The 47,079-nt window shown below is 41.9% G+C and carries 36 protein-coding genes and 2 pseudogenes; 18 read left to right on the forward strand and 20 right to left on the reverse strand.

Annotation, left to right across the window (positions count from 1 at the left end; translation table 11 throughout):
• The 4 genes and pseudogenes from ACM5QX_RS24835 to ACM5QX_RS24850 all read right to left on the reverse strand — a co-directional run.
• Positions 1 to 441, reverse strand: a pseudogene (locus tag ACM5QX_RS24835) (hypothetical protein); the annotation flags it as partial.
• Positions 442 to 1,415: 974 nt separating this feature from the next.
• Entirely contained in the window at positions 1,416 to 1,685 is a 270-nt protein-coding gene (locus ACM5QX_RS24840) for a YciI family protein (protein WP_011319005.1), read from the reverse strand.
• 71 nt (positions 1,686 to 1,756) lie between these two features.
• Complete coding sequence (pheT, locus tag ACM5QX_RS24845; RefSeq protein WP_414755966.1) at positions 1,757 to 4,189, reverse strand: phenylalanine--tRNA ligase subunit beta; 2,433 nt, start codon at positions 4,187 to 4,189, stop codon at positions 1,757 to 1,759.
• 410 nt (positions 4,190 to 4,599) lie between these two features.
• The gene (locus tag ACM5QX_RS24850; protein WP_011319007.1) at positions 4,600 to 5,676 is read right to left on the reverse strand and encodes a PIN/TRAM domain-containing protein; all 1,077 of its coding nucleotides are present in this window, start codon (positions 5,674 to 5,676) and stop codon (positions 4,600 to 4,602) included.
• Between the two features lie 252 nt (positions 5,677 to 5,928).
• Between ACM5QX_RS24850 and hemW the strand changes: the two genes are divergently transcribed.
• From hemW to ACM5QX_RS24875, 5 genes are all read left to right on the forward strand, one after another.
• Positions 5,929 to 7,119 (forward strand): radical SAM family heme chaperone HemW, encoded by a 1,191-nt coding sequence (gene hemW / locus ACM5QX_RS24855; protein WP_414755967.1) that lies wholly within the window; start codon positions 5,929 to 5,931, stop codon positions 7,117 to 7,119.
• Positions 7,120 to 7,233: 114 nt separating this feature from the next.
• Positions 7,234 to 9,048 (forward strand): ABC transporter ATP-binding protein, encoded by a 1,815-nt coding sequence (locus tag ACM5QX_RS24860; protein WP_414755968.1) that lies wholly within the window; start codon positions 7,234 to 7,236, stop codon positions 9,046 to 9,048.
• A 151-nt stretch (positions 9,049 to 9,199) separates the two neighbouring features.
• Complete coding sequence (locus tag ACM5QX_RS24865) at positions 9,200 to 10,768, forward strand: metallophosphoesterase family protein (protein WP_414755969.1); 1,569 nt, start codon at positions 9,200 to 9,202, stop codon at positions 10,766 to 10,768.
• Between the two features lie 8 nt (positions 10,769 to 10,776).
• Positions 10,777 to 11,532: a class I SAM-dependent methyltransferase gene (locus ACM5QX_RS24870; protein WP_414755970.1), complete on the forward strand. Its 756-nt coding sequence runs from the start codon at positions 10,777 to 10,779 to the stop codon at positions 11,530 to 11,532.
• 143 nt (positions 11,533 to 11,675) lie between these two features.
• A complete protein-coding gene (locus ACM5QX_RS24875) occupies positions 11,676 to 12,368 on the forward strand; it encodes a hypothetical protein (protein ID WP_414755971.1) in 693 nt (230 codons plus the stop codon).
• A gap of 434 nt (positions 12,369 to 12,802) precedes the next feature.
• Here ACM5QX_RS24875 and ACM5QX_RS24880 read toward each other — a convergent pair whose 3' ends face one another.
• Together ACM5QX_RS24880 and queG are read right to left on the reverse strand one after the other, a co-directional pair.
• The gene (locus ACM5QX_RS24880; protein WP_414755972.1) at positions 12,803 to 13,441 is read right to left on the reverse strand and encodes an HAD-IA family hydrolase; all 639 of its coding nucleotides are present in this window, start codon (positions 13,439 to 13,441) and stop codon (positions 12,803 to 12,805) included.
• Positions 13,416 to 14,390, reverse strand: a complete 975-nt coding sequence (gene queG, locus ACM5QX_RS24885; protein ID WP_414755973.1) for a tRNA epoxyqueuosine(34) reductase QueG — start codon at positions 14,388 to 14,390, stop codon at positions 13,416 to 13,418. The genes ACM5QX_RS24880 and queG overlap by 26 nt, the downstream gene beginning before the upstream one ends.
• 216 nt (positions 14,391 to 14,606) lie before the next feature.
• Between queG and ACM5QX_RS24890 the strand changes: the two genes are divergently transcribed.
• Positions 14,607 to 15,122: an orange carotenoid protein N-terminal domain-containing protein gene (locus ACM5QX_RS24890; RefSeq protein ID WP_011319015.1), complete on the forward strand. Its 516-nt coding sequence runs from the start codon at positions 14,607 to 14,609 to the stop codon at positions 15,120 to 15,122.
• 221 nt (positions 15,123 to 15,343) lie between these two features.
• Entirely contained in the window at positions 15,344 to 15,766 is a 423-nt protein-coding gene (locus ACM5QX_RS24895; protein WP_414755996.1) for a nuclear transport factor 2 family protein, read from the forward strand.
• A gap of 15 nt (positions 15,767 to 15,781) precedes the next feature.
• Here ACM5QX_RS24895 and ACM5QX_RS24900 read toward each other — a convergent pair whose 3' ends face one another.
• Complete coding sequence (locus tag ACM5QX_RS24900; RefSeq protein WP_414755974.1) at positions 15,782 to 16,222, reverse strand: hypothetical protein; 441 nt, start codon at positions 16,220 to 16,222, stop codon at positions 15,782 to 15,784.
• 243 nt (positions 16,223 to 16,465) lie between these two features.
• On the opposite strand from ACM5QX_RS24900, the gene ACM5QX_RS24905 reads away from it, so the two are divergent.
• Both ACM5QX_RS24905 and ACM5QX_RS24910 read left to right on the forward strand, forming a co-directional pair.
• Positions 16,466 to 16,717 (forward strand): hypothetical protein, encoded by a 252-nt coding sequence (locus tag ACM5QX_RS24905; protein ID WP_414755975.1) that lies wholly within the window; start codon positions 16,466 to 16,468, stop codon positions 16,715 to 16,717.
• A complete protein-coding gene (locus tag ACM5QX_RS24910) occupies positions 16,714 to 16,974 on the forward strand; it encodes a type II toxin-antitoxin system RelE family toxin (protein ID WP_414755976.1) in 261 nt (86 codons plus the stop codon). Before ACM5QX_RS24905 ends, ACM5QX_RS24910 begins: the two co-directional genes overlap by 4 nt.
• 39 nt (positions 16,975 to 17,013) lie before the next feature.
• Here ACM5QX_RS24910 and ACM5QX_RS24915 read toward each other — a convergent pair whose 3' ends face one another.
• Together ACM5QX_RS24915 and ACM5QX_RS24920 are read right to left on the reverse strand one after the other, a co-directional pair.
• Positions 17,014 to 18,153 (reverse strand): AI-2E family transporter, encoded by a 1,140-nt coding sequence (locus tag ACM5QX_RS24915; protein ID WP_414755977.1) that lies wholly within the window; start codon positions 18,151 to 18,153, stop codon positions 17,014 to 17,016.
• Between the two features lie 81 nt (positions 18,154 to 18,234).
• On the reverse strand, positions 18,235 to 18,426 hold the full coding sequence (locus tag ACM5QX_RS24920; RefSeq protein ID WP_414755978.1) for a hypothetical protein: 192 nt from the start codon (positions 18,424 to 18,426) through the stop codon (positions 18,235 to 18,237).
• A 256-nt stretch (positions 18,427 to 18,682) separates the two neighbouring features.
• Between ACM5QX_RS24920 and ftsH the strand changes: the two genes are divergently transcribed.
• On the forward strand, positions 18,683 to 20,620 hold the full coding sequence (ftsH, locus tag ACM5QX_RS24925; RefSeq protein ID WP_414755979.1) for an ATP-dependent zinc metalloprotease FtsH: 1,938 nt from the start codon (positions 18,683 to 18,685) through the stop codon (positions 20,618 to 20,620).
• 284 nt (positions 20,621 to 20,904) lie between these two features.
• Here the strand turns inward: ftsH and ACM5QX_RS24930 are convergent, their stop codons facing one another.
• Positions 20,905 to 22,905 carry an ABC1 kinase family protein gene (locus tag ACM5QX_RS24930; protein ID WP_414755980.1) on the reverse strand — a complete coding sequence of 667 codons (2,001 nt, stop codon included), beginning with the start codon at positions 22,903 to 22,905 and terminating at the stop codon, positions 20,905 to 20,907.
• 254 nt (positions 22,906 to 23,159) lie between these two features.
• Here ACM5QX_RS24930 and recN point away from each other — a divergent pair, with 254 nt between their 5' ends.
• Complete coding sequence (gene recN, locus ACM5QX_RS24935; protein WP_414755997.1) at positions 23,160 to 24,908, forward strand: DNA repair protein RecN; 1,749 nt, start codon at positions 23,160 to 23,162, stop codon at positions 24,906 to 24,908.
• A 15-nt stretch (positions 24,909 to 24,923) separates the two neighbouring features.
• On the opposite strand, the pseudogene ACM5QX_RS24940 reads toward recN, so the two are convergent.
• The 3 genes and pseudogenes from ACM5QX_RS24940 to ACM5QX_RS24950 form a co-directional block, all read right to left on the reverse strand.
• Positions 24,924 to 25,037, reverse strand: a pseudogene (locus ACM5QX_RS24940) (Uma2 family endonuclease); the annotation flags it as partial.
• 71 nt (positions 25,038 to 25,108) lie between these two features.
• The gene (locus tag ACM5QX_RS24945; protein WP_414755981.1) at positions 25,109 to 26,353 is read right to left on the reverse strand and encodes a hypothetical protein; all 1,245 of its coding nucleotides are present in this window, start codon (positions 26,351 to 26,353) and stop codon (positions 25,109 to 25,111) included.
• Positions 26,354 to 26,406: 53 nt separating this feature from the next.
• Positions 26,407 to 29,877 (reverse strand): response regulator, encoded by a 3,471-nt coding sequence (locus ACM5QX_RS24950; protein ID WP_414755982.1) that lies wholly within the window; start codon positions 29,875 to 29,877, stop codon positions 26,407 to 26,409.
• Between the two features lie 585 nt (positions 29,878 to 30,462).
• Between ACM5QX_RS24950 and ACM5QX_RS24955 the strand changes: the two genes are divergently transcribed.
• A complete protein-coding gene (locus ACM5QX_RS24955) occupies positions 30,463 to 31,107 on the forward strand; it encodes an N-acetyltransferase family protein (protein WP_414755983.1) in 645 nt (214 codons plus the stop codon).
• Positions 31,108 to 31,920: 813 nt separating this feature from the next.
• Positions 31,921 to 32,460 (forward strand): hypothetical protein, encoded by a 540-nt coding sequence (locus ACM5QX_RS24960; RefSeq protein ID WP_414755984.1) that lies wholly within the window; start codon positions 31,921 to 31,923, stop codon positions 32,458 to 32,460.
• A gap of 48 nt (positions 32,461 to 32,508) precedes the next feature.
• Here the strand turns inward: ACM5QX_RS24960 and ACM5QX_RS24965 are convergent, their stop codons facing one another.
• From ACM5QX_RS24965 to ACM5QX_RS24995, 7 genes are all read right to left on the reverse strand, one after another.
• On the reverse strand, positions 32,509 to 33,663 hold the full coding sequence (locus tag ACM5QX_RS24965) for a histidinol-phosphate transaminase (protein WP_414755985.1): 1,155 nt from the start codon (positions 33,661 to 33,663) through the stop codon (positions 32,509 to 32,511).
• Between the two features lie 112 nt (positions 33,664 to 33,775).
• Positions 33,776 to 34,429 (reverse strand): YqiA/YcfP family alpha/beta fold hydrolase, encoded by a 654-nt coding sequence (locus ACM5QX_RS24970; protein WP_414755986.1) that lies wholly within the window; start codon positions 34,427 to 34,429, stop codon positions 33,776 to 33,778.
• Between the two features lie 46 nt (positions 34,430 to 34,475).
• Positions 34,476 to 35,876, reverse strand: a complete 1,401-nt coding sequence (gene gor, locus ACM5QX_RS24975; protein ID WP_414755987.1) for a glutathione-disulfide reductase — start codon at positions 35,874 to 35,876, stop codon at positions 34,476 to 34,478.
• A 117-nt stretch (positions 35,877 to 35,993) separates the two neighbouring features.
• Positions 35,994 to 37,550, reverse strand: a complete 1,557-nt coding sequence (locus ACM5QX_RS24980; RefSeq protein ID WP_414755988.1) for a hydantoinase B/oxoprolinase family protein — start codon at positions 37,548 to 37,550, stop codon at positions 35,994 to 35,996.
• An 84-nt stretch (positions 37,551 to 37,634) separates the two neighbouring features.
• Positions 37,635 to 39,731 (reverse strand): hydantoinase/oxoprolinase family protein, encoded by a 2,097-nt coding sequence (locus ACM5QX_RS24985; protein ID WP_414755989.1) that lies wholly within the window; start codon positions 39,729 to 39,731, stop codon positions 37,635 to 37,637.
• A 96-nt stretch (positions 39,732 to 39,827) separates the two neighbouring features.
• Positions 39,828 to 40,250, reverse strand: coding sequence for a hypothetical protein (locus tag ACM5QX_RS24990; protein WP_414755990.1), 423 nt, complete (start codon positions 40,248 to 40,250; stop codon positions 39,828 to 39,830).
• Positions 40,251 to 40,692: 442 nt separating this feature from the next.
• Positions 40,693 to 41,244 (reverse strand): PadR family transcriptional regulator, encoded by a 552-nt coding sequence (locus tag ACM5QX_RS24995; protein WP_414755991.1) that lies wholly within the window; start codon positions 41,242 to 41,244, stop codon positions 40,693 to 40,695.
• Between the two features lie 124 nt (positions 41,245 to 41,368).
• On the opposite strand from ACM5QX_RS24995, the gene ACM5QX_RS25000 reads away from it, so the two are divergent.
• The 5 genes from ACM5QX_RS25000 to recR all read left to right on the forward strand — a co-directional run bounded on the left by ACM5QX_RS25000 (position 41,369) and on the right by recR (position 47,011).
• Positions 41,369 to 42,568, forward strand: a complete 1,200-nt coding sequence (locus ACM5QX_RS25000; RefSeq protein ID WP_414755992.1) for an ABC exporter membrane fusion protein — start codon at positions 41,369 to 41,371, stop codon at positions 42,566 to 42,568.
• Positions 42,569 to 42,584: 16 nt separating this feature from the next.
• On the forward strand, positions 42,585 to 43,742 hold the full coding sequence (devC, locus tag ACM5QX_RS25005) for an ABC transporter permease DevC (protein WP_414755993.1): 1,158 nt from the start codon (positions 42,585 to 42,587) through the stop codon (positions 43,740 to 43,742).
• Positions 43,743 to 43,770: 28 nt separating this feature from the next.
• Entirely contained in the window at positions 43,771 to 44,448 is a 678-nt protein-coding gene (locus ACM5QX_RS25010) for a DevA family ABC transporter ATP-binding protein (protein ID WP_414755994.1), read from the forward strand.
• A 181-nt stretch (positions 44,449 to 44,629) separates the two neighbouring features.
• Positions 44,630 to 46,198, forward strand: coding sequence for an alkaline phosphatase D family protein (locus ACM5QX_RS25015; protein WP_414755995.1), 1,569 nt, complete (start codon positions 44,630 to 44,632; stop codon positions 46,196 to 46,198).
• A gap of 255 nt (positions 46,199 to 46,453) precedes the next feature.
• A complete protein-coding gene (recR, locus tag ACM5QX_RS25020) occupies positions 46,454 to 47,011 on the forward strand; it encodes a recombination mediator RecR (protein ID WP_011319038.1) in 558 nt (185 codons plus the stop codon).
• Positions 47,012 to 47,079 lie beyond the last annotated feature (68 nt).

Genomic DNA, 47,079 nt, shown 5'->3' on the forward strand with positions numbered 1-47,079 from the left:
ATTATTGCGATTATTGGTTGCAGTATTTAGTGCGTTTTGAGCATTATTGCGATTAGTAGTTGCGGTATCTAGTGCGGTTTGAGCATTATTACGATTAGTAGTTGCAGTATTTAGTGCGGTTTGAGCTGTTTGGAAACTTGCATCCACCTGGGTAAAGTCTTGTTCGGCTCTACTAAGGCGACTATTCGCGTCACTTTTCGCTCTGTTTGTGGATCGTATAATACCACTGAGATCATCTTCTGCTTTTTTGAGTGCATCAGCAGTCTCCTTAGCTTTTTTTATAGCCTCAGGAGCCTGTTTAATAGCTATTTGAATGGGTTTTGCTGCGGCAGAATTTGTGGTTTGTGTGGTGGCAGTTGCTGGTTTTATGGAAGCAAGTGTACCAGTCAACGCAGCAGTGGTAATTAATCCCAGAACAGCCTTTTGAGTTACAAGATTCATGATTTATCAGCCTAAGGTACAGATATTTTTGTTAGGTGAACAAAATAATTAATCTCTGAGGTTAGAAGTATTATTCGGTTCAAAAATGTTTAACTCAATCAATTTGTAACTCAAGCCCTGTCTGGGTAGCTAGGTTTTACAGATATTTTCGTTCACTCTTTAAGAATCTAGTATTTGATTAGCAAAATATCTCTTTTTTAGTAGAGTGTGGTAATTTTTAGACGCAATAAAAACAAGAAATCTAGTAATAACACACAGCATTATGTGAGATTCATGGAACGATTTATATATTGGTAGGTATTTCTAAGAATAAATTAGGCTGGGTAAGAATTAAGCTATTTAATTGCTGGACGTAGTTCTACTATAGGATTCATACTTAATTTCTGAAATATACGTAAGGAAACCACTGTGTTCTTACGCTTTTCACGGCAGTCACGCAAGTGGAACTGGGTATTGCCCGACCCACAGATATTTAGATTTTTTCTGATGGTTAAATCTGATTACTATATCAATCCCTAGAGAAGAATATTTATGAGGGATGAATAAATGATATGTTTACTGACGCAGAGTAAGCTATATCTCAGTTTATTCTTTACTAATTCTTGGTATTTATGCCTTGAATGATGATTTTCTATAAAAATTAATATTCTTGATAAGATTTTATTAAAGAATTTTTGGTGATACCAATTCTCTATGAAGTTGCGCCCAATAAATAATGTAGAGACGTTGCATGCAACGTCTCTACAGTACAGAATAAAGTGCATCTTCATCAATAAACGGTATGAGAAGCTATACTATGCGGGACTATTTATAAAGTAAATCTTATGTAGGGGAGGCAAAAAGCGGTGTAGATGTTCTTCCCGCTTTATCGCCGTTGTGTTACGGCTATGAAGGAATTTAGAACTGAGAGACGAGACAATTTAGCTGTAACGCACCATCCCTGAGGTGGTGCGTTAGGTGCGAGGTACGTTGTGTTAGATAGCCTGAATCCACTCCTTAACAGCATATTCAGTCCAAATATTATGTTGCCAATAGGGGTCATTTTCAATTAGCTGACGTACTGTGGCTTCATCTTCCGCCTCATAAATACCAAAGACTTTTGTCACATCTTTAGTAGGGCCAATAGTAATCAGCACACCAGATTCTTTTTGTTTTGCTAGTCCATCCAAGTGTGCTTGACGGTAAGGCGTGCGTTTTTCGAGAACGTCTTCGCAATATGTTCCCCAAACAATGTATTTAGGCATAGTGATTCAATCCAAAATTCAAAATTAATCATAAGTGATGAGTTGACACATCACTCATCACTTATTTTTAGTTAACTGCGGAGATTAACACCAAATTTTTCTACCAAAGCTTCCCGGACTTTGTTGTGTACTGGTTCGACCTCGGTATCTGTGAGAGTACGATCGCTTGCCCGGTACACTAGTCTAAAAGCTAAACTCCGTTGGCCTTGGGGGACATTCTCACCGCGATATTCATCAAACAGTTCTACCGACTCTAGTAAACCTTTACCAGCCTTGTTAATAGCTTTTTCGATTTCCGAGACGGAGATTTTTACAGGTGCAAAAAAGGCTATATCGCGATCGCTTGCGGGATATGTGGAGTAAGGTTTGAATGTAGGTACAAGAATTTCATCTTTATCTAAGGCATCTAACAACACATCCAAATCCAGTTGGAACACGTAGACTGATTCTGGTAAGTCTTTGTCACGCCGTAGTTGGGGGTGGAGTTGTCCAAAAATACCTAATCTATTACCACCAATCCATAATGAGGCGGTGCGTCCTGGGTGTAAGCGTTCGTCACGACAATCAGGCTGATATTCTACCAAGATGCCGAGTTGCTGAAATACGCTTTCTAGAATGCCCTTGGCTTCAAACCAAGTCAGGGGTTGGTCTTTACTACCTTTTGACCATTTGCCGAGGGTTGTATCTCCTCCTATGATGCCAGCGATCGCATCTTTTTCTTGTAACCCATCTTCTTCTTGCCAGAAAATGCGCCCAATTTCAAAACCATTCAGGGAACCATTCCCTTGTTCTAGGTTGTATTGGAAAGCGTCAATTAAGCCAGCAAGTAAATCAGTCCGCAGAGCTGAATATTCAACAAATAAGGGATTACTCAAGACTATTTGTCTATCTTCCCCTGGTTTTACTAAGGAATAATGGATTAATTCTGTTAAGCCTTCCGCCCGTAGCGCAGCGCGTAACTTGCGTACCAGTTCTTGATCTACAGGTAAATAACCAGTTTCTGCTTTGTCTGGTAAGGTATCACAGAAATTATCATAACCGTAGAGACGGGCAACTTCCTCAATTAAATCAATTTCTCGTTCCAAATCGCGGTAACGATAGGGTGGTACAGAAACATTCCAAGTTCCTTCGCCGGCTGGGGTTAACTGACATCCCAATGCAGTCAAGGTACGTTCTACATCTTTGGCTTCTAGTTCTCCGGTTTCTCCCACGTTGATGGGGCCGAGTACTTCATTCACCCGGTCTAAACGTAGTGCGATCGAACGACTCCAAGTAGTAGGATCGGGACGAGTATCAGAGATTTCCCGATGGACAATTACGCCACCAGCCAATTCACTAATTAAGGATAAGGCGCGATGGTTAGCTGTTTCTAACTCTGCACGGTTGACACCGCGTTCGTATCTCCCAGAGGCTTCACTACGTAAACCCACGCTGCGAGAAGAACGGCGAATGGCTACAGAATCAAATAATGCTGCTTCTAAAACTAGGCTTTGCGTACCCTCGTGGACTTCGGTTTCTTCACCACCCATAACTCCGGCTAAAGCTACGGGTTTATCGTTGGCTGTAATTAATAAGTTTTGCGTTGACAGGTTGCGGGTTTGTCCATCTAGGGTTTTTAATGTTTCCCCTTGGTTGGCAAAACGCACACCGATAGTTAAATTATCGGCATTAGCAACAGACTTTAACCGCTCTTGGTCAAAGGCGTGTAATGGTTGTCCCCATTCCAACAATACATAGTTAGTAATATCAACTACATTACTAATTGGTCTTACCCCAGCCGAACGTAAACGCTGCTGCAACCATTCAGGAGAAGGGGCAATTTTTACCTGTTCAATTACCGTACCAATATAAGCAGGACAGGCTTGAGTATCGGCAATTTTTAAACCTAACTTCCCGGTGGTACTAGATAAAGATACTTCCCCAGGTTCAGGGATACTTAATTTTCCACCTGTTAAAGCTGCCACTTCCCTCGCTATACCTACCATACTTAGGGCATCTGCACGGTTAGCGGTGGCGGTGACATCTAAAATCACATCATCCAAACCCAATAATGGGCGCACGTCGCTACCCAAGGGCAAGTTTTCTTGAGGGAAAATATAAATGCCGTCTACCTCACTGGGTAAACCGAGTTCTTTCAAAGAGCAAATCATCCCTTGGGAAGGAACACCACGCAATTTTGCGGGTTTAATTTTCAAATCGATGTTAGGCAAATAAGCGCCTACAGTTGCCACAGGCACATAAATATCGGCTCGGACATTGGGTGCGCCACAGACAATATTTAAGGTTTCCGTTGCACCGACATCTACTTGGCAAACGCTCAACTTATCAGCGTTGGGGTGGGGTTGACGCTCAAGCACTCTCCCCACAACAACGCCATTTGCCCAAGTGCGGCGGTCTTCAATATCTTCGACTTCAAACCCAGCCATTGTAAGAATATGGGCTAATTCTTCTGGGCTAAGTTTTATCTCTACTAGTTCCCGCAGCCAGTTCAAAGAAATACGCATTGGAGTGTGCTTGTTTGAGGAATCGTCTTTTGCTCTAATTTTAGGTTGCCTAATTGTGAACGAGTCACCTCTCTAGGCATACCTGAACAATCCTACTACGTACGTTAACTTTGGAGAAACAGAGGGGGGTGAGAATAGGCAGACAGGGGAAGAAAGATGGTTATTTTGAGAATTTTTTCTTCTGCCTTTACAGAATACGGTTAGTAGGGTGCGTCAGTGTGATAAAACCTAGCTGTAGCAGGAATTTACTCATACTGACGCACCCTACATCTTAGACATTTTCTTATCTGGAAGTCCCTTACTCAAGAACAGCCTAGCTAATAAAAAATCGGTGTAGGTTGACTGCACCGATAACTGCGCCGACGCTTCGCGTACGCACATCGTAACTTTATTTGCACCAGACATTTACCTCACGCCAATGCTGAAGCTTGGGGTTTAGCAAAAATCATTCTCCCGGCTGAAGTTTGCAATGCACTAGTAACTACTACCCGCAGTTCACCACCTACATAAGCTCTACCTTCTTCTACGACAACCATTGTGCCGTCGTCTAAGTAGCCGATTCCTTGAGTCGGTTCTTTACCTTCCTTGAGAATTTTTAGGTCAAGGTTGTCCCCAGGTAGATAGCTAGGACGGACTGCATTTACTAGGTCGTTCACATTCAGCACGGGTACTTTCTGCACGCTGGCGACTTTAGATAAGTTGTAGTCGTTGGTGAGTAGTGTGCCGTTGATTTCTTGGGCAAACCTAACTAGTTTGGCATCAACTGTCGCAATGTCTTCGTAGTCTGATGGATTAATCAAAATACGGTCTGGATAAGCTTCCTTAATACGATTGAGAATTTCGAGTCCCCGTCTTCCTCTCACCCGCTTTTGGTCTTTGCTGGCATCCGCTACTTGTTGTAGTTCCAGCAAGACAAATTGTGGCACGATAATTTGCCCTTCCAGAAATCCGGTTTCTAGCAGTGCTTCAATCCGACCGTCGATAATACAACTAGTGTCTAAAACTTTAGTATTGGCGGGTTTTAATGTCCCTTCCGCCACCATTGTTTCCACGGTGTTGGGATTAATGAACCTCAATAAGCCCCGTCCGTGAGTATCAGCTAAATTCATCCCCGTGACGGAGAGAATAATACTACCAACCACCGCCACCAGTGGTTTAATAAAACTAAAATCCGTGGGAATAGGTAGCAAAAATAGCGGAGCCAGCATTAAGTTTGCTAGCAATAATCCAATCACTAGGCCAATGGCACGGGTTAAAATTACTTCCAGTGGTAATTCGCGGACTTGGGCTTCTAACCGACGATAGGTCGTTTGGAAACTCAAACCAACAGCGCCACCAATGATGGCAGCAAAGACGGCAACAGTTAAGCGTAAAGCTTCGAGGTTCGTTACCCGATCCAACGTACCATTAGGTAGTAGTTCGGTGCTGTAGAACCCTATTCCTGCTGCTGCCAGGATGAATGAAAAAATAATAATGGCATCAAGCATGATTTTGCTGTTTTCCTGCGACTGTTTTACCCGATAAAGTCAAGTATTTTTAATTTCATCGGTAAGAGAGACTAATTATATTGACTTAGACTAGGGTTTTTATGCAGGCAATATCTGCAAACATTATAACCAAAGTCACTTCGCTTAAGATTTGTCATTGCTACGTCAATAAACTATAGAAACCTGTAAATAAACTATTTATTTTCATTATTTCTAATTTTCCGTTAATTAAGTTTATTCTTGTTCACAAATATGCAAAAAGTTAATGTTCCTAGCCTCGCTAGTTCTGCTTATGTACATATTCCCTTTTGCAGAAGGCGGTGCTTTTATTGTGACTTCCCGATATTTGTTGTCGGCGATCGCCAACGTGGTGAAACATCTGTTACCATCTCCGGGTATGTCGATGTTCTCTGTGAAGAAATTGCCGTTACACCGGCTTTTGGTCAACCCCTCAAGACCGTATTTTTCGGCGGTGGTACGCCTTCGCTGCTATCTACAGCACAATTAGCACAAATACTAGTAACGCTAGATAAGCGGTTTGGGATTGCGCCTGACGCAGAAATCTCGATGGAAATTGATCCAGGCACATTTGATCTAGCACACATCCAAGGCTATCGTAGCGTTGGTGTGAATCGGGTAAGTTTGGGTGTACAAGCGTTTCAAGAAGAATTGTTAAAGGTAGCTGGGCGATCGCACTCGCTTAAAGATATCTTTGCAGCTATAGACTTGATTTACCAAGTCGAGATTCCCGAATTTAGCATAGACTTAATTTCTGGGTTGCCGCATCAGTCTTTGGATCAATGGCAAAATTCCCTAGATACAGCCGTTAACATTGCACCCACCCACATATCTATATACGATTTGACAATTGAGCCAGGAACAGCTTTTGGTCGTTATTACAAACCAGGGGATAATCCTTTACCTACTGATGAAACCACCGTGAAAATGTATCAGATGGGTCAGAGAATTTTGACTGGTGGCAATTATGAACACTACGAAATTTCCAACTACGCCCAGCCAGGACACCAGTGTAGACATAACCGAGTTTATTGGGAAAACCGCCCTTATTATGGCTTTGGTATGGGTGCGGCCAGCTATGTAGAAGGTAAACGCTTCACCCGTCCCCGAAAAACAAAGGAATATTCTCAATGGGTGCAAGAGTTGATTGCTAATCACGGTGTGATTGATTGGGAAATTACGCCAAAAGCAGATGTATTGTTAGAAACGTTAATGTTGGGGTTACGCTTGGCTGATGGTGTGAGTTTAGCAGCACTAACCGAGGAATTTGGCAAGGAGAAAATACAAGAACTGCATCAATGTCTGCAACCTTATTTTACTCAAGGTTGGGTACAAGTTGTGGGTGATAGGTTGCGGTTGACTGATCCCGATGGTTTTTTATTTTCCAATGTGGTGTTAGCCGATTTGTTTAGTCAGTTGGGGTAGTCAAGCGATATGGGTCAAGTTAGGACTGTTTGGACAAGGGTGTAAATTGTTGAGTATGGCTTGGGTAGAAGTAGAAACACTCAAGAGGGGGAAGATCGCGCTATAAAAAGAATAATGAAGAGTAAAAAGCGACGAAACCCCCTGCGCCAATCACTGGCAGTTTTCCGTTATAGTGGCAGGGCAATATATTTGGTGTGGACTACTAGCCACACTATGACTGTAATTCTGGCTACTTTAACTTTAGTAGCTGGTTTGTTACCTGCGGCGATCGCCTATATTGGTAAGTTAATTGTGGATGCGGTGGTTGTGTCATCCCAAGTTAAGTCCAGTCTTTCTCAACCATTATTGTATGTGGGTTTAGAGGCGATCGCTGTAGCTTTACTGGCAGGTAGTCAAAGAGGGCTGACTATTTGTCAATCTTTACTGCGGGTGTTACTTGGTCAGCGAGTTAATGTCCTCATCTTAGAAAAAGCCTTGACCCTTGACCTCACTCATTTTGAAAATTCAGAGTTTTATGACAAAATCACCAACGCCAGACGAGAAGCATCCATTCGCCCCCTTTCTTTAGTTAACCGCACCTTTGGTTTAGTGCAGAATGCCCTTTCTCTAGTTACATATGGCATTTTGCTCGTGAATTTCTCTCTTTGGGCTGTAGTTGCCCTAATTTTGGCAGCAATGCCCGCATTCATAGCCGAAACTAGATTTGCTGGGGAAGCCTTTCGTCTATTTAGTTGGCGCGCGCCAGAAACTCGCCAGCAGCATTATCTGGAAAATTTACTAGCTAGAGAAGACTTTGTCACTGAAGTCAAACTCTACCAGTTAGGCAAGATGTTATTGGGAAGATACCGCAATGTATTCAATCAACTCTATAGCGAAGACCGAGATTTAACAGTACGCCGGGGAGTGTGGGGATATCTCCTGAGTTTGGTGAGTACGGCGGCTTTTTACATCGCCTACGCTTGGATTGTTATAGAAGCGGTTTTAGGTAAGATTTCCTTGGGAGATATGACAATGTATCTCACTGTTTTTCGTCAAGGACAGTCTACTTTTGCCAATGCTCTCACCTCCATTGGTGGAATGTATGAAGATAACTTGTATCTTTCTAACCTTTACGACTTTTTAGAAGAGAAAGTCACCCAACCTGGGGGTAATGTAACTCAAGGCATCAATCCTCAAGATGGGATTCGTTTTCAGAATGTATCTTTTACTTATCCTGGTGGTTCTCAGCCTGCATTAAATAATATTTCTCTGCATTTAAAACCTGGGGAAAAATTAGCTATTGTCGGTGAAAATGGTTCTGGCAAAACGACTTTAATCAAACTACTCACACGACTTTACACACCAGATTCTGGCAGAATTTTATTAGATGGTGTGGACTTACAAACATGGGATATCAATATATTACACCGTCGGATTGGGGTGATTTTCCAGAATTTTGTCCGTTACCAATTTACCGTGGGTGAGAATATTGGTGTGGGGGATGTAGAAAATATTGATGATAACAGGCGTTGGCAAGTAGCTGCTCAAAAAGGTATGGCGCAACAGTTTATCGAAACACTACCCCAAAGTTTTCAGACACAGCTTGGACGCTGGTTCAAGGGAGGACAAGAATTATCTGGCGGGCAATGGCAAAAAATCGCTCTAGCTCGTGCCTTTATGCGGACTCAGGCAGATATTTTAGTTTTAGATGAACCCACATCAGCAATTGATGCACAAGCTGAGTTTGAGATTTTCAATCATTTTCGTACTGTGACTCAAAATCAAATGGTATTCTTGATTTCCCACCGTTTTTCGACTGTGAGAATGGCTGACAAAATTCTGGTGATTGAAAATGGGGCAGTGGTAGAACAGGGAACTCACGAGGAGTTGCTAGCATATGGTGGACATTATGCCAGGCTGTTTCTGTTGCAGGCGGCTGGTTATCAGTAGAGAGAGATAATGCTTTTAAACGCAGAGGTACGCTGAGGGAAGCGCAGAGGAACGCTGAGGGAGATAAACTTTACTCTGCATACCTTTGCGCCTACCTCCGCGCCACTTTGTGTTGAAAAAGTTAATAATTTATGTAAAGTGGTACTGAAGTATGAAACTGATTTCCGAACCGTCGATTCCTGTAAAAATTCAAAAGATGAAGGAGAGGGTGCGATGGAAGCATCCTAGTCTTGTGCAACGGGGAATCGACCAGACGAGTATGGTAATAGACGATGGCCGGAATGATAACCCGGAATTTTCGTTTATGGTGATTGGTGATAGTGGTACAAAGTCTCATTACGGACATCATCCCCAAAGACAAGTGGCGGAACTGATGCTTCCTCACAAGGATGAATGCCGTTTTGTGCTACACACGGGGGATGTAATTTATGTGGTGGGTTCCCATGAGTATTACCCAGCAAATTTTATCGAACCTTATCGGGAGTTTTTAGTAGGTGGTGAGCATCCCCAAAATATTGCTTACGATCGCATGACTTTTAATTTACCGTTTTTACCAGTCTTGGGCAATCATGATTATTATGATGTGCCTTTGATGTATCGCTGGTTGACTGGTAGTACTTTACGGTTGCGGCGGATGCTACGGTATAAGGATTTTGAAATTGGTTGGCATGGTTCTAACCAAGGGGATGCTTACTCACGAGCTTTTATTGATTATCTAGCAGCGATCGCACCAGAAGACTTACATCGTCATTTAGATTTACACTACACCGCGAAAACTGATACTAGTCGCTGTTTGCGTTATGTACCGGGAAATTTCACCCGTGTACCTAACCGCTATTACAGTTTTCGTTATGGTGGGATAGATTTTTTTGCCCTTGATTCTAATACTTGGAATACACCCTCACCTTTACCCACGACCCAAGCTGGGGACATTTACCGCCGGGAATTGCAAAAGCGTCGCCAAGAAATAGACCAAGAAGAACTACAAATTTTAGCAGAGTGCGATCGCCTTAATCCAGATCAACCAGATGATGCGGAACAACTCGACGACCTCAGCGCCAAGCTAGACCAAATCAATGAAATCAAACTCGACATCGAGAAGCAACTAGCATCTCACGACACAGCAAATATCGACTTTGAACAACTTGACTGGTTACGAAGTCGCTTAATCGAATCTTGGAATACCAAGGAAGTCCGGGGAAGAATCTTATTTTTTCACCACCCACCATACGTTACAGAAGCAACCAAGTGGAATCAAGCCCAAACTTTGGCGGTGCGTCATCGTCTGCGCTGGGTATTCGACCAAGTGGCGGAAACTCTGGGTGCTTTGGTGAAAGAACGCCCCATAGTTGATTTAATCTTTAACGGTCACGCCCATTGTTTAGAATATCTCCGCACAACTGATACAGGTTATGCAGACTCAAACCTCAATTGTATTATCTCTGGTGGTAGCGGTCGCCGTCCCCGTCGTCAGCGACCAGAGGGGACAGAGTTAATGGAGATTTTTAGCGATGTTCCTGGTCATTCTCTGCGGAAAGTTGCAGACTCGCTGTTGTATGTGGGACGCAGTGAACAAAACTTTCAAAAGTGTCTTTCCTACTCTGGTGTACGAATTGATGTTCAAGATGGTAATCCACCTAAATTTATTGTCAGACCTTTAGTGGCAGAACGGGTTGATGGACTGTGGAATCAGCGCGAGTTGGAGTCTTTTGTGATTTAACCAGAACTATGATGATTTATAGACTTTTGCATTTAATAGTAATTATTTGGTTGATTGGGGGATGTTGGCTACTGGATGGTACAGGTGTAGCAATAGCGAGTCCCTCAACTTCCAATATTTACGAACAACGGACTATTCACAGCCCAGATGGTATTGGCAAATACTACATGGGGCGAGAAATTGCCAAATTCATGGGACACACAGGCGCAGGTTGGCTGGAAAGACCAAGCCGTGAAGCGGAAGAACAGCCTAGTAAATTAATTAATGCCTTAAATTTAAAACCTGATGATGTCGTTGCAGACATTGGTGCTGGTACAGGTTACATTAGTTTGCAAATTGCCCCTTTACTAACAACTGGTAAGGTTTTCGCGGTGGATATTCAGCCAGAAATGTTGGAAATTCTGGAGTTTTTCAAACAAGAGAAAAATATCACCAATATTGAGCCTATCTTGGCAACTGCCAATAATCCAAATCTTCCACCCGCAAGTGTAGACTTAGCAGTGATGGTGGATGCTTATCATGAGTTTGAATATCCCCAGGAAGTGATGCAAGGAATAGTCCAAGCCCTGAAACCAGGCGGGAAAGTCGTACTGGTTGAGTATCGAGGCGAAAATCCATTTATCATGATTAAGCGTCTGCATAAGATGACGCAAAAGCAAGTCCGTCAAGAAATGGCTGCTGTTGGATTAACGTGGCGAGAAACTCAGAATTTATTACCACAGCAACACTTAATGATATTTGAAAAAGCGGTCAGAAACTCATGATTAGGCTGGGCTGAACGAGCTATAGCTGGGGACTAGGGATTGGGGACTGGGTGAAAAGTCTTTTTGGGTCTGGGTTGTATCATCTATGGATGTCCTAACACTACTGGCGACAGCTATATGAGATTGCAGAAATTCGTAGTTGTATGAACAAGTTATTTGACATCTTTGCTGAAATTAAGCGTCAGGCTAAAAGTGAAAAAAACCGGACTTCCGAATTAGAATTACCGCGCTTATGGATTTTGTCGCCCACAGCCTCTGAATCGATACTAGACGGCTTTAGAACTAGCATAGATGCGGAACAATGGGGCAAGGGTATACATTTTTTAGGTGAATATTTACGAACGGCTATTGTGGCTATTCATCAATTACCTTGTACAGAAGATACATTATGGTTGAGAATTTTAGGAAAAGGAAAAGTGCAAAAACAAGAAATAGAGGAATTGGAAGCACTTCCCTACACAAACCCCATACGTTCCAAAGCGATTGATTTATTATTGAGTTTAAAGACCACCTTAGAAGTAAGTCAAAATCTAGACGAAGAGGATAGAGATTTAATTATGCGCTTATCACCTATTTATGAGCAAAAATTAGCAGAGGCGAAACAACAAGGTCTTCAGGAAGGTCTTCAAGAAGGTCTTCAAGAAGGTCTTCAGGAAGGAATCCAAGCCGAACGTCGTCAAGTTATAGAGAATGTGTTACAAGTTCGATTTGGCTCTTTAGATGCAGAGTTAAGTGCAGTGATTGAACCTCTATTGAAATTAACTCCTGAACAATTCACTCCTATATTACTGCAACTATCGAGAGAAGAATTATTAAACAGGTTACTCCATTCCTAATATTAGGAAACACCAAAAAATAAATTATTCCCGATAGAAGGTCAGTAGGGTACGTCAGTATGAATAATCTTTTGGGACAGCTAGGTTTTCTTACACTGACCAAAGAAAAAAGGATACAAGCCCCCGGATTTATCCGTGGGGTATTTAATTTTGAATTTTGAATTTTGAATTTTGAATTGGAGAGAAGCGACTTGACGCACCCAACCTAATTGGATGCTTTTTTATCGAACAGAATTCAGGAGTCAGGAGCCAGAATTCAGTATGAATTCTGTGCGACTGGTGGATGAATAAATGGGTTTAAGCACGGAGCCAAATTTTCAATTTGGTGGTCTTCAATCAGTGGCGGGTCTGTAGCTTGCTTCCCGTAGGGTATCCCCCACTGATTGTATTCTGACTCCTGAATTCTGACTTCTGAATTCTTCAACTATAAGCCCCTATTGGCTATTTTTAATCACCTCCAATAATTCCCTTGGTTGGTGAATTAAAAAATCGGGATTTTGTTTAGCTAATATTTCGGGAGAATTGAAACCCCAAGTCACGGCAATTACTTTGATATTTGCTTTTTTTGAAGCTTCAATATCTCTAGTTTCATCACCAACGTAAATTACGGCTTGGGGTTTGAATTGTTTTTGTCGGAGAACATTATTAATTATAGTTGTTTTACCAAAAATTGTGACTCCTGAGTAAATAAAATCAAACAAACTATCTAGTTCATTAAGGCTCAAGAAATTTGTCACATTTTCTCTAGAATTGGACGTAATTATTCCTAGTTTATAATCATTTTCTTTCAGTTCTAATAAAGCTTCTTTAATACCAGGAATAGGTTTTAATTCATGAATTTTGTTTTTTAATTCCGACTTAACTTTTTTAACTAAAAACGGTATTTTTATCAGAGAAACTCCTGAATATTTAATAATTTCTCTAGATGAAAAATTCCTGAGGAGCGTCAATTGCTCTGGGGTGATTTGTACATAACCAAACTCTACCGCTAAGCGGTTGGCAATACTTACAAGAGCATCCACGGTATCCGCAATCGTGCCATCAAAATCAAAAATGATTACTTTCTGGGTCATTATTTCGCTTAGATGCGTCTAGATTAGCACGGGCATTCCGTCTTAACATTTCTGGCTTGATTCTCCTTAATGCTGATGCCGGAAATCGTTTATCCCACTCCTCGTCTGAGATTTGCGCTAATTCTATCAGCTTAGGAGCAATATTGTCTGGGTATGGTTGAAAATCTACCACATCTGTTGTTTGTGCAAAACGTTGATTCCAAGGACAAACATCTTGGCAAATATCACAACCAGCTACCCAGCCTTGCATTTGAGATGCGATCGCCTCTGGTAATTCTGCTGCTCGATTCTCGATGGTATGATAAGCAATGCAGCGATTAGCATCCACCACAAACGGCTGAGTAATTGCCCCTGTAGGACAAGCATCTAAACAACGAGTACAACTACCACAGTGTTCTGTATGGGGACTATCCTTTTCTAGTTCTACATTCGTCACCACCTCACCCAAGAATACCCAAGAACCATACTCTCTAGTAATTACATTCCCATTTTTCGCTATCCAGCCAATCCCGGCTCGTTGCGCCCATACTTTATCTTGCACTGGCCCAGTATCTGCATAGTAACGAGCTTGGATACCTGGGTCTAATGATTGTAACCAAGTGGTTAATGCTTTGAGTTTCCTGTGCATCACCTTGTGATAGTCCCTTCCCCAGCCATAGCGAGAGATTTTGGCGTATTCTGCACTATCGGGACGTTGGTGTGGGGTGTAGTAATTAAGAGCGACGCACACAAGCGATCGCCCTTCTGGCATGATCAAGCTTATATCACTACGCTTCGGGTTATTCATCCACTCCATATCAGCGTGATAACCCAGCTTTATCCATGCTTGCAGCCTTTCGGCTTCTGCGTTCGTACTTTCATTGACAGCAGCAATGCCAACCTTGTGGAAGCCTATTTCTCTAGCCTTTGCTTTTACCACACTGCTGCTAACTATGGAACAGTAGTTCATTTGTATAACCAAATTTTGCCAAACTGGCAGCATTCCGATTATACATAACTTAGTCAAGACTTAGGTTCAATATTTCCTACTCAATCTATTTGTAAATTTTATTTGCCGATTATTAAGAAATAATGCAACATAGATGCAAGAGGACAAGCAACCCAGAGTGATGCAACCCTCCCACTGATTCGCAAAGTATATAAACCCATCGACTGTGGTGCAATCATGACATTCACTTCTGATTCCGCTTCAACCCGTTTTTCTCAAGCTTTCGGTATCCAAACTGGTGATGCTGTTGCTTCTACCATTACTGTATTTCAAGGTCTGAGCATAGATGACCAGTTGGCAGTACTGTGGTACGCTTACACCGAAATGGGACGCTCTATTACACCAGCCGCTACAGGCGCTGCTCGTTTACAATTAGCTGAAGGTTTGTTAAATCAAATCAAGCAGATGTCTCATGCAGAACAGTTACAAGTCATGCGTGACTTAGCTGCAAAAAATAATACTCAATTCTCTCGCTCTTACGGTATCCTCAGCAATAATACCAAGTTGGCTTTCTGGTATGAATTATCAGAATTAATGGTCAAGGGTTTCGTTGTCCCTGTACCAACAGACTATAAAATCTCTCGTGATGGCTCTCAAGTATTAGAAGCACTGAAGGGATTAGACTTTGGTCAACAAATCACCGTTCTCCGCAAAGTAGTTGCTGATATGGGTGTTGACCCCTTAGCTGATTAACTATCTATCTATATCTTTCCAACCTCAATGTCATACCAGTTTTAGTTCCTAGATAAAAATCTGGGAACTAAATCTTACTTAAGTAAGAGTGTCTGTTATGGGTAATACATCCCAATAGCAGCTTTTTTTATATTTACTTTTACATTTAAATTCAGGTTTGTAGTCAAGAAATGAATGTCGACGACGACCTTAAACTTTATAGTTTACATACGGGAAATCTTATGAAAGCTGCTGAGTCTCTCCCTAATATCCAGATAAGAAGTATTGTAGGAATCACCGAGCCGACAATCTTACAATATTTTGCTACCCTCAACGCTGGAGAATTTGCAGCAACCGCCGTGTTATTTGCTGTTGATGGCGTAATGTATCCACCCTTTGAATCTGGTATTGTGGGGACAGATGCGATCGCTGCCTACTTACAACAAGAAGCCCAAGGTATCAAAGCTGACCCTCAGCAAGGAATAGCTGAAATCTCAGAAGATGGACAGACTCAAGTGCAAGTTTCTGGTAAAGCACAAACTTCTTGGTGTGGTGTAAATGTCTTATGGCTATTTACTCTTAACCCAGAAAAACAGATTACCCACACCCAAATTAAACTCTTAGCTTCTCCCCAAGAGTTACTGGCTTTGCGTCGTGAACAGTAGTCTTGATTAATGACTTTAACTTTGGGTTACGCTTGCTGCTTGTAGGGAACGTAGCAGCATTCTTCTTCCCAACTCAACATCTGATGGCGCACATTGCCAATCGGGGTGTGCTGTCATTAATAAGCTATCCAGAGTCTCTTGATCAAACAAATGCCAAACAGGAGCGTTGTTGACTGTAGCTTCTATGGCATAGCAGTTAATCCCAATACAGTGAAGGGTGCAAGCACTAGCAATCCTCACCAAAGTCATTGTATCCCCTGGTTGCAAAGCGCGAAACTCCCGGATAGCTTGTCTCAGTTCACTCATCGTAGAAACCATTAACCCAGGCAAAGCTACGGTGAGATTTTTATCTCCATTTACCATCATCCAGTAATGCCGACTGGGGTCTATTCCTTCTAACCAAGGTGATTCATCATCAAGGCGATAGCGTGGTGATAAACAAAAGAAAGCTTCCATTGGTATCGGTAGAGTTACGACTTTGGTTTTACTTAAAAGGATTTTCCACCACTGTGCATAACACTAAAAATGCAACGGTGGCTGTATGCTTTAAATATCTAATAAGTTCTACCTATAAATCAAATAAATTTAGCAAAAGTTATTAACTTACTTAATATCCCGTAATGATCGGAGGGTGAGGAGATAGAACAAAGCGATCGCCTATCATAAAACTAATAAGCGATCGCTTCATATAAAACCCCTATGAGCCAAGAAACAGTAAAACTACAAATTCCTCTAGAATCCTTATTAAAGGCTATTAGCTCACTAGACTTAGAAGAAAAACGAAAACTTTGGCAAGTCTTAGAGGTAGAAATCGCCCAAGCTGAAGAAGATTTATTAGAACAAGATCCTGTTGTCCTGTTAGAGGTGGAAGAGGCTCGAAACGCATATAAGTCAGGAGATTATCTAACTATTGAGCAGTACATAACCAATCGGTCTAGGAATGTTGAATGACTCACACAGTAATCATTCCTAAACCTGTACAGAAACAATTAGACAGCCTGCAAGATGAGATTCGTGATCGTATTCTTGAGAAAATTTTGTTATTGGCGGAAAATCCCCGTCCAGAAGGAGTAGTTAAGTTAAGAGGCTATGACAATGAATATCGCATACGCATCGGGGATTATCGTGTACGCTATGAAATTGACGATTCTGAGTTGATTGTTCTGTTACTTCTCTGCAAGCATCGAAAGGAGATTTATAAAAATTGAATGAGATAAGTTAAGTCAATCCCAAGCAACATAATTTAACTAATCTTCCTGAGATACAGTATCATCAGCAGGTTTATTAGCTTGCTGATCATCTGACCAAGGATCATCTCCTTCAGGATAGTGAGAAACGATGACTAACTCAGAGTCTTGTGAGTGGTCATGTCTCCATTCATCTAAAACATCTTTGATTAATACTTCTTGCACCCAAATTTTGGCGACAACAGTCAGGGGTAAGGCCAAGAATAAGCCTAAAAAGCCGAAGAAGGTGACAAAAAATAGCTGGGAAATTAAGGTCACAGCTGGAAGTAATGAAACTTGTTGCGCCATGACTATCGGCGTGATGAAGTTGCTCTCAGCTTGTTGGATAATAAAATAGAGAATCAAGACAGCAACAACTTTCCACGGACTATCTAAAAGTGCGATCGCCATTGCTGGGACGACACTTAAGGTAGGGCCTAGATTGGGAATCAGATTCAAGAACCCAGCTAAAACGCCTAAAGCTAAGGCTGCTTTGACACCTAAGATTGACAAGCCAACTACACTCATCAGTCCCACTACACCCATTGCGATTACCGCACCTGTAACCCAACCCTCCAAAGAGACTTCGCATTTATCTAAAATTCCATCTACCCGGCGGCGATAAAAGGAAGGGAACAGCCGCACAAATACTTTGCGGTAAGCGATGGGATCAGCTAGCAACATCCCGGTTAAAACTAACACTAGTAAAACTTTGAGAACTACTTCCAGTGAGCCGGAAACAATGGCGAAAGAACTTCCCAAAACCCTATTAATAAAGGGTTGTGCTTGTTGGATCAGACTGTTCAGATCAGGAATGTAGGGAACTAATTGGGCTGGGATGCGTGTTCTCAGTTCGTTAATCCAACCATTAAAGCGCTCAAACCCTTGGGGAACTCGATAGGTAAGTTCATTAAACTGCTCGGCAAAAGGTGGGACAATCAGCCAGAAAAAACCGATGACAATAGCGAAAAAGATAACTACAGCCAGCACCACAGCCAATCCTCGTTTCACCCCAGAACGTTGAAAGCGTTTGGCTAGCCGATTTAAAGTGGTGGCTAAGACGACTGCGGCAAACATGAGCAGAAGTACTTCCTTAATTTGCCACAATATATATAGAGAAAGAACTATAGCGATTAAGCCGATCCATTGACCAAGGTTCACAGGCTGACTCCCAGCTGTTGATGTGATGCAAATTACACAAAATCCCAGGCTGATTTTAGCAATTGAGCCTGGATTCTTTAGTTAATTTTGTTTTTGTGTTTGGAATCGCCAGAAAAGAGCGATCGCCAAAATTATAGTCGGTGATAAAACTAAAATGAGCGCGTTGGTTGCTGTCGCCGGAATCGGCCACATCGGCGCTACATATTTAATTGAAACTGATATCAAGGCAGATATTATAAGCAATTTGAGAACAAAACTTAGCTGATTTTCCATAAAGTACGGCAATACACATTTTCAGGCGGGTATCCACTAATTTAAGTGGCACTATCAAATCTTTACAATAGACCTAAGAGTACACAAAAGTTTACCAATATTCGGGACTGAGAACTGGGAAGACACAGGGGAAGCAGAGGAGCAGGGGAGCGGAGGAAGCAAGGGAAGTAAAAAAGAATAACTATGGACTATGGACTATTGACCAATGACAACCGACAACTGACCAATGACTAATTTAAATTGAGGTTACATCAAAATGCCTGTTGAAACTGATAAAAAAAATTCAATTAAACCACCAAGGTTACGACAATTTGGCGGCAGTTTCCTGATTCTGCTGACTTTGCTGTTATTGCTTAACTTTATTGTTCCCAGTTTTTCTGGCCCTCGCTTGCCACAGGTTCCTTATAGCGACTTTATCGCTCAAGTACAAGCAGGTAAAGTAGATAAGGCAATTGTAGGGGGCGATCGCATTCAATACTCCATCAAAACTCAAACCCCCGATGGTAAAGTCGTAGACCAGGTATTTGCTACCACACCAGTAGCTATTGATTTAGACTTACCCAAAATTCTCCGCGAAAATAATGTTGAGTTTGCCGCACCACCGCCAGACCAAAACGGCTGGATTGGAACTCTACTAAGTTGGGTAGCACCACCATTAATTTTCTTTGGGATTTGGGCATTTTTAATTAATCGTCAAGGTGGTGGCCCAGCTGCATTGACAGTTGGGAAAAGTAAAGCCCGGATTTACTCGGAAGGTAGCACTGGGGTGAAATTTCTCGATGTGGCTGGGGTGGATGAAGCCAAGGCGGAATTAGAAGAAATCGTTGACTTCTTGAAAAATGCGACTAAGTACACAAATTTAGGTGCGAAAATTCCTAAAGGTGTGTTGTTAGTCGGCCCTCCAGGGACTGGTAAAACTTTACTAGCAAAGGCGATCGCTGGTGAAGCGGGTGTACCATTCTTCAGTATCTCTGGTTCAGAATTTATTGAGTTGTTTGTCGGTGTCGGTGCGGCGCGCGTCCGTGACTTATTTGAGCAAGCCAAAAAACAAGCTCCCTGTATCGTCTTCATCGATGAGTTAGACGCATTAGGTAAATCTCGCGGTGGTGCTGGCGGCTTTGTTGGCGGTAATGATGAACGCGAACAAACCCTCAACCAATTACTCACAGAAATGGATGGCTTTGATGCTAATACAGGTGTAATTATCATCGCTGCTACCAACCGTCCCGAAGTTCTAGACCCTGCTTTGCGTCGTCCTGGTCGCTTTGACCGCCAAGTCGTGGTCGATCGCCCTGATAAAATTGGTCGAGAAGCAATTCTCAAAGTCCACGCCAGAAATGTGAAATTAGCTGATGATGTCGATTTAGGTAACATCGCTATCAAAACACCTGGTTTTGCTGGTGCAGATTTAGCTAACCTCGTCAATGAAGCTGCACTATTAGCCGCCAGACAAAATCGCCAAGCTGTCGTGATGGCTGATTTCAACGAAGCTATTGAAAGGTTAGTGGCTGGTTTAGAAAAACGTTCTCGTGTCTTGAACGAAACCGAGAAGAAGACCGTCGCTTATCACGAAGTTGGTCACGCCATTATCGGCGCATTAATGCCGGGCGCTGGTAGAGTTGAGAAAATCTCTGTTGTTCCTCGTGGTGTTGGCGCTTTGGGTTATACAATTCAAATGCCTGAAGAAGACCGCTTCTTGATGATTGAAGATGAAATTCGCGGGCGAATTGCCACTCTTTTGGGTGGACGTTCGGCGGAAGAAACAGTCTTTGGTAAAGTCTCCACCGGTGCAAGTGATGACATTCAAAAAGCCACAGACTTAGCGGAACGCTACGTCACTTTATATGGAATGAGTGACAAATTAGGGCCAGTAGCTTTTGAGAAGATTCAACAACAATTCCTCGAAGGTTACGGTAATCCTCGCCGTTCCATTAGTCCCAAAGTAGCTGAGGAAATCGACCGCGAAGTGAAGCAGATTGTAGATAATGCTCATCACATCGCCTTGAGTATCCTGCAAAATAACCGTGACTTGTTGGAAGAAACTGCACAGGAACTTCTGCAAACAGAAATTCTCGAAGGTGCTGCACTCAGGGAACGCCTCAGCCAAGCTCAAGCACCGGAAGAACTACAAGAATGGTTGCGGACAGGTAAGATATCGGAAGATAAACCCCTAATGCAAACACTTCTGGTCTAAAGATTACACCTTTAGGAACTTCCAGATAAAAAATATCCAAATTGTAGGGTGCGTCAGTGCAAGAAAATCTAGCTGTATCAAGAAATTATTCATACTGACGCACCCTGCTAAATTTTGTCCCCCACTGAATTCGTAGTAACAAATTCAGTGGGGGACATTAAGCTTTTAACTTTTCTGTTGGTGACTGGTAATTGGTAATGGTTAGTAGAAAAACCAATTACCAATTAGCTATTACCTATTACCACCCAGACCAACAATATCATCCGAATTAGCCGAACTAGAAATTACACTCTTGTTGCAGGGTATTCAATTTCACTACTCTTGACCTCTTCTGCTGTCAATAACTCCCGAATTAGACGCACAGTAGCTTTCTGCACTAATTGATTAGCAACTTGCTGTCCCAAACGCTGCACGCCTGGATTGAAAGCCAACTGAGCAACTTGAGGTGCAAACTGGGCTGGGTCAAAGCCACGGGTTTCCCGTAGAATATTTAAGATATTTTTGATATGTTCTAAGGTCTGTTGTTGCTCAACTGTCGCGGCTGGAGTTTCGTTGATGGCTGTAATACCTACTCTTTCTCTGAGGAGGTAGGTAAAGTTATGCAGCACATTTTTACTTAAAGCATTGATTCCGTTGAGAAATTCATCGACCAACTTATCTCGAATAAAAGAGCCACGTTCAGACGAGAGGAAATCTACACCTTGATTCACTACTAAGTTCAAGTCATAGTCTTGGTTTTTCCGCGCATTACGTAATAAGTTTTCTAACCGATTCCAACGGAATCTACCATCTTTAAATAGTAAGTCTCGCAAGGAGATTCTTAATTCTGGTGCTGGGTCGGTTAACAAACGTTTAGCAACGTAGGGATAAGCCTCACTCAGAACCTTAAAGTTGGGATCTATATAGATAGCAATCCCTTCTAGGGTGACGAGGGAGCGAATGATTAAAGCGTAGTAGGGGGGTACGCGGAAAGGATACTCATACATCAATTCTGATAGTTCATCAGTGATGCTCTTAATGTTAAATTCGGCTACGCTAGCGCCTTGAGCATTGGCAAAAACTTTGCCAAAGGCGGGGATAATTGGAGTGAGGTCTGTTTCTGGTGAAAGGAAATCTAATTTAACGTAGTCTTTTGCTAACCCTTCAAAGTCACGATTAACTACGTGGACGATCGCCTCAATTAAACCATAACGTTGCGGTGGTTTAATCTCACTCATCATCCCAAAGTCGAGGTAAGCGAGTTTACCGTCTGGTGTGGCTAACAAGTTACCAGGATGGGGGTCAGCGTGAAAAAATCCATGTTCTAAAAGTTGCCTTAATGAGCACTGCACACCAACTTCGATTAAATAGCGAGCATCTATCCCTTGGGCGCTAATTTCTGCTGTTTGGGTGAGTTTTGTGCCGTTGATCCACTCCATCGTCAAGACACGACGGTTAGTATATTCCCAGTATATTCTTGGTACATATATGTCTTGTATGTGACCGTATAGTTGAAAGAAACGTTCTGCATTTTCACCTTCGTGGATATAATCCATCTCTTCAAAAATGCGATCGCCTAATTCATCTAAAATCCCCACTAAGTCACTGCGTACCCTCTTGACTTTCTTCTGTACCCAAGCCGCTAGCCCACGTAAAATATATAAGTCAATCGTGATTCGTTCTCGTAAATCTGGGCGCTGAACTTTAACTGCTACTTCTTCCCCTGTTTTTAGTTTACCTTTATAAACTTGTCCCAAAGAAGCCGCCGCAATTGGTTGGGCTGAAAGTTCGGCGTAAACTTCTTCTGGTGGCTGTCCTAATTCTTCTTGAATGAATTGGTACGCAATTTCGTTAGGAAAAGCTGGTAACTGGTCTTGTAATCTTGTCAGTTCTTCTAAATATATGGGGGGGACTAAATCTGGTCTAGTAGATAAGGCTTGACCAATTTTGATGTAAGCAGGCCCCAGTTGCGTTAATAATTCCTTTAACTGAATAGCTCGACGGCGATCGTTTTTGACCACTACTCCCCGTTTAATATCCCACCACAACCCAAAGACAAAGGAGAAAGTAGGCCCCAAAACAGCAAAAATCCGTCGCAAAACTTGCAAGGGTCGATGACGATAATGCTCTGCTACTGCTACAGGGTCGTAAACTATTGTCTCAGGTTCGAGATTGTTAGTTACCAAGACCTGGGGTCTTTCAGGGCTTACGGTTCCTGATGAGCGCACAACCAAGGCTTGTGTATCCTTTAGCTGTAGTTCGCCCTCAATCGGTCGGGAATTTGGGGGAAGTGTCTTCACAGTCATGAATAGAGCCACCGGTCGGATTGAACTTGTTAAGTATTGTAACAATATCTTTACAGGAAATTGCCAATTTAGTTTGGGAATTAAGAACTAGAGACTAGGAATATAATTTACCTGGTCTTTTTCTGCTCCTTTGCTCCCCATCCTGCCTTTTTTGTTACACTTGAATGTGCTTGCTAATTCAATGGTAGTAGGTATTGCTGGTTGCCGAAAGTGGGAAATATCCGGCATCTGCCCCTCTAGGAGAATATGGCTTGATGTTGCTTTGCCTGCGGATTGAAAATTTTGCCCTGATTGATCAACTGGAACTGGATTTCGGCGCGGGTCTAAATGTTTTAACAGGTGAAACCGGCGCGGGAAAATCAATTATTTTAGATGCAATCGATGCTGTGTTAGGTGGGAAAGTTTCTAGTCGGGTGATTCGGACTGGAACATCTAGGGCAATGGTGGAAGCCACTTTCACCACAAATCCCCCCTTAGCAGCTTGGTTGACAGAACAAGAAATAGATTTAATTGACGATAATTCTGTAGTCATTAGTCGAGAGATCACCGTTAGTACTAGTAATATTCGCAGCCGATCGCGGGTGAATGGCGTGTTAGTCAATCGCCAGATCATGGGCGGACTGCGCGATCGCTTGGTGGAAATTACAGCCCAAGGTCAAACAGTACAAGTAGGGCAATCAGCCCAAGTCCGGGATTGGTTGGATATGTATGGTGGTGATGCTTTAATTCAGCAGCGCCAGCATATCGCCACAGCCTTCAATGCTTATCAGCAAGCCCATACAAATTTAGAAAAGCGCCGGACATCAGAACGAGAACGACTACAACAACTGGATTTATTGACTTATCAAGTCCAAGAGTTATCAACAGCCAATCTCAGCGACCCCCTGGAATTGGAACAACTGCAACAAGAACGGGAACGCCTGAATCATGTTGTTGATTTACAACAGATGAGTTACAAAATCTATCAGGCTTTGTATCAAACCGAAGATGAAACCTTAGCCGTCTCAGACCTCCTTGGCGACAGCGAAACCACCTTAAACGACATGGTGGAATATGACAGACAATTACAACCACTGTTAGATTTGGTGAGAGATGCTCAAACAGCCATTACAGAAGTAGCTAGACAAATTAACACTTATGGGGAAAGTTTGGAAGCTGACCCCCAGCGCTTAGAAGAAGTAGAAGAACGGATTCGAGAGTTAAAACAAATCTGCCGCAAGTATGGCCCCAGCTTAACAGAAGCGATCGCCTACAGCGAAAAAATTCAAGCTGAATTGGCAGCCCTCAACGATAGTGAACAGTCCATCGAAAGTTTAGAACAGCAGGAAAAAGTCTGTTTTGAGAAACTAACTCAGTCCTGCCAAAAGTTAACGCAGTTACGCAAGAAAACAGGCGCTACCTTAGAATCTCGGTTGATAGCCGAACTTAAACCCTTGGCAATGGAAAAAGTCAAGTTTCAAGTAGAAATATTGCCAATTGTGCCAACATCTGCTGGTGCAGACAAAATTACCTTTATGTTTAGCCCCAACCCAGGGGAACCACTACAACCATTAACAGAAATTGCTTCTGGTGGGGAAATGAGCCGCTTTTTACTAGCCCTGAAAGCCTGTTTTAATCAAGCTGATGCGGCGGCGACATTAGTATTTGATGAAATAGACGTTGGGGTTTCGGGGAGAGTAGCACAGGCGATCGCCGAAAAATTACATCAGTTGAGTCAAAGCCACCAAGTATTATGTGTTACTCACCAACCCTTAGTAGCAGCAATGGCAGATAAGCATTTCCGCGTAGATAAGCAGACTGTTACCCAAGGTAAAGGTAAGAAATCTAATAATGGCAATAGCGAACAGCGTACTGTGGTACGTGTGACAAACTTAGATGATTTGACTACCCGCCGGGAAGAATTAGCCCAGTTAGCTGGTGGTAAATCTGCCAGTGATGCGATCGCCTTTGCAGAAAGTTTGTTAACCCAAGCGGCTAATCACCGTCAGGGACAGAGGAATTAAAATTGCGATCCTCCCTTAATTAGCCGCATCAAAAATTTGCTGTGCGGTTAAAATTAACTGGGGAAAGCTAGGTGATGCGATCGGGCTATTCCCTTGAAATGCCGTCATCTGATATTCACCTTCAACTATGGACAAATTTTGGAAACCCTTACACCCCTACACCCTTTTTCAACAAAAAATCTGGGTACGTAAGTCCTAGACTATTGACCAGTTGGCTCTATTGTCACTCTAACGAAAAAATTACTGAAGTCCGGTTTAGTCCCATCCCGATTATGGCCGGGAGTAAAGCTTTCGTTTTTGAACAAATCACCAACAAGTTGTTCGTATAAGCTTTTCTCAGATTGTAAACTTGCTGGCTCTATTTTGATCACGATCGCCTGTTGGAAGTTACCATTTTTATCAATTACTAAACTAGCTAGTAACTGTGCCGGCTTAATTGGGGAATCGCCAGGAAGATAGCTAGAGTCTACAGTTTTTGAACTGCTTCCTTGATATGCGGAAAGAACTTCCGGTAAATCATTGACTAATTGGCGTGCTTCTGATTCTGCCAGAGGTGCTAATGTGGCGATCGCTCCCCTGGCGGTAGAATTTGCATTATCCTCAGTGGGGGTGTTTGCAGGTTCTTCTGTTGGAGTTGGGGTATATTGCTCAGTGGGAATTTTTACAGTTTCTCCTGTTGGGGTTGGTGGACTGTCCCCAGATGGATTGTTTGCCGTTTCACTGTTAGGGGTGGCTGAGTTATCCTGCGTTGGAGTGTTTGTCGTTTCCCCAGAGGATGTGTCTGGGGTGTCTTCTTCATCTCGCGGAGTTTTGTCTTCTACTGTTTCCGACTGTTGTACTTGTTCCGGTGTAACAGGTGGAATATCTGAAGGTAGAGGTTTTCCCTGTCCCAGTTCAATTTCTTCACGACGATTCCAAGGAAGCTCACCCACGGGAACTGTGGGTGTAGGTTTGGGTTCTGGTTCTGTGGTTGGTGTAGGTGTAGGTTCTGGTTCTGGTTCTGTAGTTTGCGTGGGAGTGGGTTCTGGTTCTGTAGTTTGTGTAGATTCCGATTGAGGAAAAACTTCCACCTTCGATTGAGCAACATTATTATTTTCCGGCTGGGACTGCTCGCCAGAATTTATAATCTCAGCATCTTGATTTGTAGACGTTGGTGGTGCTTGTGCTGTGGTGCTATTAGATACAGACTGTTGAGGTGGTGACGAAGCAGGTTTATCTGTAGAGTTAGTCTGAGGCGTAACTTCTATCAACTCTATAGGGACAACACTTTGATCTGGCTGTGGAAACCACAACCCTACCGTACTAGATGAACGTATCAACCAAAAAGCTAATAAGTGGAGTGAAGCTGAACCTAGAGCTACAGCAAACCATAGACCAGGTGGATCATTATGTCTCCGCCAGACTTTAGCGGGAGTGGGAGTTTTATCCGCTACCGATGTTGTCATATTTAGATATAAATATACGATTCGGAGCTATTGCTGGTGAATCTAGATGAATATTAACGGTTAACCATTAATTCTGATTTCACAGCAAAAGTCAGAACTGTTTCATCTATTCCTTTAAGTTTTAGCGGACTACCTTTAGTAATTTCTTCGTCTTGTAAATAATCTGCTACAGCAGCAGAGACCAAGATTGTACCGGGAACAGCAGCAGATTGCAATCGAGCGGCGATATTGACACTAGGCCCAATGGCAGTATAGTCGGCACGTTCAGCACTACCAAACATTCCTACAACAGCCGTCCCTTGGTGAATACCACAGCGAAACTGTACACCCCCATAATCATGGGTATCAAATATCCCCTGATCCCGCCAACGCTGGTTTAGTTGAGCCAATGAGCTGTGCATGGCTCTAGCCGTATTCACTGCTCGTCGCACCTGCTCATTAGGTGTGAGTTCTTCTGGCGCTCCATAGAGAGCTAAGATAGCATCCCCCATAAACTTATCTACAGTGCCACCATTATCAAACACAGCTTTAGTCATGAACTCTAAATACTCATTCAGTAATTCTGCCACTCGCCGGGATCTGAGAGTGTTGGCTAACTGCGTAAAACCAACGATGTCGCTAAACAACACCGTAATTAAACGCGGTTCTGGACGCAAATCTAAGCTCAAAGAACCAGCAGCCGCTTTCGACACCAACGCAGGCGGCAAAAAGCGCTTAAGAACTGATTCTGTCAGGTAAGTATTTAACTCCAAAACTCGCTTTTCATTTTCCTTCAAAGCTAAAAGATTGCGAACCTCTGCTAGAAGTTCCCGATCATTAAATGGTTTTGCTAAATACGCATCTGCCCCATGTTCTGTGCTTTCGATGCGGGTTTCCTCATCTACCTTTGCGGTTAGCAAAATGATTGGCGTTCCTTTCACCTTTTCGTCATTACGGATCATCCGAATCATCTCTAACCCTGTGACCAAAGGCATCATCAAATCAGTAACAATTAAATTAGGAACAAGTTCTTGGACTTTACTAAATCCTTCATAACCGTTACGAGCTGTATAAACTTGATAACCACTACGGCGGAGAATATCGGATACGTAAGTTCGCAGATCCGGGTTGTCATCAACAACAAGGATTGAATGTGTGGATTGTTGTGTGCTGTTTGCTGTATGCTGCTGAGTCTCAGAAATAGGTAAGGGATTAATAGTTTCTATATCTATATTTTCTAGTGTTGTTTCTACCAGTTCTAAATCAGCTAGTTCTACACTAGCGCGGCTAGTAGTAAGTTCAACAGGCGTATCTGATACTTGCTGTAGAGGTAAGTGATCATTACCGATAACCAACCATAGGGTAAAGGTTGTACCTTTGCCATAGACTGATTCGACGGTAACTCTGCCACCATGTAGTTCTACTAATTCTTTAACTAAGGCTAAACCTAAGCCGCTACCCTCATAGGAGCGATTTTCTGAACCTTCGGCTTGGCGGAAGCGCTCAAACAGATGGGGAATTTGCTCTTTAACAATGCCAATACCTGTATCTTGGACTTGCAAGATGCAGTGGTGTCCTTGGGATTGTAACTTGACACTGATTGTGCCACCTTCTGGTGTAAATTTCATGGCATTTGACAGGAGGTTATAAACCACCTTGTCGAATTTTTCCATGTCTATATAGACTGTAGGACACTCATCTAGTTCGGTAGTTAGATGTAGTGCCTTTTTTTCGCAATAGGGGCGAAATGATTCCACAATTTGACTGACAAAATCCACTAAATCACAAGGACGGAAACTAGGCTGCATTCTCCCTGCATCTAGGCGTTGTAAATCTAATAGTTGGTTAACTAACCGCAACAGCCGTCGGGAGTTACGCAAGGCGATCGCACTTTGGGCATAAGATAACCCCTCCCCTGTTCCCACTGCCGATTCTAACGGCCCTTGAATGAGGGTGATGGGAGTACGAAATTCATGGGATATGTTTTGAAAAAATTCTGTTTTTTGTTTGTCTAATTGCAGTAAGCGTTCGGCTTGTTCGCGGGTTTTCTGGTATAAATGGGACTGCTGTACGGCGATCGCTGCTTGTGCAGCTACAGCTTTGGCCAGTTCAATATCAGAGGAGAGCCATTGCCTAGCTCTCTTTCCTTCTCGCAGGGTAATACTGCCTATACATTTGCCATCCGCCAGTAAAGGGACAACCATGAGCGATCGCGCTGGCATTTTCAAATTTAAATCAAACCTTTTGGTTTCCCAATCTGAATGATTCATATCCGTAATTATTACAGGCTGATGGGTTTTTAATATTTCCTGTAAAATTGGATTTTCTAAAATAGGTGCTTGTGACTCTGGTAATTCCTGAGTTATCAGCCGGTGATTGTCCAACGAGTCTTCGCTATGTCGAGAACTATCATACAAGCCCACACACTTGACAAACTCATCCTCTTCCGTCCATAAAGACAACACACAGCCGTCAACTTGTAAAGCTTGCCCTAATTTTTGGGTAATTGCCGCAAAAATATCTTCAGGATTAAGACTAGAGCGAATCGCTGTTGTGATGGTATTAATCAAGGACTCTCGTTTTGCCAGCGCCCGTACTTGTTCATAAGCGTAGGCTTGGGACAAAGCCAAGGCAGCTTGATCCGCCACCATCAAAACTAACTGTACTTCTTCTTCTCCCCAGATCCGTGCTTGGGAACATTGATGCAGTGCCAAAACAGCCATCAGTTCTTGTTGGCAAATCAGTGGCACAACTAAACTAGAACGGATATCAGCCGCAGCAAACGCATCAGTTCTGTGCTGTAGTTCTGGGCTATCTCCGTGAAGGCGCTCATCACCTGCCACATCATGAATTATCTGCACTTCGCGGGTTTCCCAGACAGTATCCGCCAGAATCGTCAGGGGGGCAGAATTATGTATAGTTTTCTCTATCGCAGCTGGAGAATATTTCTGGTAGACAAATCCTTCATCTACTAATTGTCCATCTTGAAAGGAACGTAATAGACAGACATCCACCTCTAACATATGACCAACTGTATCGACAATTGCTTGCAAAATTTGTCGATAGTCTAAGGCACTGCGAATTGTGTTGGTGACAGTGTTCAGCAGAGATTCTTGGCGCAGCGTGCGGGTGAGTTCACGAGTGCGAGCTTTCAGAACATTGTGAGTATCTAGGGCTTGGCGGACTACAGCTTTGAGTTCTTCGGCTTCCCAAGGTTTGGTGACATATTTAAATACCTTACCAGCATTAATTGCTTCTACTAAGTCTTCTACGTCAGTGTAACCAGTTAAAATAATCCGAATAATATCTGGATATTGTGTAGCTGTCAGGCTCAAAAATTCCGTACCACTCATGATCGGCATTCGCTGATCGGAGATGATCACTGCGATCTCTCCCTCTTGCGCCAGCAGATCCAGTGCCGCAGGTCCAGATATAGCTCTCAGCACCTTGTAGTCACGATAAAAGGTGCGGTAAAGCAAGTCAAGGTTGTCTGGCTCATCATCAACAACCAAAATTTTGGGCTTACTGTTTACTGGGGATTTCATGCACCGCTTTCCTGCTGTAACGGCAGTCGGATAAAGGTTAATCTCATTGGGAAGGATTGGTTCACAGTAATTTGCCTCAATGGCTTTTTAGGGCTGCCATTTGCGCTAGCGCAGTGCAATTGGTCTCATTATCGATTTTTGCTTTACAGATTTGATGCTTATTAGTCAAATCTTGCCTCACCTCCAACAAACACATTTCAGTCTTACTGTATACATTCTTCGAGTCTGGTGCAAAAACCAGATGAAGCTACATATTAAGTTTGCCCGTTGCGACAGTTGTGCTAACACATTTAAGTAAATTTTATTTATAGCAGTTATCTTAGAGTAAGAGGACGGGAATTAGGGGCTAGGCTTTCTCCGTAAACTTCCGTATTCAAAGATATGACAGAGCGCTCACGCTGCCTAAGTTTTGTCGAAATCTCGAAATTTTATGTCACCATCCGAACAGAATTGGGCTAAGAGTGCGAAAGCCTACGGAGATAGATGGAAGAACAGTTGACAACTGACCACTGACCATTGACTATTAAATCAATTTACAAGTTCAATTTTCCCAGTTGCTGTTTAGAATATTTGAGAAGATTTTATTTGGATAATATTAATATTCAACTAGCCTTGACATCCTGGTTTTTTGATCCATCTAGCCACAAGCCAGTTACAGCAGATACTGAGCCAAGTTTTCGCCAAGTTCACATTCGTGCTGCTACACCTGCTGATTTGACTAGTATCGCCCAAATTATTGCGGAAAGTTTTCACTCTCAGAATGGTTTCTGGGGGTGGGCTTTTCCACTACTCCGTTTGGGTATTTATGAAGATTTCAAACATCGCCTGTTATCGCCTGCTCCCCATCACCTTTGTTTGGTTGCTGTGGAAACTACTAACGATGGAGTTGATCAGTTACTGGGAACGGTAGAAGTTGGTGTACGCTTTAGTGATTACTGGACGCAGACGGGCAAAAGTTTTCCTTACCTGTCTAATTTAGCTGTTCATCCTCAATACCGTAGGCATGGTGTGGCTTCAAAATTGCTTGTCAGATGTGAGCAAGTTTCTCAAGAATGGGGATTTCAAAACTTATACCTGCACGTTTTAGAAAATAACTATCAAGCACGTCAGCTTTATTTTAAGTTAGGATATCAGGTACACAAAATTGACTCTCATTGGAATAGTTTTTTATTTCGACGCTCTCAACACATTCTTTTGCACAAACAAATCAATATCGCTTCGACTGGCTAATTGGATTGTTTGTGGGAAAAAGTGGGGTGATACAAGGGGCTTTATTCTACCCTTCGTAGATAGTAACTCCATACAGTCGTAATTGAAAATGTATGGTCTGGGGGGTATCTATCATGTAATTATTATTCTCTGAACAGATTTTTTAAGTCATGAATTTGCATCATTCACCTTAATATTTTGGTTAAACATTATGAATTTGTAAGCATTCACCACTCACGAATAAGACATTCATAGATTTTGCCGTAAGATTAACTCCATAAATCCGTATGCTATCCTTTGCTCTGAACTCAGTTCTAATCTCTACGGACAATCGCTATGAATCGTTGTGTGAGGATGGTCTTAAATGAAGTTGTACTAACTTTTCTGTGGAAATAATACTATTTCAGTTTTTTGATTGGCTTTATATTATTTCGACTAAGAAATATAATAGGAATATTCCATCTTCACATAAAACGTTAATTTGCTATAATATTGGCAAATATAAATATTCTGAAATATCAATATTTGAATAAATAGCAATATCAGTAGAACTACCTTATAGAAACTTTTGAATCCTTACAATAACTTATCATTAAATATATTGGACTTTATCAAAACTTTAAATAAATTACACATATTTTAGAGACAATGTTGATTAATTCACATACAATGTGGTTACTTAATTAATGATTTGCATTAATATATTTGTATCTTAGTTAAATTGAACAGCCAATTTATACTACTAAGAAGCAATAAAAACTGAAGTGGTTTTTAACCATAAATATCCACTTTAAGTTGTCCACACAACTCAGTTATTAAAAAGTTTGCAAAAACATGGATAGCGAAAAACTCCAGCGCTATCAGACTACTATGGTATCCACTTACTACCCTGACACAAGTTGCCTTGACGATTTTGTCATGCTAGATGGGACTGAGCAATCACATAGCTCGGACGTTCTGACACTTCTGCACAGTGGAGAAGTTTTTATCGTCAATAGTCGGAGACGGAACGGATTAATATTATTTAAGCGCTACCATGCAGAATTTGCGGGTCCAGGGGCAGCAATTGGTGGGGACTATGATTGTGATTGTCAAAAGGTCATACCCATAGGTAATCTTTCTTTGTTAAGCCCTGAATCTTATGAAGAACGCCAAAAAGCTTATTTAATTCGGCGACAATGGATTCGTTTAATTAAACAAATTACAGAAAACCCAGTACCTCAGCAGCGAGTGCAGAAGATTCTGGATCAATTCGAGCAATACTTTCCGCCTACGACGGTGGCTGATTTACCCGATGTTGCTTTTGCTTTGTTAGTAGGAGTGCTACCACAAACGGCGGGAATGGTACGTCGTTGGGGTAGTGAAACGGAATAAATTTATCTTTGGTAATTGCTAATTGCTAATTGCTAATTTGTGTCTGCTCTAGCCTAGAAGCTCTGGCTTTATTAAGGCCGTTTGTATATGATTAAGCGTGCGGATGTTTTCTTCAGGTGTACCAATTGTAATTCTCAATCCACCGCTAATTTGGCGTACTAGAGTGCCAGAGTTTTTGAGTTGTTGATGAAGATTTAGTAAATTAGTGTCCGGGGAATTTTTGTTATCGCTTTTAAGCTGCAAGAAAATAAAGTTTGCTGCACTTTCAGCAACGGCTAATTCTGGATATTTAGAGAGAGCGGTAATGAGTTTAGCGCGTTCATTGAGGATTTGGGGAATGGATTCTAGCAAGATGGGGCGATTTTGTAAGGCAACTAAAGCAGATGTAATAGAAAAACTAGGTAGATTGTAAGGTAGGCGGACTTTTTCTAAAATAGCGATCGCATCTGGATGAGCGACACAATAGCCCACGCGCATGGCTGCTAATCGGAAAGCCTTAGAAAATGTACGTAGAATTACCCAATTAGGTCGCTGTGTCAATTCGCTAACTAAGGTAGTTTGGCTAAACTCGAAGTAAGCTTCGTCAACTACGACTAAAATTTGGTCGCTGAGACTTTTTAACCATCTCACCTCATTTGCAGTTAGAGGATTAGCGGTTGGGGAATTGGGATGAACGACAAACACCACACGAATGGGTGGATTTTGAGTTTGTTCAATTGCAGATTGAGCTGCTGTTAAGTCGATTTCAAAATTCTCAGGATTCCTTGATACTGTCACGACAGGAATACCCAAAGTTTGTGCCAAAATCCCGTACATGGAAAAAGTGGGATTAGCAACTAAAATAGATCCTTCTGCGCCTAAACACGTAGCAATTAATAAAGAACGGATTAATTCATCTGAACCATTACCGACAGATATATTAGCGGCGGTAATGGTTAATGATGAAATATTAGCGGATTCGTTGACATATTCGGCGATCGCACCTTTAAGTTCCTCATGTCCGCCGTCAGGATAACGATTGCTTTCAATTACCTGCTGAAAAGTCCAGGCGAGCTTTTGTTTTAACTCTAGTGGCAAATCATAGGGGCTTTCATTAGTATCCAGGCGATCCAATTGCACGGGAACGGCTGCATCTGTATCGCTGCTGGGATGGGGTTTATAAGCGGTGAATTGGGCTAAGTCTGAGCGAATAAAAGGAAGCATAAGTTTTAGTCATTAGTCATTGGTCATTAGTCATTGGTCATTAGTCATTAGTTAGTTATTTTGATTTATAACTATGGACTATGGACTATTGACTATAAACTATGGACTAAGTTCATATTTTACCGCTTTCGGGTAACTGACAAAATAGGCTAATTGCTTGCCATATTTCTTCTATGACATTACCCAAGGCGTGGTCGCTGTCGAGTTCTATTAGTTCCACCCAAGGACGGGAATAAGCAAAATCGCGGCTGGCTGTGATGGGGATGACTTCATCTTGTTTGCCGTGCAAAATCAAGATGGGGATGGGGCGTTGTATTTGGTTTTCTTGGTATTGAGCCGCATCTGTGACGAAATTGTAGCTTAGGGGGAGCGACTTTCCTTCACCATAATGGTAAACCGGGTAATATTCGTTTTCTTGCCAACTTTGTATCGCCTCCTCACCCATTTTGGGTAACCAATGGGATAAAAAACCAAATGCTGGGGCTAATAAAACTAAGCGTTGTACTTGTAAATATCGCTGTCCTAGATGAGCAGCAGTTAAACCACCTAAACTGGAACCGATTAGGGTTATTGGTACAGAATCATCAGGGAAAGTCGCTGCTATTTGCTGAATCTGGCGCGTGATTGTTAACTGGGAAAATTCACCAGCGTTGAGATCAGGGATTGTTAGCTGTGTGTGAATTTGGGCAAAACGCTGATGAATATCTTGTGCTTTAGCAGATTGAGGGCTAGAAGCAAAACCGTGGAGGTAGATGTATTGGGTCATTGGTCAGTTTTTAGAGACGCGATTAATCGCGTCTGTACAGTTGTCTTCATCGCATAGTGACAAACTCCTCGGCGGCGGAGGGATGAATACCGACGGTGGCATCAAAGTCTTTTTTGGTTGCACCCATTTTGACAGCGATCGCTACACCTTGAATAATTTCAGCAGCATTTTCACCCACCATGTGAGCGCCTAAAACTTTATCGGTGTTTTTATCAACTACTAATTTCATCATGATGCGCTCTTGTTTGCCTGTGAAACTGTGATACATGGGGCGGAAGCGGGTGCGGTATATTGTGACGGCTTCATCACCGAGTTTTTCCCGTGCTTGAGTTTCTGTTAGCCCGACTGTGGAGGCTTGTGGGTTGGAGAATACCGCAGTAGGCACTGTTTCGTGACTGAATTCTCGGCGGTTGTTGCCAAATTCACTATCGGCGAAGGCGCGACCTTCCCCAATGGCTACGGGAGTGAGGTTTAAGCGGTCTGTGACATCACCCACAGCATAGATATTGGGTTGACTGGTTTGGCTGTATTCGTTCACCGCAATGGCGTTCATGGTGCTGTATCCAGGCCCTTCTATAGAACTGGCAACAACGTCAACACCAGCATTTTCCAAACCTAAACCATCTACGTTGGGAACTCGTCCTGTGGCTACTAAAAATACATCGGCAATAATTGGTTCTTGGTCTCCAGATAGATTGATTTTCAAACCTTCTGGGACTTGTTCAACTGCTGTCACTACGGTATTTTGGATAATCCGAATACCGTGATTTGTCATACCATCTTGAATTTCGGTGCGGATGTCTTCATCAAAACCTTTGAGAATTTTGTCACCTCTGGTAATTTGGGTGACTTCTGAACCCAAACCACGCATGATTCCGGCAAATTCTGTACCGATGTAACCTGAACCAATAATGGCGATGTGTTTTGGTTGTGTTTTTAGGTGAAAGATTTCGTTGGAGGTGATGCCATATTCCATCCCCGGTAACTCTGGCTTGAGGGGACGACCACCAACGGCAATTAAAATTTTATCGGCGGTATATTTGCGATGACCTCCGGTCGGTCGTAGACCATCGCCTACTTCTACTGTGTGAGTATCTACCAAAGTAGCACGACCGGAGATCAGTTCTACCCCGGCTTTTTCTAAAAAGCTGATATGTAGTTGGGATAGTCGCCGCACTTCCTTATCTATAGATGTGATGAAATGTTCCCAATTTAATTCTGCTTTACCCACTTGCCAACCATAGCCTGCGGCATCCTCAAATAAGGAGGGAAACTGAGAACCATAAACCATGAGTTTTTTGGGTACACAACCCCGAATTACACAGGTTCCACCCACTAAATCATTTTCGGCGATCGCTACTTTTGCCCCATAGCTAGCGGCTCGTTTAGAAGCAGCTAAACCACCTGAACCAGCACCAATTACAAACAAATCATAATCGAAAGTCATAATAACCTAACATACTATTCGCTGATATTTAATGTAACAGTTGTTATTTGTCAGTTGTCATTAGTCAACAGTCAACAGTCAACAGTCAACAGTCAAAAATTCCTCTGCTATTACCTTTTATTTTGAACCAAATCCGCCGCCGCCAGGGGTTTCTATGACAAAGACATCCCCCGGATTCATCTCTACTGTGGCGGTACTCTCTAAAGTTTCTTGGCTTCCATCGTGGCGTTCTATCCAGTTGCGTCCTACTTGTCCGCTTTCTCCGCCATTTAAACCAAAGGGAGGGACTAAGCGATGTCCAGAAAGAATGTTAGCTGTCATAGGTTCTAAGAAACGGATGCGGCGCACTACTCCATTACCGCCGGAGTATTTTCCCTTACCTCCACTGTGGGAACGCAGACTAAAGCTTTCCACTAGTACAGGGTAGCGGGTTTCTAATACTTCTGGGTCAGTGAGGAGGGAATTAGTCATGTGGGTATGAACTGCGTCTGTACCATCAAAGTTAGAACCTGCACCAGAACCGCCGCAGATGGTTTCATAGTATTGATAGCGATCGCTCCCAAAGGTAAAATTATTCATGGTTCCTTGAGAAGCAGCCATCACACCCAACGCACCATATAAAGCATCAACAATGGTTTGGGAGGTTTCCACATTACCTGCAACTACTGCACCTGGGTAAGTGGGGTTTAACATACATCCTTCGGGAATGATAATTTCTAAAGGTTTGAGACACCCCGCATTGAGAGGAATGTTATCATCAACCAGCGTCCGAAAGACATATAAAACTGCTGCTTGTGTGACAGCTTTGGGTGCATTGAAGTTACTATTTAATTGCTCAGATGTGCCAGTAAAATCAATTTCTGCACCACGGGTTTCCCTATTTATAGTTACTTTAACTTGGATTTTAGCGCCGCCATCCATCTCATAAATAAACGAGCCATCCTTGAGAACATCAATTGCTCGTCTCACTGATTCTTCAGCATTATCTTGGACAAATTTCATATATGCTTGGACTGTTGCCAAACCATATTGATGCACCATTTTATGTAGTTCTTGAACTCCCCTCTCATTGGCAGCGATTTGTGCTTTAAAATCAGCGATATTTTGGTCAGGATTACGAGCAGGATAAATATGATTAACGAGTAAGTTTCTTACTTGATTTTCTTGAAAATTTCCTGTCTCAACTAAGAGAAAATTATCAAACAGAATTCCTTCTTCTTCTACTGTAGTACTGTGGGGAGGCATGGAACCAGGAGTAATCCCACCGATATCAGCTTGGTGTCCGCGAGAAGCAACGAAAAATAATGGTGTGGGGTGATTTTCATTAGTTTCTGGGAATACGGGGGTAATGGCTGTGACATCTGGGAGGTGGGTTCCGCCGTTATAGGGATTATTGGATAGATAGACGTTCCCCGGTTTTATGGTGTCGCCTTGATCATTAATTAAACTGCGGACGCTTTCACTCATTGACCCCAAATGTACAGGAATATGAGGAGCATTTGCGACTAATAATCCAGAAGAATCGAAAATGGCGCAGGAGAAATCCAGTCTTTCTTTAATATTGACTGATGTGGCAGTATTTTGCAGAACAATTCCCATTTGTTCAGCGATGAATTGATAGAGATTTTTGAATATTTCTAAGCGGACTGGATCTGGTTGAGATGTTATGTGCATTTTTGGATTTTTAAAAATAGCAGTTTTTAAGAAAGTAACGAATGCTGAGTAATAAATACCAGTTTTTAGACTCTAATCTCTTTTTTAAACTCGTTGTAAAATCAAATGATTGTGTTTAGTTAATCTTGCCTGCCAATTAGGTTCAACGATAATCGTACTGATTTTTTCAATGATGATAGCTGGGCCGTTAATATTATCTTCTGGTTGTAAATCTTCTCGGCGGTAAACTGGTGTATCATGCCATTTATCTGCTGTAAACATTTGGACTGTTTCCACAGATTTGGGTGCTGCATCTATCGTACGAGTACGAGTAATTAATGGTTCATCAGGAGTGTTTATTTTTTGAATCACTTCTACTGAGACAGATTCAACAATTAAGCTTTTGGCTGACTGGATGAAACCATAGCGAGATTTATGTTCTATCTCAAATTCTTGTTTCATTGTCGTCACATTTGCAGAAAAAGCAACTGTCAAAGTAGAGTTTGTTCCTGCGTATTTTAAATTTAATTTTCCGGCTATTATCTCTTCATTAGTTGCTTGATTATTGCTAAATTCATTTTTGGCTTGAATTTCTAAAAACTCCATCAACGGCAATAATTGAGGGATTAATTCTTCAGTTAGAGGTTGTTCTACCCCTGCGACTCTGGTAGCACGGACATCAGCTAATCCCATACCATAAGCGGAAAGTACTCCAGCATAAGGATGAAGGAATATCTTTTTCATGCCTAATGTATCAGCGATTAAACAAGCAACTTGTGCGCCTGCGCCACCGAAACAGCAAAGAACATAATCACTGACATCATAACCACGTTGCAAACTGATTTTTTTAATCGCATTTGCCATATTTTCTACTGCTATGGCAATAAATCCAGCTGCTACTTGTTCTGGTGTACGATGATTTCCTGTAATGGATGCAATATCTTGGGCTAGTTGAGTAAATTTCTGAATGACAATATCTTTATCTAAAGGTAAATTGCCATTAGTTCCAAACACAGAAGGAAAATATTGCGGGTGAATTTTACCTAACATCACATTGGCATCTGTAACAGCCAAATTTCCACCACGCCGATAACAAGCAGGCCCCGGATTTGAACCAGCTGATTCTGGCCCTACTCGATAACTATAACCATCAAAAAATAAAATTGAACCGCCGCCAGCAGCAATTGTGTTAATTGCTAATACGGGAACTCGCATTCGTGCGCCAGCAATTTCCGAATCTAATTGACGTTCATACTCACCTTTAAAATGGGCAACATCTGTACTCGTACCTCCCATATCAAAGGTAATTACTAAATCAAAGCCTGCTCTTTTACTAGTTTGAATTGCCCCCACAATACCACCAGCAGGGCCACTCAAAATACTATCTTTTCCCTGAAATTTATCAGCATCAGTTAAACCACCATCAGATTTCATAAACATTAATCTGATATGAGGTAACTGACTAGATACTTGGTTGACATAGCGCCGCAAAATTGGAGTTAAATAAGCATCAACTACTGTTGTATCTCCTCGACTTACTAACTTCATTAAGGGACTAACTTGGTGGGAAATGGAGATTTGAGTAAAGCCAATTTCTTGGGCAATTTCGGCTACTTGTCGTTCGTGAGTAGGGTAGCGATCGCTGTGCATCAAAACAATGGCACAACTACGAATTCCTGTATGGTAAACTGCTTGTAAATCTTCTTTTAACTGTACAATATTTACAGGTGTTAATTCCTGGCCTTGGGCATCATAGCGTTCCTCTACTTCCACTACCTGTTCATAAAGCATTGTCGGTAAAACAATTTGCCGAGCGAAAATATTCGGACGATTTTGATAGCCAATTCTTAACGCATCTTTAAATCCTTTGGTAATCAGCAGGACAACCCTATCTCCCTTTCGTTCCAACAGCGCATTTGTCGCTACTGTTGTTCCCATTTTCACTACTTCTATTGCTGCATCAGGAATGGGTTGATGATCCGCAATCCCTAGAATATCTCGGATACCCTGGATAACTGCGTCTTGATATTGTTCAGGATTTTCGGAGAGTAATTTATATACTATGATCCATTCTTGATTAGGCAGAGGAACAATCAAAAAACGTTCGTTTGACTTTGATAATCTCTCTACGATCTCTGGATTATGGGTAACAGCAACAATATCTGTGAATGTACCACCCCGGTCAGCAAATACTTTTAACATTTCCCTATTTATGCGGATATTTGTATGATAACCATTAGGTGTGTTAAAAAGAAGTCTTTATGCTGTTTTTGATGGCTTATAGTACGTAACCTTAAATTAGGCAAGTTGCTTTTTTTGAGAATACAGGCGATCGCAGTGTAATGCCCAGGCTACACCAAATATACCACTTAGGGAACCAGCGATCGCAGCTGTCACCCCCCATCCCAATGGCCCAGTCCAGTTGGTAATCTCTTTGATAATTGCTGTGCTGGCTTTGCTAACTATATAAGCTGTTCCTATTGCACCAACAGTAACTAAACCTAAGTCTATCAGTATTCCTAACAGTGATTTGCTTGATAAGTCTTCTTCAAAATAAATCTTCCAAATGCTGGTATACATGAGAATATCAGAAGCAGTTAAGATGAATTGCTTGGGTATTTCTCCACCAGGACTTGGTATGGCTGAAGTTGTAGCGCCGCTAATAGAAGAAGTAGTGATAAATAAAACTGTCTCTATTCTCTTTTTATCTAAATTACCCATTTTTAGTAATACCTATTGATTAAAAATAGAATATATAGAATTCATACTTAATTTTTGAAATATTGGGACATAATAGCTGATATAAATAAAGTCCGCTTGCGCGGACTACGGACATTGGATAAGGTTAGGTTATTACCAAGATGGCCTACTATTTTCTAGAGGCTGATTTCATTCTTGACGAATTATTGATATAAATCAAGTATCTCTCACTAATTTTTTAGACATAATTATCAGAATAAAAAAATCCATTCTTTTGTGGGTAGAGTTTTTGGTAATGGGTAATAGGAATGACATTTACCAATTATCCCTTACCTATTAACAGAAAATAGAATTTGATTTTCTATAATTTTTAATTTGAAAATAAAACTGTGGTTCACGAGGATAACCTTGGAATTTTTCACTTTTAGTGTTTTATTTTATCAATATTAAATATTCAGCATAATCATCTTCCTACTTCCGATAGATTTTTTAAAACTTCAAGTGCATCATCACACCACTCTATCCAAGCTTGCTCATATTTAATTCCCGCTTTTAAGACTAAATTTCTCAATTTTTCATCCTTATTTAGTTCTTTCGGGTAAGGACATTTCCCTTTGTCAATCTCTCCATAAGTAAGTAATTTTTCTAAATGGATTCGGCGATGACGTGTGACATCTTCTATCAGCAGACTGACTGGTACTAGACCACCGGAAAAAATTTTGACTAACAAATCTTCTCTGACTACATCTGGTTCGCTGGGTTTGTGCATCCATTCGATTAGGTGCTGCTTTCCTTGTTCGGTGATTGAGTACACTTTTTTATCCAGGCGACCTTCACGGGGAATCACCTCGGACACAATCAAACCAGCAGACTCCAGTTTACCCAGTTCTCTGTAGATTTGTTGCTGGGAAGCTTGCCAAAAATAACCTACAGACTCGCTGAAAACTTTAGAAAGATCATAACCACTGTGGGGAGCATCAATTAGACAGGTCAGGATTGCTTGCGATAAACCCATAAAAAACTACTTGACAGATATTTTCTTAAGTGTACACTAGAACTTGTATACAACAAGTTGAATAAAACTTTGCAAATATAAAATGTTGTATACAGTAAATCTGCCAATATCTAGGCGATGACTTATGCAAAACCTCCATCCAGACCGATTCAGGAATCTCAGTTACCCTAATAGAAAGCTCATTTTTGGTATAGTTGCCATAGCGTTAGCAAGCGCAGCTGGTTCGTTGTATTTAGCCTCTGGCGTGGGAAATTCTGGGAAAGAAGTTACCCCATTGGTAATTGATCAGCGTCCTCCAATCAAGGCTATTACTGCTTTGGGGAGGATAGAACCGCAAGGTGAAGTTGTACAGGTGTCAGTTTCCCAGACTGCTGGTAGTAACCGCATAACAGAATTGTTGGTAAAACAAGGCGATCGCATCAACAAGGGACAAATCATTGCTATTCTAGATAACCGCGATACTCGGCTAGCAGCCTTAAATAGAGCTAAACAACAAGTTGTAGTAGCACAATCGCAACTAGCACAGGTAAAAGCTGGAGCCAAACAGGGAGAAATTGCTGCTCAACAAGCCATAATTGCAGAATTAGCAGCAGAACTACGCCAAGAAGTTGCAGCCAGAGTGGCGACGGTGAGGCGCTTAGAAGCAGAAGTGAGAAATGCTCAAGTTGAATATCAGCGTTATCAATCATTGCAAGCAGATGGCGCGGTTTCTGTATCTATGAGAGATAGTAAAAAACTAACTCTAGAAACCACTGAGGAAAGTTTACGGGAAGCCTTAGCCAACCGCAGCCAAACATCAGAAACTGTGCAAGAAAGACTTAGACAAGCAAAAGCCACCTTAAACCGAATTGCAGAGGTGCGTCCTACAGATGTGCAAGCAGCACAAGCAGAAGTAGCAAGTGCCAAAGCCGCAGTTCAAGAAGCCCAAGCTAATTTAGACTTGACTTATGTAAAGTCGCCTAAAGCTGGTCAAATCCTGAAAACTCATACCTTAGCTGGGGAAGTAGTCAGTGACAAAGGTATTGTAGAAATCGGACAGACTAATCAAATGTATGTAGTTGCAGAAGTGTATGAAGTTGATATCAACCGCGTCAAAGTTGGACAACGCGCAACTGTAACTCAACTCAACCTACCCGGAGAATTGACAGGAACCGTCGAGGATATTGGCTTACTAATTGCTAAAAAAGACGTACTCAACACCGATCCAGCCGCCGATATCGATGCACGAGTAGTAGAAGTAAAAATCCGCCTCAACCCCGAATCCAGCCAAAGAGTCACTGGTTTAACTAACTCTAAAGTCAAAGTAGCGATCGCCTTAAATTGAAAACCAACAACTAACTATGAAAAGAAAAATTCCTTTAGCATGGTTGCAATTATCGCGGGAAAAAGCACGGATGCTAGTAGCGATCGCCGGTATTGCTTTTGCAGATGTGCTGATGTTTTTACAACTTGGTATCCGCGAAGCTTTGTTTGATGGTGCTGTGCAACTACACAACAGCTTGGAAGGTGAGATTGTTCTGGTGAGTAGTCGTTACAAATCCTTGTTTTCACAGCAGCGTTTTTCCCAACGCAGACTTTATCAAGCAATGGGTTTTACTGGTGTGCAATCAGTCAGTCCCATCTATGTTGATCCTCTTCCTTGGAAAAACCCTGATAATCAAGAAACTTGGAATATTTACGTTATTGCTTTTAATCCTGAAGAGAAAGTACTTAATTTAGCTGGTGTACAAGAGAATTTAACTAAATTAAGAGAACCTGATACTGTGCTGTTTGATCTAGGTTCTCGCAAAGAATTTGGTCAGATTGTGTCTAAATTTCAAACTAGTGGCACTTTCACTACAGAAATTAATAATCGTCAAATTAAAACTGTTGGCTTATTTAAATTAGGAACTTCCTTTGGCATTAATGGTAATCTCATCACTAGCGATGTGAATTTTTTCCGCCTCTTTAATCAAAGACGGCAACCAGGACTAATTGACTTAGGTTTGATTAAGTTAGAACCAGGAGCAAATATAAATTGGGTATTAGCTAACTTAAAAGCTAATCTTCCCGATGATATAAATATTTTAACAAAACAAGAATTTGCCAACCAAGAAAGAAGCTATTGGAACAGTAGCACACCCGTAGGTTTTACATTTACTTTAGGTGCAATAATTGGCTTCATGGTAGGCGCAGTTATTGTTTATCAAATTCTCTATAGTGATGTTTCTGATCACCTGCCAGAATATGCAACCTTAAAAGCTATAGGCTTCAAAAATCGCTACTTACTCATAATTGTTTTTCAAGAAGCTTTGATTTTAGCCGCTATTGGCTTTATTCCTGGCATTGCCATTTCCCAAGGCTTATATATGATTACGCGCCAAGCAACACTCCTCCCTATCATGATGACAATAGATCGGGCAGTATTTATATTTATGATCACAACTTTGATGTGTTCAATTTCTGCCTCACTCGCCATTAGAAAATTACAAGCTGCTGACCCGGCTGATATTTTCTAAACACCAATATAGTTAATTATAAATTATTATGTTACCTGCCATTTCTATCTCTCATCTCAATCATTATTATGGTGAAGGTTCACTCAAAAAGCAGATACTTTTTGATATCAATTTAACAATTCAACCAGGGGAAATTGTCATCATGACTGGCCCCTCTGGTTCAGGGAAAACTACTCTACTTACACTCATTGGTAGTTTGCGTTCTGTGCAATCAGGGAGCTTAGAAATATTAGGTAAAGAACTATCTGGCGCTACTAAAAATGAAATGGTAGAAGTGCGGCGGAATATTGGTTATATATTTCAAGCCCATAACCTTCTAGGGTTTCTCACAGCCCAACAGAATGTACAAATGCCATTTGAAATGAACCAGAGTATTTCCTTTCGTGCAGCAACCACAAAAGCAGCAGAAATGCTAACAACTGTAGGTTTAGGAGAAAAACTCAATTATTATCCAGATGATCTCTCAGGTGGGCAAAAACAAAGAGTAGCGATCGCGCGTGCTTTAGTACATCATCCTAAACTAGTATTAGCCGATGAACCCACAGCCGCTTTAGATAGTAAATCCGGGCGAGATGTCGTCAATTTAATGCAGAAATTAGCTAAAGAACAGGGTTGCACAATCTTGCTAGTCACTCATGATAATCGCATTTTAGATATTGCCGATCGCATTATTCACATGGAGGACGGTTATTTGCATCAAAATTAACAGTCAAAAAACTATGCAACTGAATATGTAATTTAAAAGCGCCATAGCTTATTGGAATAGTGACCAATTACCAATCACTTAACATCGTCTTAAACCCCACTTGATAATCTATTGATAAATTTCCCTTGCTAGACAAACTCAAGTAGCTTGCCAATATCTCAACATCTTAGTAGGGGTAAATATGGAATTAATAAATCGCAACTTCCTCGCAACCCGTTACAAACGCAGGAATTTTTTACTAGGTGCAGGACTAATCACAGGGTTAGTAGTAGCCAGTCAACTGCATCCTGTGATGGCACAAACAAGATTTTCTGGCTATCCATTTACTCTAGGTGTTGCCTCTGGAGATCCCTTACCTGATAGCGTGGTGTTATGGACAAGACTAGCACCAGATCCAGTAAACGGCGGTGGTATGTCACCAGTGAATATTCCTGTGCAGTGGCAAATCGCACGGGATGAAAATATGACACAGGTTGTACAAAAAGGAACAGTCCTAGCAACACCAGAACTAGCTCACTCAGTACACGTTGATGTGCGCGGGCTAGAGCCTGATCGTTGGTACTGGTATCAATTCAAAGTAGGTAATGAAGTCAGCCCCAAAGGACGTACACGTACAGCCGCAGCACCTCATAGCTCTATTCAAAAATTTAATTTCGCCTTTGCTTCTTGCCAAGATTGGCAGAATGGCTTTTACACAGCCTACAAGCATATGGCTGAAGAAGACCTAGACCTAGTGGTACATCTAGGTGACTACATCTATGAGTATGGGCCTCGCTCTGGTGCACCACGTCAGCATATCGGCCCAGAAATCATTACTCTTAGCGATTACCGTAACCGCTACGCTTTGTATCGAACTGACGTAAATTTACAAGCAGCTCATGCTAACTTCCCCTGGATTTTTACTTGGGATGACCATGAAGTAGATAATAACTATGCCAACTTCATTCCCGAAGATGACCAGAGTCGGCAAGCATTTGAGCGCCGAAGAGCCAGTGCTTACCAAGCTTACTATGAGCATATGCCATTGCGCCTATCTTCCTTGCCCAAGCAATCTAGTATGCTGCTATATCGACGGTTAACTTTTGGGGATTTAGCTGAGTTCAATGTCTTAGATACTCGCCAATACCGGACTGACCAACCTTGTAATGATGGACTCAAGCCACTGTGTAACGCAGCTTTAGACGCAGCCGCGACTATGACAGGTGCAAGACAAGAAGGTTGGTTACTCAGAGGACTAGACAAATCAAAAGCACGCTGGAATGTAATTGCTCAACAAACAATGCTTGGTCAATTTGATTTTGATGCTCGTCCCGATTCCCAAGTCTTCAACGTTGACCAATGGGATGGTTATGTCGCGGCTCGTAATCGCCTCTTGAGTTTTTTAGCACAGCGTAGACCCTCAAACCCAGTAGTAATTACTGGAGATATCCATTCCAGTTGGGTACATGATTTAAAAGCTGACTTTAATAATCCACTGTCAGCAACCGTAGGGACTGAGTTTGTGGGTACTTCCATTACTTCTAGCTTTCCTACAAATTCCATTGCACCAGTTAGAGCAGCTTTGAACAACAACCCCCATACAAAATTCTTCGATGGTGCTTATCGCGGTTATGTTCGTTGCCAACTAACTAGAGAACGTTGGCAAACTGATTACCGTGTGGTGTCCAGTATCCTTGAAGAGAATGCTTCTATTAGCACCCTCGCTTCCTTTGTGGTAGAAAACGGGCAGCCAGGTGCAAAAACAGCGTGATATGTAGGATTTTAGGAGAGGATTTAGCAATTGCTTTTTTCCTCTCTTTTTCTTTTAGCTAGAATATCTATCTCTTACGTTACTGGCTAATGATGTGATATGAATGCGATCGCTTCTCAAACTTTAACCTACGCGGTTTTAATCAATATAATTGACATCAAAAATTGTGTAAAAATGCCATCATAGTTAAAGTAAAAGCATTCTGGAGACAAAACCACGGTTTACGCACGTCCTTTAGCACGGTTAATTGAGCAATTGCAACGCCTCCCTGGAGTTGGTCCCAAAACAGCCCAGCGCCTAGCCTTGCATATTTTGAAGCGACCAGAATCTGAAGTAGAAGCTTTAGCACAAGCTCTAGTTGAAGCGAAAAAGCAGATAGGCTTGTGTTCTGTCTGTTTTCACTTATCTTCTGAACCAGTTTGTGAAATCTGCCGCAATCCTAACCGTGAAAATAATACTATCTGCGTAGTAGCAGATTCCCGCGATGTGATTGCCCTAGAGAAAACCCGCGAATTCAAAGGTAAGTATCATGTCCTGGGTGGGGTGATTTCGCCGATGGATGGAATTGGCCCAGAACAGTTGACGATAACTCCTTTGTTGCGGAGGGTAAGTCAGCAGCAACCTAAAGAGGTTATTTTGGCGATTAGTCCCAGTGTAGAAGGGGAGACAACAACATTGTATGTTGGTCAACTCTTAAAACCATTCACTAAAGTGACAAGAATCGCCTTTGGTTTGCCCGTAGGCGGAGATTTAGAATACGCCGATGAGATTACACTGGCAAGAGCTTTAGAAGGACGCAGAGAATTAGATTAATTATAGATAAAACAAAAAAGCGCTCTCTAATAAATAACGAGAGCGCTTTTTCGTAATTATAAAACCTG

It is taken from the genome of Anabaena sp. CCY 9910 (assembly GCF_963920875.1).
Classification (GTDB): Bacteria; Cyanobacteriota; Cyanobacteriia; order Cyanobacteriales; family Nostocaceae; genus Trichormus; species Trichormus variabilis.

What these genes read in the sequence shown, in the direction of transcription:
- hemW (WP_414755967.1), top strand. Translation starts at nt 5,929, where the DNA reads ATGCAAAAAGTTAATGTTCCTAGCCTCGCTAGTTCTGCTTATGTACAT.
- ACM5QX_RS24870 (WP_414755970.1), top strand. Translation starts at nt 10,777, where the DNA reads ATGATGATTTATAGACTTTTGCATTTAATAGTAATTATTTGGTTGATT.
- ACM5QX_RS25010 (WP_414755994.1), top strand. Translation starts at nt 43,771, where the DNA reads ATGTTACCTGCCATTTCTATCTCTCATCTCAATCATTATTATGGTGAA.
- ACM5QX_RS24850 (WP_011319007.1), bottom strand. Translation starts at nt 5,676, where the DNA reads ATGCTTGATGCCATTATTATTTTTTCATTCATCCTGGCAGCAGCAGGA.
- ACM5QX_RS24950 (WP_414755982.1), bottom strand. Translation starts at nt 29,877, where the DNA reads ATGAAATCCCCAGTAAACAGTAAGCCCAAAATTTTGGTTGTTGATGAT.
- ACM5QX_RS24985 (WP_414755989.1), bottom strand. Translation starts at nt 39,731, where the DNA reads ATGTTAAAAGTATTTGCTGACCGGGGTGGTACATTCACAGATATTGTT.
- ACM5QX_RS24930 (WP_414755980.1), bottom strand. Translation starts at nt 22,905, where the DNA reads ATGACTGTGAAGACACTTCCCCCAAATTCCCGACCGATTGAGGGCGAA.
- ACM5QX_RS24960 (WP_414755984.1), top strand. Translation starts at nt 31,921, where the DNA reads ATGGATAGCGAAAAACTCCAGCGCTATCAGACTACTATGGTATCCACT.
- ACM5QX_RS24970 (WP_414755986.1), bottom strand. Translation starts at nt 34,429, where the DNA reads ATGACCCAATACATCTACCTCCACGGTTTTGCTTCTAGCCCTCAATCT.
- ACM5QX_RS24945 (WP_414755981.1), bottom strand. Translation starts at nt 26,353, where the DNA reads ATGACAACATCGGTAGCGGATAAAACTCCCACTCCCGCTAAAGTCTGG.
- ACM5QX_RS24990 (WP_414755990.1), bottom strand. Translation starts at nt 40,250, where the DNA reads ATGGGTAATTTAGATAAAAAGAGAATAGAGACAGTTTTATTTATCACT.
- gor (WP_414755987.1), bottom strand. Translation starts at nt 35,876, where the DNA reads ATGACTTTCGATTATGATTTGTTTGTAATTGGTGCTGGTTCAGGTGGT.
- ACM5QX_RS24895 (WP_414755996.1), top strand. Translation starts at nt 15,344, where the DNA reads ATGAAAGCTGCTGAGTCTCTCCCTAATATCCAGATAAGAAGTATTGTA.
- ACM5QX_RS24880 (WP_414755972.1), bottom strand. Translation starts at nt 13,441, where the DNA reads ATGACCCAGAAAGTAATCATTTTTGATTTTGATGGCACGATTGCGGAT.
- queG (WP_414755973.1), bottom strand. Translation starts at nt 14,390, where the DNA reads ATGAACTACTGTTCCATAGTTAGCAGCAGTGTGGTAAAAGCAAAGGCT.
- ACM5QX_RS24865 (WP_414755969.1), top strand. Translation starts at nt 9,200, where the DNA reads ATGAAACTGATTTCCGAACCGTCGATTCCTGTAAAAATTCAAAAGATG.
- ACM5QX_RS24980 (WP_414755988.1), bottom strand. Translation starts at nt 37,550, where the DNA reads ATGCACATAACATCTCAACCAGATCCAGTCCGCTTAGAAATATTCAAA.
- ACM5QX_RS25015 (WP_414755995.1), top strand. Translation starts at nt 44,630, where the DNA reads ATGGAATTAATAAATCGCAACTTCCTCGCAACCCGTTACAAACGCAGG.
- ACM5QX_RS24900 (WP_414755974.1), bottom strand. Translation starts at nt 16,222, where the DNA reads ATGGAAGCTTTCTTTTGTTTATCACCACGCTATCGCCTTGATGATGAA.
- ACM5QX_RS24920 (WP_414755978.1), bottom strand. Translation starts at nt 18,426, where the DNA reads ATGGAAAATCAGCTAAGTTTTGTTCTCAAATTGCTTATAATATCTGCC.
- ACM5QX_RS24965 (WP_414755985.1), bottom strand. Translation starts at nt 33,663, where the DNA reads ATGCTTCCTTTTATTCGCTCAGACTTAGCCCAATTCACCGCTTATAAA.
- ACM5QX_RS24905 (WP_414755975.1), top strand. Translation starts at nt 16,466, where the DNA reads ATGAGCCAAGAAACAGTAAAACTACAAATTCCTCTAGAATCCTTATTA.
- ACM5QX_RS25000 (WP_414755992.1), top strand. Translation starts at nt 41,369, where the DNA reads ATGCAAAACCTCCATCCAGACCGATTCAGGAATCTCAGTTACCCTAAT.
- pheT (WP_414755966.1), bottom strand. Translation starts at nt 4,189, where the DNA reads ATGCGTATTTCTTTGAACTGGCTGCGGGAACTAGTAGAGATAAAACTT.
- recN (WP_414755997.1), top strand. Translation starts at nt 23,160, where the DNA reads ATGTTGCTTTGCCTGCGGATTGAAAATTTTGCCCTGATTGATCAACTG.
- ACM5QX_RS24875 (WP_414755971.1), top strand. Translation starts at nt 11,676, where the DNA reads ATGAACAAGTTATTTGACATCTTTGCTGAAATTAAGCGTCAGGCTAAA.
- ACM5QX_RS24860 (WP_414755968.1), top strand. Translation starts at nt 7,234, where the DNA reads ATGAAGAGTAAAAAGCGACGAAACCCCCTGCGCCAATCACTGGCAGTT.
- ACM5QX_RS24840 (WP_011319005.1), bottom strand. Translation starts at nt 1,685, where the DNA reads ATGCCTAAATACATTGTTTGGGGAACATATTGCGAAGACGTTCTCGAA.
- ftsH (WP_414755979.1), top strand. Translation starts at nt 18,683, where the DNA reads ATGCCTGTTGAAACTGATAAAAAAAATTCAATTAAACCACCAAGGTTA.
- ACM5QX_RS24910 (WP_414755976.1), top strand. Translation starts at nt 16,714, where the DNA reads ATGACTCACACAGTAATCATTCCTAAACCTGTACAGAAACAATTAGAC.
- ACM5QX_RS24890 (WP_011319015.1), top strand. Translation starts at nt 14,607, where the DNA reads ATGACATTCACTTCTGATTCCGCTTCAACCCGTTTTTCTCAAGCTTTC.
- devC (WP_414755993.1), top strand. Translation starts at nt 42,585, where the DNA reads ATGAAAAGAAAAATTCCTTTAGCATGGTTGCAATTATCGCGGGAAAAA.
- ACM5QX_RS24995 (WP_414755991.1), bottom strand. Translation starts at nt 41,244, where the DNA reads ATGGGTTTATCGCAAGCAATCCTGACCTGTCTAATTGATGCTCCCCAC.